Origin of the sequence: Solibacillus sp. FSL K6-4121 (assembly GCF_038002585.1) — a bacterium.
Lineage (GTDB): Bacteria > Bacillota > Bacilli > Bacillales_A > Planococcaceae > Solibacillus > Solibacillus faecavium.
Genome location: NZ_JBBOCS010000001.1, coordinates 1832744 through 1890414, shown reverse-complemented (window position 1 = coordinate 1890414; position 57671 = coordinate 1832744). Strand labels below are relative to the sequence as shown.

General features: G+C 38.8%; 52 protein-coding genes (2 of these 52 running past the window's edge). 4 read left to right on the top strand and 48 right to left on the bottom strand.

The window, feature by feature from the left end; all coding sequences use genetic code 11:
* The 15 genes from ymfI to MHH95_RS09280 form a co-directional block, all read right to left on the bottom strand.
* Positions 1-630, bottom strand: partial view of an elongation factor P 5-aminopentanone reductase gene (ymfI, locus tag MHH95_RS09350; protein WP_340727268.1) — the 5' portion only. It extends 99 nt beyond the left edge of the window; only the first 630 of its 729 coding nucleotides appear in the window; its start codon is at positions 628-630; its stop codon lies off the left edge, out of view.
* The gene (gene yfmH / locus MHH95_RS09345) at positions 627-1931 is read right to left on the bottom strand and encodes an EF-P 5-aminopentanol modification-associated protein YfmH (RefSeq protein ID WP_340727267.1); all 1305 of its coding nucleotides are present in this window, start codon (positions 1929-1931) and stop codon (positions 627-629) included. Before yfmH ends, ymfI begins: the two co-directional genes overlap by 4 nt.
* A gap of 3 nt (positions 1932-1934) precedes the next feature.
* Positions 1935-3197 carry an EF-P 5-aminopentanol modification-associated protein YfmF gene (yfmF, locus tag MHH95_RS09340; protein WP_340727266.1) on the bottom strand — a complete coding sequence of 421 codons (1263 nt, stop codon included), beginning with the start codon at positions 3195-3197 and terminating at the stop codon, positions 1935-1937.
* Between the two features lie 622 nt (positions 3198-3819).
* Entirely contained in the window at positions 3820-4779 is a 960-nt protein-coding gene (locus MHH95_RS09335; RefSeq protein ID WP_340727265.1) for an ABC transporter permease, read from the bottom strand.
* A 1-nt stretch (position 4780) separates the two neighbouring features.
* Positions 4781-5830 carry an ABC transporter permease gene (locus tag MHH95_RS09330; protein WP_340727264.1) on the bottom strand — a complete coding sequence of 350 codons (1050 nt, stop codon included), beginning with the start codon at positions 5828-5830 and terminating at the stop codon, positions 4781-4783.
* The gene (locus MHH95_RS09325) at positions 5830-7371 is read right to left on the bottom strand and encodes an ABC transporter ATP-binding protein (RefSeq protein WP_340727263.1); all 1542 of its coding nucleotides are present in this window, start codon (positions 7369-7371) and stop codon (positions 5830-5832) included. The genes MHH95_RS09330 and MHH95_RS09325 overlap by 1 nt, the downstream gene beginning before the upstream one ends.
* 316 nt (positions 7372-7687) lie before the next feature.
* Positions 7688-8791 carry a BMP family lipoprotein gene (locus tag MHH95_RS09320; protein WP_340727262.1) on the bottom strand — a complete coding sequence of 368 codons (1104 nt, stop codon included), beginning with the start codon at positions 8789-8791 and terminating at the stop codon, positions 7688-7690.
* A 61-nt stretch (positions 8792-8852) separates the two neighbouring features.
* Positions 8853-9581, bottom strand: coding sequence for a GntR family transcriptional regulator (locus tag MHH95_RS09315; RefSeq protein ID WP_336045873.1), 729 nt, complete (start codon positions 9579-9581; stop codon positions 8853-8855).
* Between the two features lie 206 nt (positions 9582-9787).
* Positions 9788-12058, bottom strand: a complete 2271-nt coding sequence (locus MHH95_RS09310; protein ID WP_445683005.1) for a DNA translocase FtsK — start codon at positions 12056-12058, stop codon at positions 9788-9790.
* 370 nt (positions 12059-12428) lie between these two features.
* On the bottom strand, positions 12429-14096 hold the full coding sequence (locus MHH95_RS09305; protein ID WP_191698352.1) for a ribonuclease J: 1668 nt from the start codon (positions 14094-14096) through the stop codon (positions 12429-12431).
* Between the two features lie 900 nt (positions 14097-14996).
* On the bottom strand, positions 14997-15908 hold the full coding sequence (gene dapA, locus MHH95_RS09300; protein ID WP_191698353.1) for a 4-hydroxy-tetrahydrodipicolinate synthase: 912 nt from the start codon (positions 15906-15908) through the stop codon (positions 14997-14999).
* A gap of 15 nt (positions 15909-15923) precedes the next feature.
* Positions 15924-16964 (bottom strand): aspartate-semialdehyde dehydrogenase, encoded by a 1041-nt coding sequence (locus MHH95_RS09295; RefSeq protein WP_340727260.1) that lies wholly within the window; start codon positions 16962-16964, stop codon positions 15924-15926.
* 84 nt (positions 16965-17048) lie between these two features.
* Complete coding sequence (locus tag MHH95_RS09290; protein ID WP_191698355.1) at positions 17049-17639, bottom strand: dipicolinate synthase subunit B; 591 nt, start codon at positions 17637-17639, stop codon at positions 17049-17051.
* Positions 17632-18417 carry a dipicolinate synthase subunit A gene (locus tag MHH95_RS09285; RefSeq protein WP_340727259.1) on the bottom strand — a complete coding sequence of 262 codons (786 nt, stop codon included), beginning with the start codon at positions 18415-18417 and terminating at the stop codon, positions 17632-17634. Before MHH95_RS09285 ends, MHH95_RS09290 begins: the two co-directional genes overlap by 8 nt.
* Entirely contained in the window at positions 18401-18673 is a 273-nt protein-coding gene (locus MHH95_RS09280) for a YlmC/YmxH family sporulation protein (RefSeq protein WP_191698357.1), read from the bottom strand. Before MHH95_RS09280 ends, MHH95_RS09285 begins: the two co-directional genes overlap by 17 nt.
* Before the next feature lie 407 nt (positions 18674-19080).
* Here MHH95_RS09280 and MHH95_RS09275 point away from each other — a divergent pair, with 407 nt between their 5' ends.
* Genes MHH95_RS09275 through MHH95_RS09260 form a run of 4 tightly spaced genes read left to right on the top strand, consistent with a single transcriptional unit; the run spans position 19081 to position 21510 of the window.
* Complete coding sequence (locus tag MHH95_RS09275; protein WP_340727258.1) at positions 19081-19452, top strand: GntR family transcriptional regulator; 372 nt, start codon at positions 19081-19083, stop codon at positions 19450-19452.
* A gap of 2 nt (positions 19453-19454) precedes the next feature.
* Positions 19455-20297, top strand: coding sequence for an ABC transporter ATP-binding protein (locus tag MHH95_RS09270; RefSeq protein ID WP_340727257.1), 843 nt, complete (start codon positions 19455-19457; stop codon positions 20295-20297).
* Positions 20297-20893 (top strand): ATPase, encoded by a 597-nt coding sequence (locus MHH95_RS09265; RefSeq protein ID WP_340727256.1) that lies wholly within the window; start codon positions 20297-20299, stop codon positions 20891-20893. Before MHH95_RS09270 ends, MHH95_RS09265 begins: the two co-directional genes overlap by 1 nt.
* Positions 20890-21510 (top strand): hypothetical protein, encoded by a 621-nt coding sequence (locus MHH95_RS09260; RefSeq protein ID WP_340727255.1) that lies wholly within the window; start codon positions 20890-20892, stop codon positions 21508-21510. The genes MHH95_RS09265 and MHH95_RS09260 overlap by 4 nt, the downstream gene beginning before the upstream one ends.
* A gap of 44 nt (positions 21511-21554) precedes the next feature.
* Here MHH95_RS09260 and MHH95_RS09255 read toward each other — a convergent pair whose 3' ends face one another.
* From MHH95_RS09255 to flhF, 33 genes are all read right to left on the bottom strand, one after another.
* Positions 21555-22781, bottom strand: coding sequence for a M16 family metallopeptidase (locus tag MHH95_RS09255; protein ID WP_340727254.1), 1227 nt, complete (start codon positions 22779-22781; stop codon positions 21555-21557).
* An 87-nt stretch (positions 22782-22868) separates the two neighbouring features.
* The gene (gene pnp / locus MHH95_RS09250; RefSeq protein ID WP_191698363.1) at positions 22869-24980 is read right to left on the bottom strand and encodes a polyribonucleotide nucleotidyltransferase; all 2112 of its coding nucleotides are present in this window, start codon (positions 24978-24980) and stop codon (positions 22869-22871) included.
* A gap of 272 nt (positions 24981-25252) precedes the next feature.
* A complete protein-coding gene (rpsO, locus tag MHH95_RS09245; protein WP_191698364.1) occupies positions 25253-25522 on the bottom strand; it encodes a 30S ribosomal protein S15 in 270 nt (89 codons plus the stop codon).
* Positions 25523-25660: 138 nt separating this feature from the next.
* On the bottom strand, positions 25661-26611 hold the full coding sequence (gene ribF, locus MHH95_RS09240) for a riboflavin biosynthesis protein RibF (RefSeq protein ID WP_340727253.1): 951 nt from the start codon (positions 26609-26611) through the stop codon (positions 25661-25663).
* A 10-nt stretch (positions 26612-26621) separates the two neighbouring features.
* Entirely contained in the window at positions 26622-27533 is a 912-nt protein-coding gene (gene truB / locus MHH95_RS09235) for a tRNA pseudouridine(55) synthase TruB (RefSeq protein WP_340727252.1), read from the bottom strand.
* A 635-nt stretch (positions 27534-28168) separates the two neighbouring features.
* Positions 28169-28513: a 30S ribosome-binding factor RbfA gene (rbfA, locus tag MHH95_RS09230; RefSeq protein WP_191698367.1), complete on the bottom strand. Its 345-nt coding sequence runs from the start codon at positions 28511-28513 to the stop codon at positions 28169-28171.
* 58 nt (positions 28514-28571) lie between these two features.
* Complete coding sequence (locus tag MHH95_RS09225; protein WP_191698368.1) at positions 28572-28850, bottom strand: DUF503 domain-containing protein; 279 nt, start codon at positions 28848-28850, stop codon at positions 28572-28574.
* Positions 28850-31309 carry a translation initiation factor IF-2 gene (gene infB / locus MHH95_RS09220; RefSeq protein ID WP_340727251.1) on the bottom strand — a complete coding sequence of 820 codons (2460 nt, stop codon included), beginning with the start codon at positions 31307-31309 and terminating at the stop codon, positions 28850-28852. Before infB ends, MHH95_RS09225 begins: the two co-directional genes overlap by 1 nt.
* Positions 31310-31323: 14 nt before the next feature.
* On the bottom strand, positions 31324-31632 hold the full coding sequence (locus tag MHH95_RS09215; protein WP_191698370.1) for a YlxQ family RNA-binding protein: 309 nt from the start codon (positions 31630-31632) through the stop codon (positions 31324-31326).
* On the bottom strand, positions 31629-31907 hold the full coding sequence (rnpM, locus tag MHH95_RS09210; RefSeq protein ID WP_191698371.1) for an RNase P modulator RnpM: 279 nt from the start codon (positions 31905-31907) through the stop codon (positions 31629-31631). Before rnpM ends, MHH95_RS09215 begins: the two co-directional genes overlap by 4 nt.
* Positions 31908-31945: 38 nt before the next feature.
* Complete coding sequence (gene nusA / locus MHH95_RS09205; RefSeq protein WP_191698372.1) at positions 31946-33073, bottom strand: transcription termination factor NusA; 1128 nt, start codon at positions 33071-33073, stop codon at positions 31946-31948.
* Between the two features lie 13 nt (positions 33074-33086).
* Positions 33087-33572: a ribosome maturation factor RimP gene (gene rimP, locus MHH95_RS09200; RefSeq protein ID WP_191698373.1), complete on the bottom strand. Its 486-nt coding sequence runs from the start codon at positions 33570-33572 to the stop codon at positions 33087-33089.
* Positions 33573-33874: 302 nt separating this feature from the next.
* Positions 33875-38200, bottom strand: a complete 4326-nt coding sequence (locus MHH95_RS09195) for a PolC-type DNA polymerase III (RefSeq protein ID WP_340727250.1) — start codon at positions 38198-38200, stop codon at positions 33875-33877.
* A 379-nt stretch (positions 38201-38579) separates the two neighbouring features.
* Positions 38580-40286, bottom strand: coding sequence for a proline--tRNA ligase (locus tag MHH95_RS09190; RefSeq protein WP_340727249.1), 1707 nt, complete (start codon positions 40284-40286; stop codon positions 38580-38582).
* Positions 40287-40658: 372 nt separating this feature from the next.
* On the bottom strand, positions 40659-41915 hold the full coding sequence (gene rseP, locus MHH95_RS09185; protein ID WP_340727248.1) for an RIP metalloprotease RseP: 1257 nt from the start codon (positions 41913-41915) through the stop codon (positions 40659-40661).
* A 138-nt stretch (positions 41916-42053) separates the two neighbouring features.
* Positions 42054-43199 carry a 1-deoxy-D-xylulose-5-phosphate reductoisomerase gene (gene dxr, locus MHH95_RS09180; RefSeq protein ID WP_340727247.1) on the bottom strand — a complete coding sequence of 382 codons (1146 nt, stop codon included), beginning with the start codon at positions 43197-43199 and terminating at the stop codon, positions 42054-42056.
* Positions 43200-43284: 85 nt separating this feature from the next.
* Positions 43285-44082, bottom strand: a complete 798-nt coding sequence (locus tag MHH95_RS09175) for a phosphatidate cytidylyltransferase (RefSeq protein ID WP_340727246.1) — start codon at positions 44080-44082, stop codon at positions 43285-43287.
* Positions 44079-44873, bottom strand: coding sequence for an isoprenyl transferase (locus MHH95_RS09170; RefSeq protein ID WP_340727245.1), 795 nt, complete (start codon positions 44871-44873; stop codon positions 44079-44081). Before MHH95_RS09170 ends, MHH95_RS09175 begins: the two co-directional genes overlap by 4 nt.
* Before the next feature lie 408 nt (positions 44874-45281).
* A complete protein-coding gene (gene frr, locus MHH95_RS09165; protein WP_191698380.1) occupies positions 45282-45839 on the bottom strand; it encodes a ribosome recycling factor in 558 nt (185 codons plus the stop codon).
* The gene (gene pyrH, locus MHH95_RS09160; RefSeq protein WP_191698381.1) at positions 45839-46564 is read right to left on the bottom strand and encodes a UMP kinase; all 726 of its coding nucleotides are present in this window, start codon (positions 46562-46564) and stop codon (positions 45839-45841) included. Before pyrH ends, frr begins: the two co-directional genes overlap by 1 nt.
* A gap of 162 nt (positions 46565-46726) precedes the next feature.
* A complete protein-coding gene (gene tsf / locus MHH95_RS09155) occupies positions 46727-47611 on the bottom strand; it encodes a translation elongation factor Ts (protein ID WP_191698382.1) in 885 nt (294 codons plus the stop codon).
* A gap of 158 nt (positions 47612-47769) precedes the next feature.
* Complete coding sequence (rpsB, locus tag MHH95_RS09150; protein WP_008403254.1) at positions 47770-48492, bottom strand: 30S ribosomal protein S2; 723 nt, start codon at positions 48490-48492, stop codon at positions 47770-47772.
* Positions 48493-48651: 159 nt separating this feature from the next.
* On the bottom strand, positions 48652-49245 hold the full coding sequence (locus tag MHH95_RS09145) for a hypothetical protein (protein ID WP_340727244.1): 594 nt from the start codon (positions 49243-49245) through the stop codon (positions 48652-48654).
* A gap of 8 nt (positions 49246-49253) precedes the next feature.
* On the bottom strand, positions 49254-49559 hold the full coding sequence (locus tag MHH95_RS09140; protein ID WP_340727243.1) for an RNA polymerase subunit sigma: 306 nt from the start codon (positions 49557-49559) through the stop codon (positions 49254-49256).
* 12 nt (positions 49560-49571) lie between these two features.
* Positions 49572-50342: a FliA/WhiG family RNA polymerase sigma factor gene (locus MHH95_RS09135; RefSeq protein WP_340727242.1), complete on the bottom strand. Its 771-nt coding sequence runs from the start codon at positions 50340-50342 to the stop codon at positions 49572-49574.
* Between the two features lie 144 nt (positions 50343-50486).
* On the bottom strand, positions 50487-50858 hold the full coding sequence (locus MHH95_RS09130; RefSeq protein ID WP_340727241.1) for a multidrug transporter: 372 nt from the start codon (positions 50856-50858) through the stop codon (positions 50487-50489).
* On the bottom strand, positions 50858-51361 hold the full coding sequence (locus MHH95_RS09125; protein ID WP_191698387.1) for a chemotaxis protein CheD: 504 nt from the start codon (positions 51359-51361) through the stop codon (positions 50858-50860). Before MHH95_RS09125 ends, MHH95_RS09130 begins: the two co-directional genes overlap by 1 nt.
* Positions 51358-51996, bottom strand: a complete 639-nt coding sequence (locus MHH95_RS09120; protein ID WP_340727240.1) for a chemotaxis protein CheC — start codon at positions 51994-51996, stop codon at positions 51358-51360. The genes MHH95_RS09125 and MHH95_RS09120 overlap by 4 nt, the downstream gene beginning before the upstream one ends.
* A 55-nt stretch (positions 51997-52051) precedes the next feature.
* Positions 52052-52501, bottom strand: coding sequence for a chemotaxis protein CheW (locus MHH95_RS09115; RefSeq protein WP_340727239.1), 450 nt, complete (start codon positions 52499-52501; stop codon positions 52052-52054).
* 21 nt (positions 52502-52522) lie between these two features.
* Positions 52523-54616 (bottom strand): chemotaxis protein CheA, encoded by a 2094-nt coding sequence (locus MHH95_RS09110; RefSeq protein ID WP_340727238.1) that lies wholly within the window; start codon positions 54614-54616, stop codon positions 52523-52525.
* Between the two features lie 18 nt (positions 54617-54634).
* Complete coding sequence (locus MHH95_RS09105) at positions 54635-55774, bottom strand: protein-glutamate methylesterase/protein-glutamine glutaminase (protein WP_340727237.1); 1140 nt, start codon at positions 55772-55774, stop codon at positions 54635-54637.
* The gene (locus MHH95_RS09100) at positions 55775-56653 is read right to left on the bottom strand and encodes a MinD/ParA family protein (protein WP_340727236.1); all 879 of its coding nucleotides are present in this window, start codon (positions 56651-56653) and stop codon (positions 55775-55777) included.
* On the bottom strand, positions 56637-57671 hold the 3' portion of the coding sequence (flhF, locus tag MHH95_RS09095) for a flagellar biosynthesis protein FlhF (protein ID WP_340727235.1). Its footprint extends 159 nt past the window's final position; 1035 of the gene's 1194 nt are visible here — the last part of the coding sequence; the start codon falls outside the window, past its right edge; its stop codon occupies positions 56637-56639. The genes MHH95_RS09100 and flhF overlap by 17 nt, the downstream gene beginning before the upstream one ends.

The window sequence follows — 57671 nt, the reverse complement described above, 5'->3', positions numbered from 1 at the left end:
TTCTCCAAATGTTTGCAAAGGAATTTGACTTTCAATTTCAGCTCGCTCTTCGGTGCTGAACTTTGCATTCATATTCGTATCAATAATGCCTGGAGCAATCGCATTAACGCGAATGCCATTATACGCAACTTCCTGAGCATAGGCTTTAACGAAACTATGCTGGGCACCTTTCACAGCAGAATAGGCAACTTCCCCGGCAGCACCGACATCGCCCCATATAGAGCCGATGACGAGCACATAACTTACTTTGTTTGCTCGTAATTTACTTGCCAGTAACGCTGTTGTACGCATTGGATTTTGAACGTGTACATGCCATAGCTTCGTCATTTCCTGTGCAGGTGTATTTTCCAATAAGTCATAAAACGCATGACCATTTGCAAATACTATTGCTTGCAATGAAAAAATTTGTGCCGCAATTTGTTCGGCCCCGGTGTCACTGCTGAAATCTGCTTTTACTGGCATAAACTCCTGATTCGGGTACTTTTCGTTAAAAGTACGGAGCATACCGTCAATGACAGTATGCCCAGTATGGTAATGCAGATAGAGTGACCAGCCATCCTGTGCCAATTGCCGACAAATTGCTTGCCCAATCGCACCGGATGCACCGCACACTAATGCAAATTTCTTCATTTTTTATCGCGCTCACTAATCGGTAAAATCGTAAACACTGTTTGTTGATTCTCACCTTGAATCGTTTCAAATGCTTTTGCAATATCTTCTACTGTAATCGTTTCAAGTACCGGCACAACATCAAATAAGTTCATATCATTAAATTTATAGCGTGTAAACTGGTTGGCAATAAACTCGATTGAATTTAGTGCGCGTAGGAAGAAACCAATTTTTTTGCGTTTAATTCGCTCTACATCTTCCGTCGTGAATAAGTTTTCACCTTCAGCCTGAGCCAGTTTCTCTTTAATCAAGTTAACAAGCTGCTCCGGCTGTTCTGTATCCGATCCAATTAAAGCAAAGCCAAAGCCGCTTTCCAATGTAAAATCATATCCATACGACTCATCGATCAAGCCATCTTCATAGACATCAGTATAAAACGAAGAAGCGCGCCCGAATAAGCATTCTACGGCGATTTGTACAGCAAGTTCATGCTTGAGCATTTCTTCGCCGCTAAGATCGACTTGTTTAGCCTTTAATCCAACATAAACTTTTGGCTTTTGAACATCCATGTGAAGAACGCGTTCTGATGTTGCAACATCTGTAGGCTCTTCATCAAATAGTCGTTTAATATCAGTCGGTTCTGGGAATGTTTTTTTACGTTGATTGTCTTCAATAAATGCCATCATTTCAACAGGATCTACTGCCCCGATAACGAACAGCAGCATATTCGATGGATGATAGAACGTGTTGTAGCATGTGTATAAATGCTCCGCCGTAATTCCATCAATCGATTCAATCGTACCGGCAATATCAATTTTCACAGGGTGATTATGATACATATTTTCAATTGCACCAAAATATAAACGCCAATCTGGCTGATCATCGTACATCGTAATTTCTTGACCGATAATTCCTTTTTCCTTATTAACTGTTTCCTCAGTGAAATAAGGTTCTTGAACGAAATTCAGTAATGTCTCAGTGCTTTTGTATATATGATCTGTTGCCGAGAATAAATAAGCCGTTCTTGTAAACGATGTAAAAGCATTTGCCTGTGCTCCTACTTCACTGAACTTTTGAAATACGTCTCCATCTTCCTTTTCGAACATTTTATGCTCCAAAAAGTGGGCAATACCATCAGGAACGGTAATCGGCTCAGTCTCTCCAAGCGGTACAAAAGTACGGTCAACCGAACCATATTTCGTTGTAAACGTCACGAACGTTTTAGAAAAGCCTTTTTTCGGCAAAATATATACGTCTAATCCATTATTTAGTTGCTTATAGTATAATGTTTCATCTAGTTGCTGGAATTCAATTGTCTCCATGGATTACTCCCCCTTACCGCATAAGAAATACGTTGCTTGCAATTCGATTTGCTGCGCCATTTTCTGCACATCTTCTTTTGTGACAGATTGCCAGCGCAATGTCCACGTATCTAATGTAAACGGCTCGTCTAAAGTTTTGTACTGGTCAAAAATTTCAATTTGCCCACGAGGTGAATCTAATGCTTCTTTTAACTGGTTAATAAGCATTGCCTTCGTTTGTGCCAATTCTAAATCAGAAATTTCACCGTTTTGCATCACTTTTAACTGTTCTTCAATTAATTTGCGCGCCTTTTCTTCATTTGCCGGCTCAATACCTGAAACGACAAATAATAATCCGTAGTGTGAGGCATAAGAGCTTGAGGCATAATAAGCTAAACTTTCTTTTTCACGTACATTCATAAATAATTTCGAATGCGCATAGCCGCCGAAGATGCCGTTGAAAATTTGCATTTTCGGGAAATCTTCATCTCCGAATCGCACTGGTGTCGAGTAGCCGATATGCAATTTCCCTTGCTTCATTTCCTGTGTTTCTTTTGTATAAGGTTCAACTTTTGTTGAAGTCGTATCTTCTTTAGTCGGTTGTGGTACATTCCGGTCAGCAAATGGGAAAGCTGCTTTTAACTGCTCCGTCATTTCTTGAACATTAATATCACCGACAACATAAATATCGATCACATCATTTGCGATCATCTCTTCATATGTTTTTGTAAGTGATTGTGGTGTAATTGCTTTTACCGTTTCAATTGTTCCGTTCGCAGAAATAGACGCTGCGCTATTTGGACGCATAATTTCTGTTAATCGTTTTTGTGCATAGCGCGATTTGTCATCAAAAATCGATTGGATACGTTGGATGACCATTTCTTTTTCACGTTTTACAATCGACTCTTTAAATACACCGTTCTCAAAATTCGGCTTAAAGATGGCTTCCTGAATAAGGCTAATTACCTCATTTAATACATTGCCATGCGATAAGTACTGGTCATTAACCGTTTCGACATTTAATAGTACCGTATGCTCTTGACCGCGCTTTGTCGTATCAAAATACAATACCGTCCCAAAAAGGTCATCTAAATAGCTGCGGTAACTAGCCGCTGTTGGAAATTTCTCGTTACTGTGCTGTAGTACATTTGATAATACTGTACGCTCTGCCGCTGTTTCTTCATTTAATGGCGCTCTCCACTTGATTGAAAAGTTCACCGTCTTAAATTGAGCGGTTTGTCGTATATGAAGCGAAACACCTTTCGCAATTTCTGTCTTTAAAAACAAAAAAACTCCTCCTGACTACCTCTTGAATATGGATAAAATTGCTTCTTCTCTACTATACATGTGTTGCCTTCATTTATGCAAAGTTATTATACGTACTAAGTGTTCCCTAAATCGTGACAAATATGAACAAAAAGTATTAGCTATTTTAAATTTTAAAATTTGATTTTTTTTACTCTTTCTGCTTTTCATAATACGATCCGTTGTGCTGCGTTCCAGGAGGCCAACACGATGTTGGTCACGAATGCGTTGTCACACGATGTGACGCTCTTAGCATTCGGTCCTTTTACCTGGGGGCATGGCTTCAAAGCTTTGAATAAAGCTTTGCGACGAGTAACCGCAGGAGCAACCTGGATTTTCCACGCATGCTTAATCCCCAAGGAGTCGGCCCCTCCACTCCGCACAACTAAGGTTTGATATAAGGTTTGAGCTTCTTAGTTAATTTGAGTCAAGGTTTGTTAATTAGATATATTTACTTACTCATATAATTTGCTAATAAAATCCACGCTTTCTACATTAGTCGTAGAACTTTCTACTTTCTCTTCAATACGTTCCACTTTCTCACGCTTAATCCACAAAAAAACCGCCTGCACAAATGTTACTTTGTACAGACAGTTATTAAAATTTATCGTTTTCCTTTAATATAAGGAACTCCTGATGCTTTTGGAGCGACTGCTTTACCGATGAATCCTGCCAACGCTAAAATTGTCAGTACATACGGTAAAACTTGCAGAATAACAGATGGAATATCCTGAATAATAGGAATGTTACCGCCACCGATACTTAACGTTTGCGCTAATCCGAAGAACAGCGCAGCGCCTAATGTACCTAGTGGATGCCATTTCCCGAAAATCATCGCGGCAATGGCAATGAACCCTTGTCCTGCAACTGTAGAACCAGAGAAATCCCCAGATGCTGTCATCGCTAATGATGCACCACCAACACCTGCTAATGCGCCGGAAATCATAACGCCGATATAACGCATTTTTGCTACGTTAATCCCCATTGTATCCGCAGCCATTGGATGTTCTCCTACTGAACGAATACGTAAACCGAATGGCATTTTGTAAAGAACAAACCATGCGCCTACCGCAACAACCAATGCAATAATGGTTGTGGAGTATACATTTTGGAACAGTAACGGTCCCAAAAACGGTATATCTGATAAAAATGGTATTTCAAAACGTTGTAATGGTGCAGAAACCATATCCGTTTGACCTTTACCATAAATTAATTTTACTAAGAATACTGTTATCGCTGCAGCAAGCATGTTCGCTGCTACACCTGTTACAGTTTGGTCTGCACGGAACGTTACAGCAGCAACCGCAATAATTAACGAGAAAATTGCTCCTGCCAATAATGCAGCTAATAAAGAGAGCCAAATAACGTTTTTCCCAAAGTCAGCATAGTATTCTAAGTTTACATAAATACCTGTAAATGCACCGACAATCATTAACCCTTCAACACCAAGACCAATTACCCCAGCACGCTCCGAGAATAGAGCCCCGATACCTGTTAAAATAAGTGGTGTTGCGTATAAAAGAGCGGAAGGGACGATAAAGTATAACACTTCTAAAAAGCTCATGTTACTTGCCCTCCTTTTTCTTTCCAAATTTCTCTAAACCAACACGTAGAATATAGCCTGATGCTACGAATAAAATAATAACCGCGATAATGATCGATACAATTTCTTCCGGAATTCCAGCTTCGTTTGGCATGTTTAAAGCGCCGTATTTTAGGGAACCGAATAGAGAGGCACCGAAGAATACCCCGATTGGATTATTTGCACCAAGTAATGCAACGGCAATCCCGTCAAATCCAATTCCTGATGCGGCAGCTTTAATCGATGCGTTTTGATATGTACCTAACGCTTCCATTGCCCCACCTAAACCAGCAAATACACCTGAAATTGTCATAGCTAAAATGATATTGCGGTTTACATTCATACCTGCATATTCAGCAGCATTTTTATTGAAACCAACTGATTTCAACTCATAACCACGAGTTGTTTTTTCCAAGATGAACCACATCACTACGACCATTAAAATGGCAACGAAAATTCCTAAGTGCAAACTTGAGTTATCAGTAATTTCACGTAGCCACTGATTACGTAATGTTGCAGATTCTACAACTGTCGGTGTTTTAAAGCCACCGTCCGATAATGATTTAATGGCAGCATTTGTTAAATATAATGCTGTGTAGTTTAACATAATGGAAGCAATTACTTCGTGTACATGAAGTTTTGCTTTTAGGAAACCTACAATAAATGCCCAGAAAGCACCTGCTGCCGCTGCTGCAAGTAACGCCAATGGCAAGTGGATAATTCGTGGTAGCCCTTCGATTGCATAACCTACATAGGCAGCAGCAAGCCATCCCATTAGCAACTGGCCTTCTACCCCGATGTTAAATAAACCAGTACGGAATGCAAACGCTACTGCAAGACCTGATAAAATATATGGTGTGATTTGGCGAATTGTATTACCAATTGAATAAGCATCTCCAAAAATACCATTCCATAGAGCGATATACCCATCAATGGCGTTATATCCACTGACAACCATGATAATACCACCAACTAGTATACCTAAAACTACTGAGATTAATGGAACGAGTATATTCACAACGCGATTTGACATTATTCGTTCCCCTCCTTGATGGCTTTTGCCTTACGCTTTTCACCGGCCATTAATAAGCCAAGTTCCTGTTCAGAAGTTTCTTTCGGATAAACAGTATCTACAATCGTTCCATCGTAAATTACCGCAATACGATCTGAAACGTTCATTACTTCGTCCAATTCAAAGGAAACTAATAATACGGCTTTCCCTTTATCACGCTGTTCAATTAAACGTGAGTGAATAAATTCAATTGCCCCTACGTCCAGTCCACGTGTAGGAAGTGCCGCAATTAGCAGATCCGGATCACGGTCTACTTCGCGTCCAATAATTGCTTTTTGCTGGTTACCACCTGAAAGTGCACGTGCAGGCGTCATTTCACCTTGACCTGTACGAACATCAAACTCTTCAATTACTTGACGGGCTTTTTCGTTGATTTTACGGTAGTCCATAATGAAGCCTTTCGAAATTGGCGACTTATAGTAAGTTTGAAGCGCGATATTATGCCCAATTGGGAAATCTAATACTAGTCCGTGCTTATGACGGTCTTGCGGAATATGTCCAAGACCTGTTTCCGTAATTTCACGAGGTTTCAAACCTGTAATATCTTTGCCGTTTAAAGTAACTTTACCGCTTTTAATTTTGCGCAATCCTGTAATTGCTTCGATTAGTTCAGATTGACCATTTCCGTCAATACCGGCAATCCCGACAATTTCACCGCGTCGTACTGATAAGTTCAACCCTTTTACCTTATCAATATTACGGTAATCGGCTACGACTAGATTTTCTATACTAAGAACCTCTTCTGTAGGATGAGCTTCCCCTTTTTCGGTTTTGAACTCGACTTGACGGCCAACCATTAATTCCGCAAGCTGATCCGGGTTTGTTTCAGCAGTAATAACTGTTCCAATCCCTTCACCTTTACGAATAATCGTTACACGGTCAGATACTTCCATAATTTCTTTTAATTTATGTGTAATAATAATAATCGATTTACCTTCTTTAATCAGAAGCTTTAAGATCGCAATCAATTCAGTTATTTCCTGTGGTGTTAACGAAGCTGTCGGTTCATCAAAAATCAGGATTTCTGCACCGCGGTATAAAGTTTTTAAAATTTCTACACGCTGCTGCATCCCTACAGAAATGTCCTCAATCTTTGCGTATGGATCAACATCTAAATTATACTTTTTTGATAAAGCTGCAATATCTTTTGCCGCCTCTTTAATATTAATAGCTCCTAGTTTTGTAGGCTCACTACCTAGAATAATATTTTCGGTTACCGTAAAGTTCTCAACAAGCATAAAGTGTTGATGAACCATTCCGATTCCTAAATCGTTTGCTTTGTTTGGATCAGTAATTTTTACCGATTCCCCACGTACTTTTATTTCACCTGCTTCAGGTTGATAAAGACCGAAAAGCACATTCATTAAAGTCGACTTACCTGCACCATTTTCACCGAGTAGTGCATGAATTTCGCCTTTTTTTAATTGGAGGGTGATATTATTGTTCGCTACGAAACTCCCGAATTCTTTCCGGATTCCTAGCATTTCAATCACGTATTCCACAAGACTCACTCCCTTAGGCTTATTTATATTTAAAAAATTTTATTAAAATTAACACATGAAAGATTTTTTACAAAATCTTTCATCTATTAACTTTTATTCCAATCTTTTGTTCCAATTATACCATTCGACGTGTTAACAATTATATCCTTTTCAATATTATATTGAAATAGAACGCTTACATTTTCACAATTTCTGCAATTATGAAATTTCTGGTAATAGAGATTACACTTTGCAGAATATTTAAAATTATTGTATACAGTAGAAAATCATCATGGGGGAATAAACCCCCATGATGATTACTCCGTAAAAGTTTATATTATTGTTTTGGTTTTTCTTCAGAAACTGTAATTTCACCTGAAGCAATTTTTTCTTTATATTCTTCTACTTTATCCATTACCTCTTGTGGAATTGCGCCACGAGAATCTGCTAAGCCAACACCATCTTCAGCTAAACCGTAAACAGTTGTTGTACCACCTGGGAACTCACCATTTTTCGCTTTAGTTGCGATATCAATTACAGCAGAGTTAACACCTTTTAACATAGAAGTTAAAGTGATATTTGTTGAATCATCTACTTGTCCTTCTGCGTATTGGTCAGCGTCTACACCGATTACCCATACGTTAGCATCTTTGTCTTTTGCTTTACGTTCTTTTGCTTCTGAGAATACACCGTTACCTGTACCACCAGCAGCGTGGAAAATAATATCTACACCTGAAGAGAACATAGAGTTTGCAGCGATTTTACCTTTAGAAGCATCATCAAATGCACCTGTGTAGTTCACTTGAATTTCGATATCCGGGTTAACTGCTTCTGCACCTTCTACGAAACCAGCGTGGAAGCGGTTAATTACTGGAATATCTACGCCACCAACGAAACCGATTTTACCAGACTCAGACATTGAAGCAGCAACAACACCCGCTAAGAATGCTCCTTCTTGCTCTTTGAAAAGGATATTTGCAATGTTTGATGCAGTAACATCAGCAGAGTCGATTAATGCTAACATTGCATCTGGGTTATCATTTGCGATTTCTCCAATTGCGTCAGCCATCATATAACCAACACCGAATACTAAATCGAAGTCACGGCGTAATAAGTTGTTTAAGTTTGTGTTGTAGTCAGCATCTGATTGTGATTGTAAGTAATCGAAACCACCGTCACCTTTAGTTAAGCCGTTGTCAGCACCGAACTGTTGAACACCTTCCCAAGCTGATTGGTTGAATGATTTATCATCAACGCCACCAACATCAGTTACCATTGCGATAGAAAAATCTTCGTCAGAACCTGTGTTTGTTTCAGAACCAGTGTTGTTGTTTGAAGTGTCTTTTGAATCCGTTTTTTCTTCGTCGGTACCACATGCAGCCAAGATTGCTCCAGTTGCTACTACAGATGAAATTAATAAACCAAATTTACGCTTTTTCATTAATGAGTCCCCCTCAAAGGTAATTGATATTAGCAGGAATTAAATAATAGAAATTATTGTTCTACACCCGTTTTCGTACTACATGGAAACTAAATTTGTCAGCTCTGAAATAATTTTTTGAATAAAGCACTACACGATCACTTTCGTCATAGTGTAGCTGTTTCAATACAAGTAAAGATGTTTCCGGGCCACATTTTAATATCGGCGATACTTCATCATGGAAGCCTACAGGATCAATATAGGTCACCGCATATGCGACACGGATGGCACCAGTTTGCTCTAATGCCGAAAAAATTGAAACATTTTGATCACTTATAAATTCTTTTGGCAGTAAACTTGCCGGTACTTTGTCTACACAGTAGACAACTGGCTCATTGTCTGCCGTCCTTACACGTTCAATCGTGATAACATTGTCATCAATGTCCGTTTGGAAGCGTTCCACATCATCTTCCGTAGCCGTTTCTTCCTTTGCACTAATAAAAATTGTGCCAGGCTTCATCCCAGCGTTTTCTATCATAGATGATACACTCGATAATTGCTCAATGCCTGATGAAAATACCGGCTTTGGATTTACAAATGTTCCTACCCCATGACGACGGACTATGATATTTTCTTCTTCTAACAGTCGAAGTGCTTCACGAAGCGTTGCACGACTTACTCCGAGTGTTTTTGAAAGTTCAAATTCAGAAGGTAATTTTTCGTTTTCACAATAAATCCCTTTATCTATATCTGATTTTAAACGATCAATAACTTGTAAGTATAGATGACGATGATCCGCTTTAATAGTCATTTAGTATCACCACCATAACATAGAGATCAGACATCTGATGTACAACATTCCTACTAATTCGTGAATAATATAACACTTTCAACGTAAAAAGAAAACATATTTCTTTAAATGTGTTATGTTATTGTGAAAATTTAGCGAATTTATTTAAAAACTTATAGAAAATAATATATTCAGAAATATTGAAATAGTCCGTTATAATGGGCTTTCTAATACTTTAAAACTTGTCTTGGTTTGCTTCCTTCTGGTGGTCCTACGACGCCGCGCTGTTCCATTTGATCAACAATTCTTGCTGCCCGTGAGTAACCGATTCTAAATCGGCGCTGCAATAAAGAGACAGAAGCGGTTTGCATTTCCATTACAAGTTGAACTGCATCATCATACAATTCATCGGTTTCATCCATTGCATCTATTATCGGTTCATCCGTAGGAATCATCGCTTCCTCGTATTGTGCTTTTTGCTGCTGGATGACGCTTCCAATTACTTTTTCCACTTCCTGATCACTTACAAAAGCACCTTGAACACGTACGGGCTTCGATGCACCTGCTGGTAGATACAGCATATCCCCGCGTCCAAGTAAACGTTCAGCACCACCCATATCCAAAATCGTTCGTGAATCAACTGCAGAAGATACGGCAAATGCAATTCGTGATGGAATATTGGCTTTTATTATTCCGGTAATAACATCTACAGAAGGTCGTTGTGTAGCAATGATCAGATGGATTCCTGCAGCTCGGGCCATTTGTGCAAGCCTTGTAATTGCGTCTTCTACTTCACTAGAAGCGACCATCATTAAGTCTGCCAACTCATCCACGATAACGACTATATATGGAAGTTTTGGCTGTTTTTCAGACAACCCTTCATTGTTCATCTCAATGAAATCATTATAGCCTTCGATATTTCTTGTACCTGAATGCGAAAATAAATCATAACGGCGTTCCATTTCCGAAACTACTTTTTGCAATGCTTGGGCAGCTTTTCTTGCATCCGTTACAACAGGGGCCAATAAATGTGGAATCCCATTGTACACACTGAGCTCTACCATTTTTGGATCAATCATCATCATTTTCACTTCACTTGGCTTAGCCCGCATTAATACTGAAATAATAATCCCATTAATACATACACTTTTACCACTGCCCGTCGAACCAGCAACAAGTAAATGCGGCATTTTATTCAATTCGGCGGAAATGGATTGACCTGTAACATCTCGACCTAAGCTGACGAACAACTTTGAGCCCACTTTTACTTGTTCGTTCGCTTCAATCACTTCTCGTAAAGTTACCATAGCGACTTCACTGTTCGGAACTTCTATCCCAATTGCAGACTTTCCGGGTATCGGTGCTTCAATTCGAATATCTTTTGCAGCAAGTGCGAGCGCTAAATCATCTTGTAGACCGACTATTTTACTCACTTTCACGCCTATATCCGGCAAAACCTCATATTTCGTTACGGCAGGTCCTAAATGAACTTGCGTCACTTTTGCCTTTACACCGAAACTTAAAAATGTTTGTTCCAGCTTTTTAGCGTTCATTTGAATGACCGAATATTCCCCACTTTGATCGTGTTCAGGCGGTGCATTTAATAATTGAAGGGATGGCAACATATACGTTTGATCTGTATTGGACGCCATACTCATAATCGGCTCACTCAATGGTACTTCTTCCACGTCGATGTCTTTTTGTTTCTCTTGTTTTACTTGCTCAACAAAATTTGAAATAATGGGCTCCTGTCGGACTGGTGCGGCTGTAATAATTAGTTGTTCCAAATCCGCGGCATCTTCTTCTTCCATGGGTGGCTCTACATTAGAACGTCGAACTTTTTTTTTGCTTTCGGCATTTGCCTTACTTAATTTGCTTCGTTTCGTTCTTTTCAATGTGCTCTTAATATCTGGTGCTTTTTCCATTAGTAACGGAACGAGTGCTTTACCAGTAATTAAAATAACACCAATGGACAATAATACGAATGCAGCAATTTTTGTACCTGATGAATCAAACAGTACATGGAACATGCTGAACAAAAGTCCGCCAATCATACCACCGCCAAGAGAGTTACTGCGATTCGTAATACCTTCCATGCTGATTAGTATTCTCCAAGTTTCTTTTAATACCGAATTTGATAGCAACGTATTTGTGGCAAGTAATTGTTCAAATAACAAGCCATGACTAAATACCGTTAAGCTTGCCCCGACAAAAAGCACTCCATAAACAACACGGCTATTAAAAGCGACGCCACGTCGTTTTACCATTAACATTCCTGCGACTAAAAAGCATAGTAACGGAATAATGAAATGCAAATTCCCAAAGAAAAACATCGCCAATGAATGGAGCCATCTACCGACCAGACCAAATTCCAAAAACTCGATGATAGCTATGGCGATCAGCAGCACTCCGATAATTTCATATGCAAGTGGATGCAGTTCCTCTTTACTTTTTGCTTTTAAGGATGGCTTTGCTTTTGGTTTTGGTTTTGATTTAATATTTCTCTTTCTTTCCAATTGATGTTCACCTACTTCAAGTTGTTCCTAATTATAAACGCCGAACTTTTACATTTGGCTTCAATTTTCCCTATAGTAATTTCAACATTTCCTTCGTCTTTTGCAAGGATCGTACTGAAATTAAGTTAGAAAAAGGGCTTTCTCACGCAAATAGTAAGAAAACCCTTTTTTGTTTATTCCTATGGTTCATCCTTATCATATAGGGATGATTTCCATTACGGGTCGGACGCTTTCCGCGGGCACGGCCTGAGCCTGTAGTCTCAGGCATCGTGCTTTTCCCGCTGGAGTCGCCTCCCCTTCATTCCAATCATCTACTTTAATAGTTGAAGTGGATTTATAATTATTTTAAAAATTAATATTCCATAATAATTGGAATGATCATCGGACGACGCTTTGTTTTTTGGAATAAGTATTGATTTAATGTATCTCGTATTTCCTGTTTAATATTCGTCCATTCAAACGTTTCTTTACCAACGTATTTTTCAATTACTTCACGTGCCATGTCAGCAGCTTCTTCCATTAACTGCTCTGACTCACGCACATAAACAAAACCACGTGATAAAATTTCCGGACCTGATGCAATCTTCTTCTGTGCACGATTCAGTGTCACAACGACGATAAAAATGCCATCTTGAGAAAGTAACTTACGATCACGTAATACGATATTACCTACATCGCCTACTCCAATTCCGTCGATTAGAACATTTCCGGCTTGTACACGGCCTGTCATGCGCATTTTACCGTTTTTGTATTCGATGATATCGCCTTTATCCGCGATGAAAATTTGTGACTTTTGTAAACCTACTTGTTGCGCCAGCTTAGAGTGCGCAATTAGCATACGGTACTCCCCTTGAATTGGCACAAAGTATTTAGGCTTCATAAAGTTAAGCATTAATTTTAAATCTTCTGCACTGCCGTGACCCGAAACATGTACTTTCTTATTCGATGTCATGACATTTGCACCTGCTTTTGCAAGTTGATTCATCGTGTTGTACATTTGCACTTCCATGCTTGGTGAAGGTGTAAATGTAATTAATACTGTATCTGTATTTTTGATTTTAATATCACGGTGATGTTTACGGACAATTTTATCTAGTGCATCAAGTGGCTCGCCTTTATTGCCTGTTGCCATCACAATAATTTCATCGTCCTGATATTTATGGATTTCATTTACTGGCACAATGATGTCTTCGTCTACTTCCAAATAACCTAAGTTAACGCCGATATCGACAATTTTCTCCAAAGATTTTCCGACTACTGCAACTTTTCGGTACGATGAAGCAGCTTGTCTAAACACCTGCTGGATACGAATGAAGTTCGAAGCATAAAGTGCTACGATAATTCTGCCTGGTGCCGAGTGGAAAGTTTTTTGCAATTCTTCTGCAACAACCGCTTCACTTGTTGTATAGCCTGGACGTTCTGCTTCAATAGACTCCGATAAAAGCATAAAGACGCCTTCTTCTCCAAGCATCGCCATTTTTGCTAAATCTGGCTTAAACTTGCCTGTTGCTGATTGGTCAAATTTAAATTCACCAGTATGAACGATTGCCCCTTCAGAAGTATGGAACACAATACCTAAAGAATCCGGAATACTATGCGTTGTATGGAAGAATGTCACATACGTTGAATTAAAATTCATACGGCTATTGCTTGTTACTTCAAAGAATTTCACCTGATATGGTGCCGGCAATTCTTTTAAATGTTCTTTTGCTAGTGCAATCGTTAATTTAGACCCGTATACAGGAGCCTTTACTTTTTTTAGTACATACGCAATCGACCCAATTGCATCTTCATGTCCGTGCGTAAGGAAAATTCCTTTTACGCGATCTTTGTTTTCCTCTAAATAAGTAATATCTGGAATAACTATATCAATACCCAGCATTTCGTCCTCTGGGAACATGAGCCCGCTGTCTACTACGAATAGCTCTTCATCGATTTCTATTACATACATTGATTTTCCGATTTCGCCAACTCCACCTAATGGAATGACACGGATTAGTTCATTTTTTGTTTTTGTCACTTTATTTCCTCCTAAATTGTTCCGAACAGCAACCACTTAAACTTCATTATACGGTGAGAATGTCGTTAGTACAAATAAAAAAGTGATTTTATCTTTTTTATGAAAAATATGTAAAAGCTAAACCATTACAGCGCCTAAAGAGTTTGTTATTTCCAATATAACATATCGCGCGATCAAATCGATTTATATGACTTATAAAAAAACAACCACTACCTCTTTGAAAATAGTGGTTGCAGGTTGTCTAGCCTGGGACAAAAACGAAAACTATCTATTTTTCCAAAGAAAAAATAGATAGTTTTCTGCTTCTGCCAGAATTGATTTCCGTTACGGGGACGCTTTCCGGGGGCACGGCCTGAGCGTGTAGTCTCAGGCGTCGGTGCTCCTGCGGTTACTCGTCGCAAAAAAAATTTTGCTGTTCCCCCAGGAGTCGCCCCTTCACTCCAATCAATTCATATAATATTAATTTCTTAATAAGAGTATTTCCCTTATACAAAGAAGAAATTTCTACTTATATCTTAGTCTGTTTTTATTATAAATTTTTATTAGATGCTTAGCAGGAATAAGTTGTTCATGTTCATTGATTTGATTTGATTACTAGTTATCGTAGATATCGTATCTCACTTTATTTAAAGCGATGAATAAGTTGATTGGAATGGAGGGACCGTGACTCCACCGGGAACCGCACGTGCGGAAGATCCACTAAATGGTGCCTGCCGCTCTTGGCACCATTTAGTTAGCTGGAGCCGTGCCCGGGGAAAGCATCGGTCCCGGAATGGAAATCAACGGTTTTTTTAGTTAATTTTATTTTAATAAAAAAGACTGTAGGCAAACCCAAATTTCTTCGAGTTTGTCTACAGTCTGCAACCACTACCTCATTTGAAAGTAGTGGTTGTTTACTTATTAGTTTGTTTGTAGAGCGCGGAACTGTTCTGCTTTTGCCTGATACGTATTCCAAATGTCATCAAATGCTGCTTTTTCTTCAGGCAGCATTTCCATCATTGGCATACGAACATCTAATGTATCAAAGCCTAATTTTGTCATCGCATATTTAATTGGTGATGGATTAGGCTGTGCAAATAATGCACGAACTAATGGTAGTAAGGCACGATGAATTTGGGCTGCTTCCTGATGGCGTCCTTCTTCAAAAGCACGGACCATTTGCTGCATATCTTTTCCGACTACATGTGAAGCAACCGAAATGATACCTCGACCGCCGATTGCAAGTAATGGTAACGTCAACCCGTCATCTCCTGAGTATACGAGGAAGTCTGAATTAACATTTTCAATAATATCACCCATTTGATCCAAATTGCCGCTCGCTTCTTTAATGCAAGTAATGTTCGGTACATCCTTGCTTAAAGCGATCGTCGTTTCCGCTAATATATTTGCACCCGTTCGACCAGGTACATTATATAGCATTACCGGCAGTGAAGTTTCTTTGGCAATCGTTTCAAAGTGGGCATACATACCGCGCTGGTTTGGCTTATTATAATATGGTGTAACAAGCATAATCCCATTTGCGCCATTTTCTTCAGCTTTATGTGTCATCATAATTGAATAGGCAGTTTCGTTATCCCCTGTACCTGCAATAACCGGCACACGTCCCGCTACTTTTTCGACAGTAAAACGAACGACCTCAATTTTTTCCTCCGTTGACATCGTTGGGTTTTCTGAAGTTGTTCCACAAGCGATAATCGAATCTGTTCCATTATCAATCAAATGGTCAATAATTCGTTCTAGTTCAGGATAATTAATCGTGCCGTCCTTTTTAAACGGCGTAATCATCGCTGTACCAATTCGTCCAAAATCCATTACTAAATCCTCCCCTTATAGTAAGTTATCCTCTAGCATAGCCTCTGCGATTTGAATAGAGTTGAGTGCAGCACCTTTTAGTAAATTATCTGACACAATCCATAAGTGGAATCCTTTTTTATTGTCCAAATCTTGGCGAATACGTCCAACGAATGTCGGCTCCTCGTTTTCTGCAAATATTGGCATCGGATAAACTTGCTGTGTTACATCATCCTGTAAAACGATTCCTGGTGCATCTTTTAATACGTCGAAAATTTGCTGTACTGTCGCTTCTTCGGCAAGCTCGATATATACCGATTCCGAGTGACCTGATACGACCGGTACACGGACACAAGTAGCAGCAACTTTTAATTCAGGTGCTTCCATAATCTTTTTCGTTTCGTTAATCATTTTCATTTCTTCATATGTAAAGCCATTGTCCGTAAACTTATCAATTTGCGGAATGACATTACGTGCGATTGGATAATGTTTTTTATCCGATTTTACAGGAAGAACTTTTGCTTCCACGTTTTTGCCTGCATCCCATTGTGCGCTTTGATCACGCAATTCATCAATCGCTGCAATACCTGAACCTGATACAGCCTGATATGTCGATACAACGATTTTTGTTAAGCCAAACTTTTCACGAATTGGCTGCAATGCTGCGACCATTTGAATTGTTGAACAGTTTGGGTTTGCTATAATCCCTTTAGGAATCGTTTTTAGTGCATGACGGTTTACTTCTGGTACTACAAGCGGCACTTCCGGATCCATACGGAAGTGGCTCGTATTATCAATTACAATTGCGCCACGTTTTGCTGCTTCGGGTGCCAAAGCCTCCGAAACAGCGCCACCTGCTGAAAATAATGCAATATCAATACCTTCAAAGCTTTCAGGTTTTGCTTCTTCTATTGTATAAGTCTCACCGTTGAATTCTATTTGATTACCTGCAGAACGAGCAGAAGCTAAAAATTTAATAGATGCAATCGGAAATTTACGCTCTACTAATTTCTCCATCATTTTTGTACCAACTGCTCCAGTTGCTCCTACTACCGCAACATTTAACTTTTTCAACATGTCTCATCTCTCCTAAAAATATCGGTATGTATATAATGTTGGATATTGTAACATATATTATTTGAATTGTGTTAGGAATTTTGATTATTTAAAATATTGTATAAATATTGGTTGAATCTGTTTTTTATGAGCGAGCGTATATGCTACAGTATCGAGCATTTTTGTGAAATCTGCTATAAGCGACGTAGGTTTATTAATTGGATCATCTTGACCGAATGGAATGAAGAAGATGTTTTTTGCATTCATAAGTTTCATTAAATTCATACCATTTAAACCAAGTGCATCATTCGTTGAAATACCGAGAACAACAGGTGAGCCATTGCGCAATGTCGCCTTTGCAGCCATTAATACTGCACTGTCTGTAGCAGCATTGGCAAATTTACTAATTGAATTGCCTGTCATTGGTGCAATCACCATACAATCCAATGGGTTTTTAGGTCCAAAGGGCTCTGCCTCTGCTATCGAACTGACAACCTTTTCTCCCGCCTGCTCTTCTATTTTTGCAATCCACTCTTCACCTGTTCCGAAACGTGTTGCAGCATGTAATACAGAAGGGGTAATAATCGGTACTACTGTTGCACCCGCTTCTCGAAACTGGGAAATCTTCGGTACAACATCTTCATAAGTACAATGTGATGCTGTTATCCCTAAACCAATGCGTTTTCCTTCAAGCACTTTTATCCTCCTTTCGCAATTCTAGTATTGTTTCTGTTAACAACCTTGCCGCAGCCTGCGGAAAATATTTGCCGGGTAATCCTGGTAATAATTCATATTGAGATAATTTCACATCATTTAGACACCCTGGACTTGAAGCAAGATCATAAATTGGACGTGTAGTCCATGATGCGTAGTTTTTTGTTAGCCAATCTGTTGGAATCGTATTAATAAGGAAATCAGCATCCACACTGTTTCCTTCCTTAAGTTCTATACCTTTGTAGCCATATGCAAGCGCCTCAGCTTTTTGATGGTCGGATCTTACTGCGATAATAACTTTCGCATTTAAACGAGTTAAAAACAATGCAAGCATTTTTGCTACACGCCCAAATCCTGTGATAATGAATGTTTTATACTGCACATTCACTTTCCCCTGATATAAATGAGCTAAAAAGCTTTCTGCAGTAAGCGCTGCATTTTTCCAAATAAATGTTTCATCTGTTAAATAATAATGAATCCGCTTCTCCTGAAGAAGCTGCTTCCACTCGTCATTAAGTTTTCCTGCAAAGAACTGCGCTTGACGTATACCTAATAGTTCATCCACCTGAATTGTTAAAGGATGAATAGGCAGCACAACTTCTGTCGGGTGTAACTCTAACGCTACTTTGTTTAATGCTTCATCCCATACAGCCGTATTTTTGTAGTAAACGGTACGATCATTCGTAGATAATTGCTTTGCTAAAAACCGCATTCGTTCATCTGTTCCAATTATTAGCCAACGTTCATTCATCATTTGCATGCTTTAAAGATGATGTTGTTTTTTGAAATAATACTCGATCTTCGCCAATCAAAATAATTTCTTCCCAAGGAATATACTTCACCATACCTGGCTTTTTCTTTTGAAATGGCATTTTCACCATTTGTGGCGGCATTTCAAAGCCTGTAATTTTCCCTGTCTTTGCATCGAAAATACATTCGGTCTCTGCTAAAAAGCCGTATCGAACCCCGTTTTCCATTTCGATTAATTCTTTCTCAGCGAGCTCTGATAAAAGCATTGTATCCCTCCTCTTGTAAGAGCCTACCATTACTATATGCATCAAGTCAGTTAGAAGTGAAATGGTTCAACATATTAAGTTGAAATGCAGTAACTAAAGATTTTCTAGGTATTTGCTTAGTAAAAATAAAGGTAAGAATTTCCCTTATTCCATAAATCCCATTAAAAACAGCTGAAATAGCGGTAGAAATTTCCGTTATTGAGTGAATATCTTTGAAAAAATCTAATTTTTTGAAGGATAACGGAAATTTGTTCCCTTATTTCCCCTAAAACACCCGTCATTTTGAAAATAAGCGAAAAATCTTCCCTTATTTCATCACATCCAAAATTTTCTAAACTTTAAGTAGACATCCATTAAACAACTGTATATACTGTACATATACAGTTGTACATTAGGGGGTGATCACAGTGATAATCAAATTAAGCAATAATAACGAAAAGCCGATTTATGAACAAATTACCGATCAGCTAAAGCAGGCTATTTTAACAGGTGCGCTTGTTACAGGAGATGCCCTACCTTCAATAAGGGCTCTTGCGAAGGAACTGAAAATTAGTGTCATGACGACAAAGCGGGCGTATGCGGATTTGGAACGGGACGGCTTTATTGAAACAATTGCCGGCAAAGGAAGCTATGTATCAGAGCGCAATCAGGACTTTCTGCGTGAAGAGCTGATCCGTCACATTGAAGTTCATTTTACAAAAGCAGTATCCATTGCAAGAACGGCAAATGTGCAAAAACAGGAGCTGCATGACTTACTCGATTTACTATTGGAGGAATGACGATGAATGCAATTGAAGTAAAAAATGTATCGAAACAATTCAAGAATTTCCGATTAAATAATATTTCATTTACTGTTGAAAGCGGGACAATTGCAGGCTTTATTGGGCAAAATGGCGCGGGGAAATCAACGACAATAAAAATCATATTAAATTTACTGAAAAAAATCGAAGGCGATATTCTCTTGTTCGGAAAGGATCATGTTGCGCATGAAGTGGAGTTAAAGTCTCAAATCGGTGTTGTGTTTGATGAACTGCATGTGCCCGAAAACTTTACCACAAAAGATCTCGATGTGCTTTACGGCCATGTATACCCTACTTGGGACCGTTCTTATTTTTATGATTTACTTGAGCAGCTTAATGTACCAAAGTACGACAAAACTAAAACGATGTCTAAAGGAACGAAAATGAAGCTCGCCCTTGCGTTGGCATTGGCACATCGCCCAAAACTTTTGCTGTTGGATGAACCTACGAGCGGACTTGATCCGATTGTACGTGATGAAGTGCTGGGTATGCTGCAAAGTTTTATGGAACAGGAAGATCATGCGATATTGTTCTCTTCGCATATTACAACCGATTTAGAGAAAATTGCGGATACGATTACGTTTATTCATGAAGGCGAAATTCTGTTTAGTGAAAACAAAGATGATTTGCTATACGGCTACGGGATTTGGAAAGGATCACTTGAAGAAGCGAAAGTAATACCGAATCATTCGATTGTTGGTAAACGGGATTATGTATTTGGAGTGGAGTATTTAGTCATGCGTGAATTTGTGAACCCTGTTATTGAACTGCAAAAACCGACGATTGATGATCTGATGCTGTTTTTCGTAAAGGGGCGAAAATAATGAAACAGATGCTTTTTCGTTATTATCAACAGGAACTGGCAACATGGATTTTGTTTACACCACTTGTGGCATCAGTTTTTGCTCTTCCATTATTATTTGAAGGTGCCGAATCGGCTGCGTACTTTATACTATCCATCAGTATAACAGCGCTTTGTGCCGTTTATTTGGATCAACGTGAGAGCCAGCTTGTCATGACAAGTTTGTTTCCGATTTCCAAAAAGACATTTTTCATTGTAGACCTCTCTTTTTTAGGACGTTACACACTGTACTATATCCTTTATACAATTGTAGCAACGAGCGCGATCCAAACATTACTCGAACAGCAACTTGTTTTGCCTTCCGTCAAACAGCTATTAGTAAGCTTGGGTATCAGCTTTTTTATTGTCGCTTTGTTCCTGCTGTTTCGCCGTGTCAAATTCGGATATTTTATAAACCTTTCCATTATCTTTATTCCATTGGCGTTTACACAATTTTTGTCATTCTTTGAAAACCTGACAACTTTAAAGAGCACAGTATTATTCTTTGTTTTATTATTTGTTCTCATCATTGCTGCAAGCATCACTTACTTTCGTGAAAACAGGAGGGATGTCACATGATTACACTGCTTAAAATGCATTTTTATCTATCGCGAAAACTATTTATCACTGTTTTTTTATTTATTGTAGGGATGATTGGGATTCAGTGGATCATTTTGAAAGAAATTAATTTTGGTTTTATGGTTTTCTATTTTCTGATGCTCTCGCCATCATTAGGTATGAGCTACTTGATCGAAAACCACTTTATGAAACAATTCCGGATAATGCCGATTGACCCAAGGGGCTTTGTTAAAAGTTTATTTGTTTTCAGTTTGCTGCTTTTGCTTATCATTACAGTTCCTATCGGGGTTTATCAAACATATTTATATTTGGAAAATCAAATCGGGGGCATTGAATTGTCACTACTTTCAATCGCTTTTGCTGCAGGAATTGCTTCGGTCGGCTCGATGCTGAAAAACTATTTAAGTAATCCGACAAAAGGTACGAAAAGCATATCAATTGGAACAATGCTGGGCTACTTTTTTATGTTTACGTTTGTTCATTTCCTCATCATGCTTATATTTAGTATTATGGACATTGAACTAATGGGGGCACCGATTGTTTCGATTATTGGTTTTATAATCTATTATCAATATTATAAATCAGCTGCAATAAAGTTTCAGGCAGCAGAATTTTAAAAGAACAGCGTATGCTAACTGCTAGCACGCGCTGTCCTTTTGCGTTATTCGTTTTCCGGTCCGATAATGGCAATCGCCGGCTCGGTTAATAAAATTTGTGTAATGAGCTCATCAATTGTTTCCATTGAAATCGCATCAATTTTTGCCAACACTTCATCAACAGTACGATGGTTTTGATGAATAAGCTCATTAACCCCATTACGGTTCATAAAGTCTTCTGTTCCTTCAAGACCTAATACGAAACCGCCTTTTAGTTGTTCCTTTGCATTATCCAGTTCAACTTCCGTTATCCCGCCTGTTACGAGATCAAATAAAGTTTGATCGATTTGCTGCTTGAGCGCATCCAAGTTTTGTTTGGAAGCTGAAGCGTAAATTGTAAATGTTCCAACATCCTCATAACTCGACTGATAGCTGAATACGGAATATGCTAGTCCGCGTTCTTCCCGTACTTCCTGGAACAGGCGTGAACTCATATTGCCACCGATAATATTGTTCAGTGCAATAAAGCTGTACATTTTCGGGTCTTTTACAGAAATTGCCGGGAACGAAATAGCGATATGTGCTTGTTCTGTATCTCGTAACTTTTCAATTTCACCTGGTGTAAATGTTGGATAAGAAGGCTTGGAAACAATCGATTCCGCGCTAGCTTCATAGTTTCCAAACAATGCTTCCACCTTTTCCAATAAATCTTTTTCGATATTACCAGCTATTGAAATGACAACATTTTGAGGACCGTAATGTTTCGCCATATAGTCGCGAATCATCTTTTCATTAAAAGTCGCCAATGTTTCAGGCGTCCCTAAAATTGGTCTCCCTAAAGCATCCTCTGGGAACATGACACCCCATAATTTCTCATGTACATCATCAGCCGGATCATCTTCGCTCATATATATTTCTTCAAGCACTACTTGTCGTTCCCGCTCGATATCTTCCTGCGTAAATAACGAATTAAAAAACATATCCGCTAAAATATCAACCGCCAGCTCACCATGATGGTCCAGCACTTTTGCATAATAGCACGTATGCTCCTTTGACGTGAAGGCATTAATCTCCCCGCCAATCCGGTCAAATTCTTCTGCGATTTGACGAGCTGTTCGGTTTTTTGTTCCTTTAAATAGCATATGCTCAATGAAATGGGTAATCCCGTTTTCTACTTTCGTTTCATAGCGTGAGCCTGCGTTGACCCAGATTCCAACAGATAATGAACGGACATGCGGCATTTGCTCTGTTACAATGCGCACACCGTTTTTTGCTTTAATTACTTGTACCATAAATTTCTCCTTTAATTCGGCTCTTATTTCTTATTTAAAAAAGAGGCTGTACATAGTGTACAACCTCCCTTTTTATATTGTTGAAAATTACGCTTTTTCTGCGCGCTCTTTTTCTTCTTTGATAACGACTTTGCGTGATAAGTTTACGCGACCTTGCTTGTCGATTTCGATACACTTCACAAGTAATTCATCGCCAAGTTTTAATACGTCTTCTACATCTTTCGTACGTTCTTCTTGAATTTCCGAAATGTGAAGTAAGCCGTCTTTACCTGGGAAGATTTCACAGAATGCACCGAATTTTTCAATACGTTTTACTGTTGATAAGTAGTACTCGCCTACTTTAGCTTCACGTACGATTGATTCGATCATTTCTTTTGCACGGTTAATCATTGCTTCATCTGCTGAAGCGATGTAAATTGTACCGTCTTGTTCTGTATCAATTTTAACGCCTGTTTCATCAATAATTTTATTGATTACTTTACCACCCGGTCCGATTACATCGCGGATTTTGTCAGGGTTAATTTTGATTGAAACAATTTTTGGTGCGTATTGTGATAATGAAGTACGAGAATCGGAAATCGTTGACATCATATGATCTAAAATGTGTAAACGACCAATTTTCGCTTGAGTTAATGCTTCTTCTAAAATATCACGAGACAGACCATCGATTTTAATGTCCATTTGAAGTGCTGTTACACCTTTAGCTGTACCTGCCACTTTAAAGTCCATATCGCCAAGGTGGTCTTCCATACCTTGGATATCTGATAATACTGTATAGTGCTCGCCTTTTTTAACAAGACCCATTGCAATACCTGCAACTGGTGCTTTAATTGGAACACCTGCAGCCATAAGTGCCATTGTAGAAGCACAAATTGATGCTTGAGAAGTAGAACCATTTGATTCTAATACTTCCGATACACAACGGATTGCATATGGGAATTCCTCTTCTGATGGCATTACTGCTAAAATCGCACGCTCACCTAATGCACCGTGACCGATTTCACGACGACCTGGGCTACCGTAACGACCAGTTTCCCCAACTGAGAATTGTGGGAAGTTGTAATGGTGCATCCAGCGTTTTGACTCTTCAATACCTAAACCATCAATAATTTGCACATCGCCTAAAGCACCTAATGTACAAATTGATAATGCCTGAGTTTGTCCACGAGTGAATAATGCAGAACCGTGTGCACGTGGCAATAAATCTACTTCAGAAGATAGTGGACGGATCTCATCTTGTTTACGACCATCCGGACGAACTTTGTCTTCTGTAATTAAACGACGCACTTCATCTTTTACCATTTTATCTAAAATAGCTTTCACTTGCTTCATCGTCTCATCATCAGCTTCTTGAGCTTCATATGATTCAATAATACGTGTTTTTACAGCTGTAATATTTTCTTCACGTAATTGCTTGTCTACTGTTTGGATTGCTGTATTCATATCAGCTTCACATTCAGCTTTGATCGCTGCTGTTAAGTCTGCATCTAATTCATATAATGTAACTTCTAATTTTTCTTTACCAACTTCAGCAATAATTTGCTCTTGGAAAGCGATTAATTTTTTGATTTCATCGTGACCGAACATAATTGCTTCAAGCATGATGTCTTCAGATACTTCTAAAGCACCTGCTTCTACCATGTTAATCGCATCTTTGTTACCTGCTACTGTTAAGTGAACAGTCGATTTTGCTGCTTGTTCTACTGTTGGATTCACAACGAATTCACCGTCGATATAGCCTACATGAACACCAGCGATCGGTCCATCGAAAGGAATATCTGAAATAGCTAATGATAATGAAGAACCAAACATTGCCGCTACATCTGCCGGGCAATCTGAATCATTTGACATAACCATTAAAATTGATTGTACTTCATTACGGAAACCATCCGGGAACATTGGACGGATTGGACGGTCGATTAAGCGAGAAGTTAATACTGCCGCTTCTGATGGACGTCCTTCACGTTTAATGAAACCACCTGGAATTTTTCCTGCTGCGTATAGACGTTCTTCAAAGTTAACTGTTAACGGGAAGAAATCTAATGGCTTTGGGTGTTTAGACATTGTTGCTGTAGCTAACACTGCTGTTTCGCCGTAGCGTACCATTGCCGCCCCATTTGCTTGTTTTGCTAACTGACCTACTTCTACTACGAGTGGACGACCTGCCCATTCATACGAAAAGACTTTTTTTTCGTTCATTAATTGAACCCCTTTCTTATTGAAACACTCTACGTATCATTTTATGTACCATAGTAAGTGTATCAAAAAAGCGTTTTCTATGCTAAATTTTTTGATTAAATTTATATAAATTTAATCATTATTTTAAACCTTCCAGCAATGGTTTAACTTCTTTCAACAGGCGTTTTTACACCTGCTCAAAGAAGTTAAACATCGCACCATTATTCTGGAAAGCTGACTGATTTCAAAACATAATAAAAAGCGGGAAAAATCCCGCTTTTTATATTGTCAGATTAGCGACGTAATCCAAGTTTAGTAATTAATTCACGGTAACGAGCTACATCGTTTTCACGTAAATATTTTAATAAATGACGACGTTTACCTACCATTTTAAGAAGACCACGTTGAGAGTGGAAATCTTTCTTGTGAGTAGCTAAGTGAGCGTTTAAAGCGTTGATTTCTGCAGTTAATACAGCTACTTGTACTTCTGGAGAACCAGTATCTGTTTCGTGCACGCGGTACTCAGCGATAATTTCGTTTTTACGTTGTTGTGTAATTGCCATTTTAAAATGACCTCCTAATAAATAAAATATCCCCAATAGCACAGCAATCGCTGGAGTTGCGTGAAAGCCGAGCTAAGGTTCATACGAGAGTTTCGTACTTATGAATAGTACCATAGTTCTTTATATGTGTGCAACTATTTAGCGCAGTTCTTCAAAATAGGCAATCGCTTGTTGTTTATCCATTTCGATTTGCTCAATTAAAGCTTCAATTCCGTTGAATTTACGCTCACTGCGAATTCGTTTATACCAGCCGACGATTACCTCTTCACCGTAAATATTTTTATCAAAATCTAAAATATGCACTTCGATGGACAGTCGCTTTTCGTCTGGATTGTGGAAAGTCGGTTTATAGCCAACATTGCATACACCATTATACCACTCGTTTTGCACTAAAATTTTTACTGCGTAAACACCTGTAGCTGGTATGTAACATCCTTCCATTGCTTGTACATTTGCTGTCGGGAATCCCATCGTACGTCCACGTTTATCCCCATGTACTACAATACCTGGCACTTCAAATGCACGACCTAATAGATTACGAACTTGCTCCATCTCACCATCCTGTAAAGCTTTTCGGATACGAGTAGAACTGATTTTTTCTTCAATATCTGAAAGCTTATCAATCACTGTTACACCGTAATGGCCGTTAGACAATTGTGCCATCAGCTCCATATTCCCTTTGCCAAACGCACCAAATGAAAAATCAAAGCCTGCTGTCACATGCTGGACGTTCAAATCAATAATAAAATACTCGATAAATTGTTCAGGAGTTAACTTCGCAAAGTCTGATGTGAAATTCACAACAAATACAGTATCGACATTCAGTTTTTCCAGCGTATCTAATTTTTGTGAAAGTGGTGTAATATAAAACACTTTTTCATTGCGTCCACCTAACACAATCGATGGATGCGGATCAAATGTCATAACAGCACTTTTAATTTTTAATTCTTCTGCTTTTTGTATTGCAGATTCAATCACCGCTTTATGACCTTTATGTACCCCGTCAAAAAAACCAATTGCCAATGAATATGGCTGATCTTTAACTTTTTGTGCTAATTGATGGGGGTATTTTAAATGAATAACGTTCATCATATGCCTCCTAATTAATTTCGGGGAACATTTTATCCGGTTTCATTTGCCCTTGTTTAGTCGGGTGGGCGATATAAACCGCAAATGCTCTTCCCTCTACACCATACACAATTTTATCATGTTCTTTTAATAATGCATGCATTGGAAGAACTTGTCCATTGAAAATTTGCTTCTCAATATCAGCCGTAACTTCAATATAAGGATAATCTGACAAGGCATATTCTACAGGCAGTAAAAATTTCTCCTGTTCCCCTGCTTCCATCATTTCTGCAATTTGTGCTAAAGTGAAGCAATTGTCTTTCGTAAATGTGCCGGAAGCTGTTCGAACAAGCTCATGCATATGTGCAGGATAGCCTAGCGCTTCCCCAATTTGTACCGCTAATGTACGGATATACGTGCCTTTTGAACACTTAATACGGATTGAAAATGTTACTTCTTCTCCCTCGAACTTTTGTGCATCATCTAATAATTCCAACTCATATATCGTAATTTTACGTGTTGGGCGCTCTACCGTTTGACCTGCCCGAGCATATTCATAAAGTTTTTTCCCATTCACTTTTACAGCTGAGAACATTGGAGGTGTTTGTTCGATTACGCCTGTTAAAGATGTGAGTGCCTGTAAAATATCAGCACGTGAGAAGGATTTAACATCGCTGTTTTGTTCGACAGTTTCCCCTTCTGCATCTTCTGTTGTAGTCGTACGTCCGATTGAAACGACCGCTTCATATGTTTTGCCTGCATCAGTTAAATATTCTGCAATTCTTGTTGCCTGGCCTATGCAGATTGGTAAAACACCTTCAACACCTGGATCCAGTGTCCCGGTGTGACCTACTTTTTTTGTCTTCAATATTTTTCTTAGCTTGAACACGCAGTCATGACTTGTCATACCGCGCTCTTTCCATAATGGCAAAATACCGTTCATTGTTTTGCTCCTTTGTTGGCAATCCACCTTGTACGTGCTTCATGCGGGTAATATTAATTGGTTCATTATTATAAATAAGTTTTGACGTATTTAATCAGTTTTAAAATAAGCGGAGAGTTTCCGTTTATTTTACTGACTACCCTTCATTTCAGGAAAAATAAAGGTATGTTTTCCGCTTATTCATTGAAAAATCATGTTTTTAGTTATTATTTTAATTAATAACCGGAATTTCTACCGCTATTTCGACCTTTTTTCACTCGATTTTACAAATAAGCGGAATTTCTCCGTCTATTTCATCCAATCTACATATCCTAAATTATGTAGTACTCTTCATATAGTCCGTTCTGCTCCGCTACGGGGGGACGCTTTCCGCGGGCACGGCTCGAGCCTGTAGTCTCTCCCGCGGGCACGGCTCGAGCCTGTAGTCTCTCCCTCGTGCTTTTCCCGCAGGAAGCCTGCTTGTAGCGAAAGGCGTTAGCCGTCAGCTACACTCGCCCCCTTCGCTTCGCGTCACTCTACCTTAGTATAAAATTTGTTCCCTAAACGAAACTTCTGTATACAAAAATTTAGTTAAAGACAGTATTCAAACGAAAAAAAGTCTGCCTGCATAGTTATGCAGTGCAGACTTCTTTGTTTTATTTATCTTCGTGTAAGCCACGTAGTAATGCATCAATTTTATTTCCGTATTCGATTGCTGTATCGAATTCGAATGCTAGTTCAGGCGTACGGCGTAAACGAATACGAGAACCAACTTCCGAACGGATAAAACCAGATGCTTTTTCTAAAGCTTGCAATGTTTCCGCACGTTCGCGGTCATTACCTAACGATGTAATATAAACAGTTGCTTGCTGTAAGTCACCTGTTACGGCTACATCTGTAACTGTAACGAAACCTACGCGTGGGTCTTTGATTTTGCGTGCAATGATTTCAGTAATTTCCTTTTTCATTTGCTCGCCAACTCGATTAGAACGTAGAGACATAAATGTCACCTCATTTAACTTGCGTAATTGATATTTTAGTTTCCACTAGATGTGGATTTTATAAATATTCACGATAAAAATCCAGCTGTTCCCATTGTGGATTTGACTGTAAAAAGTGTACTGCACGCATTAGCTCGCGTTCAGCCGCTTCTTTTGAAGAAGCCACTGAAACAAGTGCTAACCTCGTACGCTGCCATACATCCTGATGGTCAATTTCAGCAACGGAAACATTGAACTTTTGTTTCGTCCGCATTACCATTCGTTGTAGAACAGCACGCTTTTCTTTTAATGAGTGGGCAGTCTGAATGATGAATTCAATCTCTGCATACACAATCATTATTTACGAACAATCTCTTCCATTACGAAGGCTTCAATAATGTCGCCTTCTTTAATGTCGTTGTAGTTTTTAATTGTGATACCACATTCATAGCCTTTTGCTACTTCTTTTGCATCATCTTTAAAGCGTTTTAGTGAATCTAATTCGCCTTCAAAAACAACAACGTTTTCACGGATTACACGTACACCCGCATCACGTACCATTTTACCTTCAATAACGTATGAACCGGCAATTGTACCGACTTTAGATACTTTGATAGTTTGACGAACTTCCGCTTGACCAACGATTTTTTCTTCGAATTCAGGATCAAGCATCCCTTTCATCGCTTGTTCGATTTCTTCGATCACTTTATAGATGATACGGTGTTGACGAATATCTACACCTTCTTCATCCGCAGCACGCTTAGCATTCGTATCTGGACGTACGTTGAATCCGATAACGATAGCGTTTGATGCAGCAGCAAGTGAAATATCTGATTCTGTAATAGCACCCGCACCTGTGTGGATGATTTTTACGTTAACACCTTCAACATCAATTTTCATTAATGAAGAAGCCATTGCTTCCACTGTACCTTGTACGTCTGCTTTTACGATTAAGTTTAACTCTTTCATTTCGCCTTGGCTCATTTGTTCAAATAAGTTATCAAGTGTTACACGTTGCTTTTCAGAACGTTGTGCTTGAATCGCTGTCATTGAACGTGATTCCCCAACTTGGCGAGCAGTTTTTTCGTCTTGGAATACTACGAAACGGTCACCGGCTTGTGGTACTTCATTTAGACCTGTAATTTCCACTGGTGTAGATGGACCAGCTGTTTTAATGCGACGGCCTAAATCGTTTACCATTGCACGTACACGACCATATGCATGACCAACTACGATTGGGTCACCAACACGTAATGTACCATCTTGAACTAATAAAGTTGCAACAGCACCGCGCCCTTTATCTAATTGTGCTTCGATTACTGAACCGATCGCAGCACGAGTTGGGTTTGCTTTTAATTCGCCAACCTCTGCAGTTAAAAGAATCATTTCTAATAATTCATCGATTCCTTCACCTTTAAGTGCTGAAAGTGGAACGAACACTGTGTCTCCACCCCATGCTTCAGGAACTAAACCGTGCTCAGTTAATTCTTGCTGAACGCGATCAGGATTTGCCGATGGTTTATCCATTTTGTTTACAGCTACGATAATTGGTACTTCAGCTGCTTTCGCATGGTTAATTGCTTCAACTGTTTGAGGCATTACACCGTCATCAGCTGCTACAACAATTATAGCGATATCAGTGATAGATGCTCCGCGCGCACGCATAGTTGTGAATGCTGCGTGTCCTGGTGTATCTAAAAACGTGATTTTTTTGCCATTTTCAGTAACTTGGTAAGCACCGATATGTTGTGTGATACCGCCTGCTTCGCCAGCAGTTACTTTTGTGTTACGAATTGAGTCAAGTAACGTTGTTTTACCGTGGTCAACGTGACCCATGATTGTTACAACTGGTGGACGCTCTTCTAGAGCATTTTCGTCCACTTCTACGATTGTATCATCGAAGTACGTATCTAAATCTGTTTTGTCGATACGGATTTCTTCTTCTACTTCTACACCGTAGTCAGTACAAATAAGCTCAATCGCATCTTTGTCTAACTCTTGGTTAATTGTCGCCATTACACCAAGCATGAATAATTTTTTGATAATTTCCGATGGCTCACGGTGTAATTTTTTTGCAAGTTCTGCAACTGACAAGCTTTCGTAGAACGTAATTTTTTCCGGTAATTCTTTTTGTACCATTGGCTGCGGTGCCGGGCGATGCGTACGACGTTTACCACCATTAATTCCTGGCTTTCTACGTTGTTGGTAGCCACCCTTATTCTGCGTGTTACCGCCTTTATTATTACTATTATTTTGGTTTGTGCCGCCTTTGCGGTTGTTATTAGTATTTTGAGTCATATTTCGATTTTGGTTACCTTTTTCATTTCTTTGTTTTTCGCCTTGTTGCGATGTTGTTTGCCCTTGAGCATTTGTAGGTCTGTTTGTTTGTTGCGGTCTTGATTGCCCTTGGGTATTTGTAGATCTGTTCGGTTGTTGCGATCTCGTTTGTCCTTGGGCATTTGCTGATTTGTTCGGTTGTTGCGATCTTGTTTGCCCTTGGGCGTTTCTTTGCTTGTTCGGTTGTTGGTTAGTTGAAGCAGATTGTGGACGATCCTGCTTTAGATTCTGTTGTGATTTTCTCTGTCCTTGCTCGCCAGGTTTTGGCGATGCATTTACAGCTTTGACAGGTCTTGCAGGAGAATCTTTCGTTGGTTCTGCTGCTTGCTTAAAGACAGAATTTAGTTTTGATACCGCCTGGTCATCAATTACCGCCATGTGATTTTTCACTGGCAGATTGAAACTTGCAAGCTTCTCAATAACTTCCTTACTTGTTTTATTTACCTTTTTCGCATATTCATGAACTCTTACTTTGCTCATCTGCTCACCCCCGATTAATTTTCGTTGAGTAGACTAGACATTTTTTTAGCAAATCCGCTATCTGTAATAGCAATCGCTACACGGGCTTCCTTCCCGGTAGCATGTCCAAGATCATATCGATCTCCGAAAACATAATACTCAACGTTATAAAACGTACATTTATCTTGAATTTTTTTACTTGTATTCGCTGAAGCATCTGATGCTAAAAATACTAGTTTAGCTTTGCCATTACGAATTTCCCTTATGACAAGCTCTTCTCCAGAGATTGTTTTTCGAGCACGTGCCGCTAAGCCTAATAGCTGCAGCAATGCAGGGTTTGTCATAAAATCGACTCCCTGCGGATTAGTGTTAGCAATTCCTCATACACTTCATCCGGCACTTTTGCATCAAGCTGGCGATCTAAAATATTCTTTTTACGTGCGATTTCCACCGCTTGCTCCGTTTTAGAAACATATGCTCCACGACCGGATTTTTTTCCTGTAATGTCAACTGTTACTTCGCCTTCTTTGGAACGAACGACACGAATCATTGACTTTTTTGGAAGCATCTCACCTGTTGCGACACATTTACGTAAAGGAATTTTTTTATTAACGACCATTTTGCTCACCCTCCTTGCAAAATCATTCCAACAGATGGTTACTCTTCATCGTCACCATATAAATCAAATTGTACATCTTCTTTATCTTCATGTGGTATAAATGTGCTCGTTTCAGAAGGATAGATTCCTAATTCACGGGCATCAGTTTCACTCTTAATGTCGATTTTCCAACCAGTTAATTTTGCAGCTAAACGTGCATTTTGACCGCGTTTACCGATTGCTAAAGATAGTTGATAGTCTGGTACAACAACTGTTGTTGACTTTTCTTCTTCATTTACTTGAACGTCTAAAACTTTTGAAGGACTTAATGCATTTGCAACGAATACGACTGGATCTTCAGACCATTCAACGATATCGATTTTCTCACCGTTTAGTTCGTTTACAATTGTTTGCACACGTGCACCTTTTGCTCCAACACATGAGCCTACAGGATCTACTTCTTCATTATGTGCATATACAGAGATTTTTGAACGGTCTCCCGCTTCACGTGCAATTGATTTAATTTCAACTGTGCCATCATAAATTTCAGGAACTTCCATTTCAAATAGACGACGTAGTAATCCAGGATGAGTACGAGATACAATTACTTGTGGACCACGTGTAGTGCGCTCAACTTTAGTAATGTAAACACGGATGCGTGAAGTTGGCTTATACACTTCACCTTGAATTTGTTCGTTTACTGGTAATGCCGCTTCTACTTTACCGATGGATACGTAAATATTACGTGCATCTTGACGCTCAATTACGCCAGTTACGATATCATCTTCACGGTCTACATACTCTTCATAAATTAAACCGCGTTCCGCTTCACGAACACGTTGTGTTACAACTTGTTTTGCAGTCTGTGCTGCGATGCGCCCGAAGTTACGTGGTGTTACTTCTTCTTCTACGATGTCACCAATTTCATAAGCTGCATTAATAAACTTCGCATCTTCTAATGCGATTTCTAAGCGATCGTCTTCTACTTCTTCCACTACGTCTTTACGCGAATAAACGACCATTGAACCTGTTGCAAGGTTAAGGTCGACACGTACGTTTTGTGCTTGGTTGAAATTACGTTTATACGCAGTTACTAAAGCTGCCTCAATCGCTTCAATCAATACATCTCTTGAAATACCTTTCTGCTCTTCAAGGGCAGTTAGGGCATCTAGTAATTCACTACTCATTTTGTTTTCACTCCTAAATTTGCTTATCTGAAAAATCGATGGCAAGACGTGCCTGCGCAATTTTTTCTTTTTCAATTTGTACTGTAACTTTACGTGTTTTAATACGGAATTCAAGTTCTAAATATTCATCTGTATATGCGCGTAAATAACCATAGAATTCTTTTAAATCCTTAACTGGCTCATAAGTTTTTACATAAATGTATTTGCCGATTGCTTTTTCAAAGTCCTGTTGTTTTTTTAATGGACGTTCGGCTCCTGGTGAAGAAACTTCTAAATAATAGTTTTGCTCGATTGGATCGTTTTCATCCAGTTTCTCGCTTAAACGTTCACTCACTTGTGCGCATTGTAAAATATCAATGCCGCCTTCAGGTGTATCAACGTAAATACGAAGGAACCAGTCGCGTCCTTCTTTTAGGAACTCGATATCAACTAATTCTAATTCAAGCTCTTCCACGATCGGTGTCACTAGCTCTTCAATGATCGACGTAACTTTGCTCATCGTATCCTCCCTAGCGTCTTTGTCTCTTAAAAATCATGATGTTATTTGTTAAACAAAAGACGAGTATTCATTGAATTTTATCAATTGAAACCTGTGATATTCGCCAGTGGTTTATCTTCATTCAGCAAGTGTTTTAAACACTTGCTGAATGAAGATAAAATAGTTGTGTAAACAACAGAAAAGAGCGGGAAAACCCACTCTTTTGCTGGCGAACTATCAACAAATTATTAATTTTAGCATAGCATAAAGGCTTATTGAATGCAAATATTGCCTATTGGTGTACGCTTCAATAAAATTTCGTCTTAAAATAGTGAAAGTTGATTGGCATCTGGCATACCTTCAAGGCAGCCTAATTCATCCATGTACTCAATTAAAGTTTTCGATACACGGCCACGTTGCTGTAAATCCTCTTTTGATAGGAATTCACCATTTTTACGTGCCTCTACGATTTGTTTTGCTACGTTTGTACCAAGTCCTGGTATAGCATCAAATGGTGGAATTAGTGAATTTCCTTCAATTATAAACTCACTCGCCTGTGAACGGTATAAATCTACTTTCTTGAAGCTCATCCCGCGTTCACACATTTCAAGCGCAATTTCCATAACTGTTAACAAACTTTTTTCTTTCGGAGCTGCATCGAGCCCCTTCATATTTATTTCATCAATTTTTTTGCGAATCATAACAGAACCCTGTGTCATCGCAATTAGATCGAAATCAGATGCACGCACTGTAAAGTAGGCTGCATAGTAAAGGATTGGATGGTGAACTTTAAACCATGCGATACGTACCGCCATTAAAACATAGGCTGCGGCATGGGCTTTCGGGAACATGTACTTTATCTTTTTACATGAATCGATATACCATTCCGGTACTTTTTTCGCGCGCATCTCAGCTTCCATTTCTTCTGTTAAGCCTTTTCCTTTACGTACAGATTCCATAATTTTAAAGGCAAATGATGGCTCTAAATCCTGATAGATTAAATACACCATAATATCGTCACGACAACCAATTACTTCTTTTAATACACAAGTCCCATCTTTTATAAGCTCCGCTGCATTCCCTAACCAAACGTCCGTCCCATGAGAAAGTCCGGAAATTTGGACAAGTTCACTAAAAGTCGTTGGCTTTGTTTCTTCAAGCATTTGACGAACAAATTTTGTACCAAACTCAGGAATGCCTAGTGTACCTGTTTTGGCACCTATTTGTTTATCTGTCACACCAAGCGTCTCTGTTGAACTGAAAATTTTCATAACAATTGGATCGTCGGTTGGAATTGTTTTTGGATCAATTCCTGATAAATCCTGCAGCATACGAATAACAGTCGGATCATCGTGACCGAGTATATCGAGTTTTAAAATATTATCATGAATCGAATGGAAGTCAAAGTGCGTCGTTTTCCATTCAGAATCCTGCGCATCCGCAGGGAACTGTACTGGAGAGAAATCATATATATCCATATAATCCGGTACTACGATGATTCCGCCTGGATGTTGTCCTGTTGTCCGTTTTACACCCGTACATCCTTGAACTAATCGGTCTACCTCGGCGTTGCGGTACGTGATACCATTATCGCTTCCATAGCCTTTTACATAGCCATAAGCTGTCTTTTCCGCAACTGTTCCTATTGTTCCAGCACGGAATACATAATCTTCACCGAAAAGCACTTTCGTGTAGTTATGGGCTTGCGGTTGATATTCTCCGGAGAAGTTCAAATCGATATCGGGTACTTTGTCTCCCTTAAATCCTAAGAACGTTTCGAACGGGATATCTTGACCGTCTTTTTTATACTGCGCTCCACATTCCGGACATTCTTTATTCGGTAAGTCATAACCGGATGCAACTGAACCATCTGCGATAAACTCCGAATGTTTACAGTTAGGGCAAACATAATGCGGCGGCAACGGATTTACTTCGGTAATTTCCATAAATGTAGCGACGAGCGACGACCCGACCGAACCACGTGAACCTACTAAGTATCCATCTGCCAATGATTTTTTAACAAGCTTTGCCGATATTAAATAAATAACGCCGAATCCATGTCCTAAAATGGATTTTAACTCCTTATCAATTCGAGCTTGTACAATTTCCGGTAAATTTTGACCGTAAATTAAATGGGCCATTTCGTATGTCAAATTCGTTACTTCATCATCTGAGCCTTCAATTTTCGGTGTATACAAATCATCTTTAATCGGCTTTACATCACCAATCATATTAGCAACAAGCTGTGTATTCGTTACAACAACCTCTTTTGCTAAATCCGGTCCTAAAAAGTCGAATTCCTTCAACATTTCATCTGTCGTACGGAAGTGGACTTTTGGCAAAGGATTACGATTCAGTGGATTTGCTCCTCCCATTGAACCGACTAGAATTTGGCGGAACTTTGCATCTGTTTCATGCAAGTAATGGACGTTTCCTGTTGCAACGACAGGCAGGTTCAGCTTTTTGCCAAGTTTTACGAGACGGCGAATAATATCTTCTAGCGCCCATTCATCATGTACAGTACCCCCATCAACCAATGGAGAGTATACAGGTTTAGGCATGACTTCCAAGTAATCATAAAATTTCGCAATGCGTTCGGCTTCTTCCTGCGTTTTATTCATCATTGTTTCAAACAGCTCACCATTCGAACAGCCAGAACCGACGATTAAACCTTGGCGTAACCGCTGCAAATCCGAACGGCGAATGCGTGGTACTCGGTAAAATGTTTGCGTGTGCGATATCGAAATTAATTTAAATAGATTTTTCAAGCCAGCATCATCTACTGCAAGTATAGTACAGTGACTTGGGCGAGCCTGCTTATATCCATCTTCTCCACCGACATGGTCATTCATTTCAATCAGGTTTTTAATACCTAAATCGGCAGACTGTTTGAGTAAATGAAGGAATAGTTCACCGGTTGCTTCAGTATCATAAATTGCCCGGTGATGCTGTGTTAATTCAATATTATATTTTTTCGTTAATGTTTTTAAGCTATGCGATTTTTGCCCCGGATTTACAAGTCGGGAAAGCTCCACCGTATCGATACCTGGGTGTCTTACTTCAATACCCGCATTTTTATAGGCAACATATAAGAAACCTAAGTCAAACGCTGCATTGTGGGCAACAACTACCCCGTCACCAATAAAGTCATGGAATTCGCGTATAACGTCATTGAGCTCTGGTGCATTCACGAGCATATCATCGGTAATATGGGTAAGTTCAATGATTTTTGCTGTCAGTTTGCGGTGAGGATTTGAAAACCGTTCAAATGTATCTATCACTTGGCCATTTTTAATTTTTACAGCAGCCAGCTCGATAATCGTATCGTATACGTTTGAAAAACCAGTAGTCTCTACGTCAAATACTACGTACGTTGCTTCTTCCAAATCAATATCAATCGGATCATATACAATTGGTTTCCCGTCATCCACTAAGTTTGCTTCCACACCGTAAATCACTTTTATGCCATTTTTCTTGCCTGCAGCATATGCGTCCGGGAATGCCTGCACGACTGCATGGTCGGTTACCGCAACAGCGGGATGCCCCCATTTTGCTGCTTGGGCTACTAATTTATCAACGGATGTCATGGCATCCATCTGGCTCATTGGTGTATGCAAATGAAGCTCTACTCGTTTTTCACCTTCTGGAGCATGATCTTTACGAGGTTCGTGCTTGATTTCATTAATATCCTTCACCATCATAACTAAGTCACGGGCAAATGTATCAAGTTGAATAGAGCCGCGTACACGAACCCACATTCCCTTACTAATTTGCTTCATTTTCACTACATCTTCGTCCCCGTTTGAGAACATTTTTACGAGTAGTGAATCAGTGTAATCGGAAATCTTCAATTCCAATAATGAACGGCCACTTCGCAGTTCCTTCACTTCACAGGCAAATATAAAGCCTTCCAATACAATGGAGCGTTCCTCTTCCAATACGGTACGGATTTCAACTGGATCTGGATTTTTTATAAGTGCACCAATTTGGAATGGCGTATCTCCTTGCATCGCAGCACCTGGATTATTTGCCTTCTCTTTTTCACGTGCCGCAAAATCAGCCATTGCCTGTTTGGACAGACGCTCTTCCTCTTCTTTACGCTGCTCGTAAAACGCTTCCTGCTGTGCGATGAACTCATCCGATTCCTCGATAAGTTGGAATTCTAACGGAATATGTGGAAAACCAAATGTTTTATAGGATTCTGCAATTTTATCCGTATACTTTGATTTTAATGATAAGTACTCCACTTCCAGCATCGACGTCACAACAAGCTTATGACCTGTCCATCGTGGTGTTTGTTTCATAAGGTTTTCGCGCAATAAAGGCGACATTTCACCCATTTGTTCAATCGCCACTTGCCAGTAATCGAGAATATGCTGTTCATTCACTACTGGGTTATGCGATTCTACTGTTAACAGGACATTGGCTATATGTGAAAACTTCTCTGCTAAACGCATGCGAAGTAACTGATACACTTGGAACGGTAAAATATTTTCTATTTTAATTTTAAAATGCCAAATTCGTTTCTTTTTATGGACGGTTACTCGTTCGAGTGTGCCATTTTCAAAAAAGGACATATAGACATCATCAGTCAACTCAAGTTGTTGGATTAATAGTAGGAATTTTTGTCTTCCTTCCTGTTTTGACAATTGTTTCAACCCTTTCTTTTTAATGCTTTTTTAATATGAGGTGGAGGAATTCGGGGAGGGCACAAAAAGCAATCCCCTTCGTTTAAAATAAGCGGAGTTATTACCGTTATTTTTAAAATAAGCATCATTTAGAGGTAAATAAGGGTAGTTATTCCGGTTATCCATTGAAAAATCACTGTCTTTCAAGTTCTTCAGCATAAATAAGAGGAATTTTTACCTCTATTTTGGCTGAATTTCAATTAATTTATCAAATAAGCGGAAATTTCACCCTTATTCAGTGATAACTTCATTCCCTCATCAACTACAGACCCTTCACATGAAAAAGAAAAGAAAGTACATGTAATTTGTACTTTCCCATTCTCTCTATCTTAACAAATTATTAGTTTTGACGGAAAAATTCGTTTAAACGGTCTACTACTTCTTCTTTAGCCCATTCTGCCGATTCGCCAGTCGCACGGAACTTCACTTCTACTAAACCTTCAGAAGCTTTTTTACCTACTGTAATACGGACAGGCAAGCCAATTAAGTCTGCATCGGCAAATTTAACGCCTGCACGCTCTGCACGGTCATCATATAGCACGTCATAACGATATGATTTTAAAACTCCGTATAGTTCGTCTGCTAATTGTACTTGTGCTTCGTCTTTTGTATTAATCGGTACTAATTGTATATCATATGGCGCTAATTGTGCCGGCCATACAAATCCATTTTCATCTTGGAAATGTTCTGCAACAGCAGCTAATAAGCGTGAAACCCCAATACCGTAGCATCCCATAATGAACGGTTGTGCTTTCCCCTGCTCATCAAGGAACGTAGCATTTAATTTTGCTGAATAAGTTGTACCTAATTTGAAGATATGACCAACTTCAATTCCTTCAGCAAATTTAATAACTCCCTCTCCATCTGGAGAAGGGTCTCCTACTTGGATAAAGCGAATATCTTCATAAGAACCAATCGCAAAGTCACGTTCTGGATTTACGTTTAATAAGTGGAAGCCATCTTCATTCGCACCCGCTACACCGTTACGAATTGATTTAATTGCATTATCGGCAATAACTTTTACATTGACCGGTAATTTAACTGGACCAATTGAACCTGGCGCGCAGCCAAGCAATTCTTTTATAGAAGCATCATCGGCTAACTCTACAGACGTAGCTCCCAATGCATTTTTTAGTTTAATATCGTTAATTTCGTGATCGCCACGTGCTAAAACAACAACCAATTCCCCATCAACATTAAATACTAATGATTTAATAACATTCGATGCTTCTACATTTAAGAATGCCGAAACTTCTTCAATTGTCTTTTGATCAGGTGTTGCGAACTTTTCAACTTCTTTCATTGGCGTTGTAGGTGCTGTATATTCTACAACAACTTCCGCCATTTCGATATTGGCAGCATAATCAGAAGAATCCGAGTAAGCAATTGTATCTTCACCAATTTCAGAAAGAACCATAAATTCATGAGTACCTTTACCGCCAATTGTTCCAGCGTCGGCAATTACCGCACGGAAGTTTAAGCCAAGGCGCGAGAAAATATTCGAATATGCACGATACATATCATCGTAAGTCGCATCTAACGACTCACGTGAAGCATGGAAAGAATACGCATCTTTCATAATAAATTCACGACCGCGCAATAGACCAAAGCGTGGACGTTTTTCATCGCGGAATTTACTTTGGATTTGATAAAGTGTTAACGGTAACTTTTTATAAGATTTTATTTCATCGCGCACTAAAGTTGTAACTACTTCTTCATGTGTTGCACCTAATGCAAAATCACGATCATGACGGTCTTTTAAGCGCATAAGTTCTGGACCATATGCCTCCCAACGACCTGATTCCTGCCATAATTCAGCTGGTTGAAGTGCTGGCATTAATAACTCAATGGAATTGACTGCTTCCATTTCTTCACGAATGATTTGCTCGATTTTCGCTAATACTTTGCGAGCTAATGGTAAGTATGAGTATACTCCTGATGCGTTTTGGCGGATAAAGCCTGCACGCATTAGCATGCGGTGTGATTTCACATCGGCATCAGCTGGATTCTCCCTTAAAGTAGGGATAAACGTTTTTGTTTGTTTCATAAGTAGTGCCACCTTTTTTTAATTTAAGAATGATCTATATTTCATTATTATCTGCTTTAGCCAATGATTGCTATATATCCATTAACTAATATTAAATGCTACTTCTATAATACTAATCAAATTTAGCTTTGAACGCTAGTATTATTCATACAAACGCTCAAAGCCGTCATTTTTAAATCTATTTTGTTGAATTAAGATTACTCAGCTGACATGGAGGTGATTTCCATTACGGAGGCCAACACGATGTTGGTCACAAAAGCGTTGCCACAGGACGTGGCGTTTTTAGCTTTTGTACCTTATTCCCACTGGAGTCGCCTCCCCTTCATTCCAATCACCTTGCTTGCCAGTAAGTTAAATCATCTCAAGTTAATTTTAGAAGAAGAATCTCTGGATATCGTTCCAGGTTACTACGACCATTAAGATCATCAAGAGCAGAATGCCGACGAAGTGAACCATACCTTCTTTTTGACGGTCGATCGGTTTACCTCTTACAGCTTCTACTGCGAAGAATAATAAACGGCCACCGTCAAGTGCTGGTAATGGAAGCAAGTTCATGATTCCCAAGTTTACGCTTAGCATTGCGGCGAAGTATAAAATATTATAGAAACCGAATGTTACTACATCTTCCGTTGTTTTGTAAATCCCTACCGGACCTGATAACGCTTCAATCGAAAGCTGGCCGGTAACAAGCTGGCCGACAAGTTTCCCGATTGTAATAACCATGTTATAGGTTTCAGTTACACCATAAACAACGGCTTGAAGCGGATTTTTTTCGATGGAACGCATGACACCGATTTGTCCGTACGCTGGACCACCTTCTTGTTCCACAGCTTTTGGTGTAAGTTCAATTATTTCACTACCTGTTGCACGTTCCACTTCGAACGTTACGGCTTTGTTCGGGTTGTCGACAATCTGTTTCGATAATTCTCCCCAAGTTGAAATCGGTTGTCCATTCACCTTGACCACTTTATCGCCATCGACAAGTCCTGCATTACTTGCAACAGAATTGTCCATAACTTCGGCGATAACCGGATCATCGGATGGAATGCCTTGAATAAGCCCGATCACTAAGAAAATGAAAAACGCTAAAATAAAGTTAAATAATGGGCCAGCGAAAATTGCCATTGCACGTGCACCGACAGGTTTCGAATTAAATTGACGATCGAGCGGCGCAATCATCTGCTCCATTCCATTCTCAACAACCATTGCTGTACGCGATACATTGTAGCGAACGAATTGGTCATCCTCATCATAGCCTTCTATCCAAAGTTCACGTTCTAAATCTGCCCGTTCTACTTCCAAAAATATAACATTTTGATAATGTGTTTTTTGATTTAGAATAATTTTTTCTACAATATTATCTTCGTTGGTTATTAAAGCTACCCGATAACCCGGTTGTAATTCTACGGTATCAGTATCCTCACCAGCCATTCTCACGTAGCCGCCAATTGGCAAAAGACGCAGCGTATAAATGGTTTCACCTTTCGTCATACCGAAAATTTTCGGTCCCATACCTATCGCAAATTCACGTACCATAATGCCCGCGCGCTTTGCAAGTAAGAAGTGACCTAGCTCATGGAAAAAAACGAGTGAGCCGAAAATTAAAATAAAGGCTATAACTGTTTGCATAATCTCCCACCTTCATTGGAACTGAGTCATAAAGTTAGTTCTCTTTTTTTCTAGTGTTAACTAATAAAAAAATATGCTTTTAAATGCATATGAATGTCCAACATATAGTTGACTGACACTCTTTTTTCTCGCACTTCACTATTTTACCATGCTTGCTACTGTTTTTCTTGTTTCACTATCTACATGTAAAATTGTTTCTAAATCTGGTAATGCGATATTGTTATGACTATTCATAATACGCTCAATACATTCTTCAATTTCTAAAAAAGTTATTTTTTCTTGTAAAAATAATTCGACAGCCGCTTCATTTGCCGCATTCATTGCCGTTAAAATAGTACCGCCCATTCGACCGGCGTCATAGGCAAGTTTTAGGGCACGGAATCGATCAAAATCAACTTCCTTAAAGTGAAGTTGTCCAATTTGAGCTAAGTTTAAACGTTGACCATTTGAAAGGGGCAAGCGATCCGGATAGCTAAGCGCATACTGAATCGGCACACGCATGTCCGGTGTTCCAAGCTGCGCAATAACACTAGTATCTTCATACTCCACCATAGAGTGAATAATACTTTCACGGTGCAGTAATACATCGATATTGTCATACGGCATATTGAATAATACATGGGCCTCAATAACTTCAAGTCCTTTATTCATCATCGTTGCGGAGTCGATTGTAATTTTAGCCCCCATTGACCAGTTCGGATGATTCAAAGCGTCTTTTACCGTTACACCGACTAATTCATCACGTGTTTTATCGCGGAATGAACCACCTGAAGCTGTTAAAATGATTCGTTCAATACGTTTTTTATTTTCACCGTTCATCGATTGGAAAACAGCAGAATGCTCACTATCCACAGGCAATATTGGTGCATTGTACTTGTGCGCTTCTGACATCACAAGGTGGCCTGCTGTTACAAGTGTTTCTTTATTCGCAATGGCAATCGTTTTCCCCATACGTATTGCTGCAAGTGTCGATTCCAACCCAACACTGCCTAAAACTGCATTAACTAGAACCGTTGAATCAGGATGAGTTGCAACTTCCACTAACCCTTTTTCACCATATGTAAAGGAAACATGCGGAAATTCCTTCTGTAAAGTTTTAGCCGCTTCCTCTGTTTGCATTGAGACTAACTCTGGTTGTAACTTTTGGATGATTTCACGAGATTTTTCAATATTTTTTCCGGCAGAAAAAGCAACAAGCTGAAAAGCATTTGGATGTGCAAGTAAAACATCAAACGTCTGCCATCCAATGGAGCCCGTTGCACCTAATAAACTGATTTTTTTCACAATGATACTTCCTCCTAACAAATCAATTGCGTTACACCGCAATTATGTCTAATACAAACTATGTTTATCTATTCACTGAAAGAAATTAATTAAAAAAGTGCAAGAAATGAAGTAAAGGCACTACAAATAAGAGACTGTCAAAACGATCTAAAATGCCTCCATGCCCAGGTAAAATATTACCCGAATCCTTTACACCGTAATGGCGCTTAATTGCCGATTCGACAAGGTCACCCATTTGTCCGACAATCGATGCTACAATCGTTACAATAATTAATTGCATCCAACTTGAAGCGATCGGATAAATAAGTTGCATCGCGATCGCAAAACATACAGCAATGACAATGCCACCGACAAAACCTTCTACTGTCTTTTTCGGGGATATTTCCGGCCATAATTTATTTTTCCCTAGCTTCCGCCCAACAAAATATGCGCCAGAATCCGTTGTCCAAACAATTAACAATACAAATACGACATATTCTAATCCGATAAACCGGGTTTCGATAAAATAATGGAAACCAAGTCCGACATAAAATGCGCCAATTAATATAAAACCAATTTCATCAAATGTCATTTTATTTTTTACAAGCACTATATAAATTAACAATAATATAACTAAACCGTATACAATCATTAATGTTGATTCATATTGCAGAAATTCTACTACGTTTTTGGACCAGTCACTTGGTACCACTAATAGTAATAGTGCAAGAGTTCCTAATACTCCTGGAACGGATGCAATTGAAATTCCTTTCATTTTTAATAATTCATAAAAGCCGACGACTGCGATAATACTCATTAGCACCGCAAACGGTCCGCCTCCATAAATTACAAATGGGATAAATAGTGCTGCAGCAATTACTCCAGTAATGATGCGCTGTTTCAATTTGTTTCTTCTCCTTTCAGCCCTCCATAACGGCGGTTACGGTTTTGATATACAGAAATCGCCTCTTTTAAACATGCTTCGTCAAAATCAGGCCAATGCGTATCAGTAAACCAAAACTCCGTATAAGCAAGCTGCCATAGCATAAAGTTACTTATGCGTACTTCTCCACTTGTCCGTATAAGTAAATCCGGTTCAGGTAAATGAGCTGTCATTACATATTGTGAAATATGTTGTTCATTTAATTCGTCAATTGTCAGTCTTCCTGCTTCAACATCATTCATCAGTTGCTGCATCGCCATAACAATTTCCGCGCGTCCACCGTAATTCATCGCAAAGTTTAATACCAAACCGGTATTATCTTTCGTTTCATCCATCGCTTTTCTTAGAGCTGATTGAGTATATTCCGGCAAGGAATCCATCACACCAATCATTTCAACTTTAATGTTACGCTCCATAAGCTCCGGTAAAAAGGAAGTTAAAAATTGCTCTGGTAAACGCATTAAAAATTCAACTTCTGATTTAGGACGCTTCCAATTTTCTGTCGAAAATGCATACAGCGTTAAAACTTTTACTCCTAAATCACAAGCGCAACGTGTTATTTTCCGGACATTTTTCATTCCTTCATGATGTCCTGCAACTCTTGGCATTGAACGCTTTTTCGCCCAACGTCCATTTCCGTCCATAATAATTGCAATATGGGTAGGGATATCTTCTCCCTTAACTAAGTCCATACTTCCATCACTGAATGGTTGCTCTTTATTTGTATTTTTCCCAAAAAGTTTTTTAAACATAGTTAATTCCCCCAACTGCATAAATCGGACTACTTACTTCTCCATCATATCAAAAAAGGTATAGTCTGTCCTTCTTATATTCGCTAACTCTTTTTTAAAATACAGAAAAAATGTCCTTTATTTTCTATCCTATGTATCATTCTTTCAACTCATCCTTCAAATAACAGGAAAAAATGGGGGTTGATCCGGTATTTCTATACCGGCAGCAAAAATTCCCTCCAATGATAACTTTTCAAAATGAAATTTTATCTCCATTATTAAAAAAACGTCCTTACTAACAGGACGTCTTAATCCATTTAAAGTTCACAAAACTTCAGTAAGAGATTTCGCGCTAAAGTTGTCCAATAGCGCGAAATAAAGTAGTGTCTTCACCACGGAAAGTAAATTCCTTTTAGTGAAGGTTCAGAATTAAACTGTTAAAATTTCTTTTTCTTTTTCTTTCACTAATTCCTCAATTTTTACGATTGAGTTGTCAGTTAATTTTTGGATATCTTCACCGAAGCCGCGTAATTCGTCTTCTGTAATTTCTCCATTTTTCTCTAATTTTTTCAGGTCATCATTAGCATCACGACGTACGTTACGTACAGCAATTTTAGCTTCTTCAGCTTCTTTTTTGACTTGTTTAACTAGTTCTTTACGACGCTCTTCTGTTAAAGCAGGAACTGCCAAACGAATAACATTACCATCGTTTGTCGGTGTAATACCGATATCAGAACGCATAATTGCTTTTTCAATTTCACCTAAGATAGATTTATCATAAGGTTGGATCACTAAAAGGCGTGCTTCCGGTACTGCAATACCCGCCATTTGATTGATCGGTGTTGGGGAACCATAGTAGTCCACCATAATACGATCTAATAATGAAGCATTTGCTACACCTGCACGAATTGATGCCAATTCACGTGAGAAGGCACCGATTGATTTTGTCATTTTTTCCTGTGCTTGATCTAATACTTGTTTAGTCATTACGCATCTCTCCTAACAACTGTTCCAATTTTTTCGCCCATTGCGGCACGTTTAATATTACCACGTTCTGACAAGTTGAAAACGACAAGCTTAATATCATTATCCATACATAATGTTGAAGCTGTTGAATCCATTACTTGTAAACCTTGCTGAATAACGTCTAAATACGTAAGTGTGTCATACTTAACTGCTTCAGAATCTAATTTTGGATCTGCAGAATATACACCATCCACATTGTTTTTCGCCATTAAAATTGCATCTGCATTAATCTCTGCGGCACGCAAAGCTGCTGTCGTGTCTGTTGAGAAATAAGGGTTACCTGTTCCCGCAGCGAAAATTACGACACGTGACTTCTCCAAATGACGAACTGCTTTACGTCGAATATATGGCTCTGCCACTTGCGTCATAACGATTGATGATTGAACACGTGTTGGAACGCCTAGATTTTCTAATGAGTCTTGTAGAGCAAGTGCATTCATCACTGTTCCCAACATACCCATATAATCTGCATTGGCACGCTCCATACCCATTTCAGCGCCAATTTTCCCGCGCCAAATGTTTCCGCCACCGACAACTAATGCAACCTCTACACCCAAGTCGATAACATCTTTAATTTCTGCAGCGATTGATTTAATTACATCTGGTGAGAAACCGAAGCCCAATTCCCCAGCTAATGCTTCCCCGCTTAGTTTAATTACTACTCGTTTGTATTGTGACACACTCATAGTAGACCTCCGTTACTCATTTATTTTAAAGGAAATACGACCCGATTTGCTATGTATCGCACTTCACTAAAATCAAAAATAGATTTCTTTAAAAATAGGGAACACGCAAATGGTGCTCCCTACTGTTTGCTTAAATTAAGGTTAATTTAAGTTGTAATTTAATTAGTTACCTTTAACTTGGCTCATTACTTCTTCAGCAAAGTTATCTTCACGTTTCTCGATACCTTCACCAACAGCATAACGAGTGAAGCTTGTTACAGTAGCATCTAAAGATTTTACGAAGTCACGAACTTTTTGATCTGAGTTTTTAACGAAAGCTTGGTCTAATAAACATACGTCTTCGAAATATTTACCAAGACGACCTTCTACCATTTTCGCTACGATGTTTTCTGGTTTACCTTCGTTTAACGCTTGCTCAGTTAATACTTTGCGCTCACGTTCAACTTCGTCAGCAGAAACTTCATCACGAGAAATGTAAGTTGGGTTGATAGCAGCGATATGCATTGCGATATCTTTTGCAGCAGCAGCATCAGTAGAACCTTCAAGAACTACTAATACACCAATACGGCCGCCCATGTGTAAGTATGCACCGAAAGCATCTGCATCAGTTTTTGTTTTGATTTCAAAACGACGTAATGAAATTTTCTCACCGATAGTAGCTGTAGCTGTAGAAATTTGATCAACGATTTTCACGCCGTCTTTTTCTAACTCCATAGCAGCTTCTACTGATTCTGGTTTAGCAGCTAATAATTGCTCTGCTAATGAAGAAACTAAGAATTGGAATTTATCGTTTTTCGCAACGAAATCTGTTTCAGCGTTTACTTCTAAAAGAATCGCTTCATTACCGTTTTCTAAAATATAAGTTGTACCTTCAGCAGCGATACGGTCAGCTTTCTTACCAGCAGCAGCTAAACCTTTTTCACGTAGGAAGTCGATTGCAGCATCGATGTCGCCTTCAGTTTGTACTAAAGCTTTTTTACAGTCCATCATACCTGCGCCTGTTTTTTCGCGTAATTCTTTTACTAATTGTGCAGTAACGTTTGCCATGTTGAGTTTCCTCCTAAATATAATAAAAAATTTATTTACACTATTTCATACTTTAAGCGATAAATCGCGAAGTTTCAACGATTCACACATTTTTACATTCATTTCTCAAAAAAAGGTGATAAGGGGTTCATCCACTTATCACCTTTTCTAAAAGTGAATTACTCAGCTGTAGCTTCTTCTACTGCTGGAGCTTCTTCTTCACCTTGTTTAGCTTCTAATAAAGCGTCAGCCATTTTAGCCGTTAATAATTTAACCGCGCGGATAGCATCGTCGTTTGCAGGGATAACGTAATCAATTTCATCTGGATCACAGTTAGTGTCTACGATACCAACTAGAGGGATGTTTAATTTGATTGCTTCTGCAACTGCGATACGCTCTTTACGAGGGTCTACTACGAACATTACGTCTGGAATAGCTTTCATATCACGGATACCGCCTAAGAATTTAACTAAGCGTTCGTGCTCTTTTTTAAGTTGGATTACTTCTTTTTTAGGAAGTACAGCAAAAGTACCGTCTTCTTCCATTTTCTCGATATCTTTCATACGTTTAACACGTTTTTGAATAGTACCGAAGTTTGTTAAAGTACCACCTAACCAACGTTGGTTGATGTAGTAGTTACCTGAACGTTCAGCTTCTTCTTTGATCGCTTCTTGTGCTTGTTTTTTCGTACCTACGAATAAAACTTTACCACCGTCTTGACCAACTTGACGCATGAAATCGTATGCTTCTTCTAATTTTTTAACCGTTTTTTGTAAATCGATAATGTAAATACCGTTACGTTCTACGAAGATATATTTCTTCATTTTTGGGTTCCAACGGCGAGTTTGGTGACCGAAATGTACACCAGCTTCTAGTAATTGTTTCATTGAAATTACTGACATGAGTGTTTCCTCCTAATATGTTTGGTTTTTTTCCTCCGCATTTTTCATCTGCAACAAGCTACCCGTAGACTTACGAGCACCACTTACTACATCAAAATACGTGTGTATTGTTAACACCGCTTGTAACTATATCACACTCGCCTTTCAAGTGCAACTCCTTTACGCGTGAAACTTTAAGAGAAGCTCGATTTCAGTTTTGCCTCGTTGCATGATTTTAGCGATTTCTTCTATTGTCTTTCCGTTTCGGTAAAGCTCGACTGCTTGCTGTTCAGTAGTTAACTGTTTTGGCGGTACATCTTCGGCTGCTGTGAACAACTCGGATTCTACTAATTGTTCCACTGTATCGAATTGTTTGTTCTTTTGTTTCTTGTATGCATTTGCTGCTTGCTTGACGGGAATGAATTTTCGCGGTTCTTGTTCTGTAACCGGACTTTTTTTAGTTGTTACAGTGGCTGCTTGTTCTTCATTCATCTTTATGTTTTTATTTCCGGAATGCTGTGTAAGCTGCTTATCTGTGTTTTCATGCACAGCCTTTTGAGGAACAGGCTGCTTTTTCAATTCATTAATTAGTCGGTCATTTTCTTCTCTCATTTCCATTAAATACACACTGATGGCGTTGTCCATCTCATTTACCAGTTCATTTTGACGCTTTTCTAAATCATTGAATTTAGAAAGCTTACTGTTCAAAATGACAATGGCGAAAATCGTAACTAATTGGATGAGAAAGAGCGTAACTATTAGTGCTGTCGTCATAACTTCTCCTAACCACTAAAATCAAAAAGATTCCCTTTAAAAGGGTGTTGTACTTTTTGTTCCAATTGGTCTTTATTTTTCTGATCGTGCTGCATTTGTGACTGATTGTTTTCAGAGTGTTCATCATCATCTTTTAGGGCATCCATTTTATCCGATTCATTTACCGAAAGTTGCTTGCGTTCTATTTCCCTTTTAAGCGCTTCATTTGCATGCATTTGCTGGAGAATATTGTTTTGCTGATGCTGATCTGCCATTTTCCCTGCATCAAAGGTTTTCGGAATCGCAATTTGGAGCTCCAGCCCTTTTAAACTCATACAGACGCCTCCTTACGTATTAATCATTTCTGAAGACAATAATTTACGTAATTTAAACAATGCTTTAGAGTGGATTTGAGAAATGCGTGATGTAGATAACTCCAAGACTTCCCCAATTTCAGTCAATGTCATTTCTTCTGAGTAGAATAAGCTAATGACAAGCTGTTCTTTTTCATTCAGCTTTTTTATATTGGCTGCCAAATCACCTAAAAGCTCTAAATGTATTGTATGCTGTTCGGGTGTCTTTGTATGGTCATCACGAATAACAAAAGATTTGCCTTCACTATCTTCTTGATCAAGTTGCTCATTTATTGAAAGTACATTTGAAAAAAAATGTTCCTGATAGGTTTGATAAACTTCTTCAACAGGTAAATTCATTTGTGCAGCAACTTCCTCAGGGGTTGCATGGCGCATCAGCTTTTGCTCAAGTGACTCAATTTGGGCATCTAACTTTTTGGCCTTTTCACGTGCTGAACGCGGAAGCCAGTCTTCCTTCCGAAGTCCATCGATAATTGCGCCTCGTACACGAAAGGATGCGTACGTATCAAACTTTAAATCTCGATTTATATCAAATTTATTTAAAGCATCAAAAAGTCCCATCATTCCAAGACTCATTAAATCGTTTCTCGAAACATTTTTAGGAAGTCCAACAGCTATGCGCTGCACATGATACGTTACAAGTGGCTTATATTTTTTGATTAACATGTCTCCTGCTTCAGGATCTCGGTTCTTTGTCCAACGAACCCATAATGCTTGTTCGTCTCCATGTCCTTGTTCAGTCAAACGTACCTCCCCCTTTTGTAGTTAAAGTGAGTATAATTACTATTCATTATACCAAAAAGCCCAAGAATAAACATGTAAGGAACCGTGAGACACAACATCTACACATTTCCAAAAAACAAAAAAAGAGCCGAAAGTACGACTCTTTTATCGGGAAAGTGCCTCATCGCCATGCAACATCGTTCGAACGACTTGAGCAATATCCTCCGTATTTTCTTCATCAAATTCCATTGTGGACTGATTACTGCGAGATGAAAATTGCTGATCACTCTCGTCTATCATTGTTTGACCGATAATCTCATCTTCGGTTTCTGCAAAGACAGGCGTTTCCGGTGTATAGAAAACATAGCCTAGAAAATAACGCAGGAAATACATCCCAACGAATGCTATGAACGCGACTAAAAAAGATGTACTTATTATTTGGAGTGGCAAAGCATACGGATTTTGAATTGCCAAAATAAAATAACTAGCGAACGATAGTAATGCTGCCCAACAGTTATAAAATATTGAACCAAACATCAAATTTCACTCACTCCTTTATTTACTGTTCGGACATTGAGTATATTTGTTTCCGGACTAAACTCGATTGTGCGACCGCTATTCCCACCAGTATCCTCTGAAATAATCGGTATGTTCAGCTTTTTTAATTGCGCTTTTACCGCTTCAACATTTCTTGGACCGATACGCATCGAATCTTTATCTGATGTAAATTGGAACATTTGTGCACCACCGGCAATTTTAGCTTTCAACTTATAGCTCTGTGCCCCATCTCGCTTTAATCTGTCTACTAAAGCAAGAATACCTGTATCTGCGAATTTCGCTTCATTTAAAGTGTTAGTACGATTCAGGCTTGAATCAGGCAGCATTACATGAACCATGCCGCCTATTTTTTTTGATTCGTCATAAATAACAACGCCAACACACGAACCAAGACCTGAAGTACGGATTGTATGAGGGGCTTTAACAATATCCATTTGTGCAATCCCTACTTTAATCACTTCGTATAAATTGGTAACCATCATGTAGTAGGCACTCCTAATGCTTTAAAAATTGTTTCGAATGAATCTGGCTCCGGCATTAAAAGGAAATGCCCCTTCACTGCCTCATCATCGGAAATTGCTTCCTCATAAATGGATGTATTTATAACAATAACAGTGTCGCTTATTTGCGATAGTTCAATAAGTCCGATACTAATAATGGCACCGAACATATCAATACTTAAACCTGGTACAGTCGGGTAAATTTTAAGTCCAGTAAAATCCGATAAAGCAGATAAATAAGAGCCCGATAAAATGTTACCCATCTCCTGCATAGCAGATAAACCTAATTCAGAATATGGAGGCGTATTGAAGTCAAACGAATCATCGCGTATTAAGCTACGAATAAATCGATTGGCCTGTTCAAGCGGCAGGATAAAAAACATACTCCCCTCGGCATCACCTTCAATACGGAGGTAAATACCTACAACAACATTTTCCGGTCCACCCGCCAGTTCCATCATTTCATTAAATGAAACCATTTTCACATCCGGTACACGCATATCGATTTTCTTTTGGAGTAAATTCGATAATGCCGTAGCAGCATGGGCAGCGCCGATATTTCCAATTTCCTTTAATACATCTAAATGGAGTGAAGTAATTTTTTCACTGAAGTTCATTTATAATCCCTACTTTAATAGATTCCAGGTAAGATGAACTTACCCGGAAAATTAATCATTTCTCATTTGGATTTAATACTTTATCCAAATGAAGTAAAATCAATAAGCGGTTTTCCAATTTAGCCACTCCTGCGATGAATTCTTCTTCCAGGGAGCCAACTACTTCCGGTTGCTGTTCAATAGAAGCTGCATCAATGTCCAATACGTCGTTTGCAGAATCCACTATAAAGCCAACTTCCATCGTCTCAAGTGTTATGATAATAATTCGTGTTGTTTCTTCGTTTCCCGATATAGGCAAATCAAAACGTTCTCGTAAATCGATAACTGGTGTTACGACGCCCCGAAGATTAATAACACCTTTAACGAACCGCTCTGTTTTCGGTACACGGGTGATGTGCATTAATTTTTCGATTCCCTTAACGTGAGAAACAGGAATTGCATATTCTTTATCAGCTAATTGAAATACAATTACTTTTAAGTTTTTTTGCTCTATTGCATTCGTCATCTTTCACACCTCTTATCCTTTTTACTTCATTAACGCATTACAATCCACAATTAATGCTACTTGACCATTTCCTAAAATCGTTGCACCAGATATCGCAAAAATATTAGTCAAATAATTCCCTAATGACTTCAAGACAATTTCCTGCTGTCCGATGAATGAATCCACAACTAATCCCGCTAACTTATCACCTTTACGGACAATGACCACAGAATGGAAACCATCATCATTTTTTTCGTCACGCGGCACACCGAAAATTTCTTCAAGGAAGACAAGTGGTACAACTTTTCCGCGGAAATCAATTACTTTTTGATTATGGGCATTTAAGATGTCTGAAGTACGGATAATGGATGTTTCAATAATTGAAGATAACGGAATTGCATAGATTTCCTTCTCAATTTCCACTAACATAACAGAAATAATCGATAGAGTTAACGGTAATTGAATAGAGAACACCGAACCTACATTCCGTGTTGATTCGATGGAAATATTCCCACCTAAAGATTCAATTGTCGTTTTAACAACATCCAGGCCTACACCTCTTCCGGAAACATCAGAAATGACATCGGCCGTAGAGAATCCTGACGCTAAAATCAGCTCATTAATTTGCTTGTCTGTCATCGTCAATGACTGTTCATGTGTTACGATTCCTTTGGAAAGCGCTTTTGCTAGCACTTTATCACGATTAATTCCAGCTCCATCATCTTCTATTTCAATAAAGACATAATTGCCGCTATGGTAGGCGCGCAGTTCAACTGTTCCTTCTTCCGGCTTACCTTTTGAACGTCGTACTTCCGGACTTTCAATGCCGTGGTCTACAGAGTTTCGTATTAAGTGTACAAGTGGATCTCCTATTTCATCGATTACTGTACGGTCAAGCTCTGTTTCGGCCCCAACTATATTAAGTTCGATTTTCTTATTTAAATCACGGGATAACTGACGCACCATTTTAGGGAAACGGTTAAATACTGTTTCCACCGGAACCATCCGCATAGTTAGGACGATATTCTGTAAATCCCCCATTGTACGGCTCATACGTTCTACCGTTTCATTTAATTCTCCATGATTGACTTCAGAAGCAATTGATAATAAACGACCACGATCAATTGCAAGTTCTTCAAATAAATTCATTAAAATATCTAAACGTTCAATATTTACACGAATTGTTTTGCTCGTTGCATGGGCAGAAGATTTACTGTTTGTATTTGATACCGTTTTTTGTTTTTCGGCAGGAACCGAAGCATCATTGGCTGACGGCGCAACTTCTTCCGAAACAGGCATTGGTATGTCGATTGCAGTTGTTTTTGTAACAAATACTTCCTGATGAATTTCATTGACAACAACACTTTCAACTTCGGAAACTTTCATCAACATTTTATGTAAATCTTCAGATGATTCCCTTGAAATAAACGCAACATGGAATTCACTATCGAACTGTTCTTCCTCGAGTTTATCTACTGTTGGCGATGATTTAATTACATCACCGTTCTTCTCCAAAATTTCAAACACCATAAAGACACGGGCTGCTTTTAATAAGCAATCTTCCCGTAAAGCTATCGTAATTTCGTATGCATTAAAATCTTGTTCAGACGATTGTAGAATAACGGTCTTTTCAAAATCATCGTAGGATAGTTTTAAATCCGCCGCTGTAATAGGAGCCTTCTCATTAAGGATGGCTGTGCTTTTTGCTACTGCCTCCTGTTGTGATATATTCTCTTCTGCTACAGCTACTGAAGATTCTCCGGCTTCAATACGCTTTAATTTTTCAACTGTTGCCTGGACGTTGCGTTTGCCGTCTCCACCATCAGCAATATGAAACACCATTTCTTCTAGATGATCAACAGATTCAAATACTACATCTAAAATTTCAGCAGTAACTTTAATTTTCCCGTTACGGATGGCATCTAGTATATTTTCCATTTTATGCGTTAAATCTGCTAAATCCTCATAACCCATTGTTGCTGCCATTCCTTTTAATGTATGGGCAGACCGGAAAATTTCTCCGACAATTGTTAAATCGTCCGGATTTTTTTCCAATTCCAATAAGTGTTCGCTGCATGCTTGCAAATGTTCTTTGCTTTCTTCAATAAACATTTCTAAATATTGATTTAATTCCATTTATAAGACACCCCTTTTTTAAGGCAAATATTTCATAATTGTCTGTGCAATATTATCAACATCCGCCACTTCATCTACAAGCTGCGTTTCCACAGCAGCTTTTGGCATTCCATAAACGATACACGTTTCGGCTGACTCTGCAATAGCAATTACATTTCCTGTATTTTTAAGTGAAACTAATCCTTTTGAACCGTCATAGCCCATTCCAGTCATGATAACAGCGATTTTATCAAAATCGGAATATTGACTTACATTTTCAAACATGACATCTACAGACGGACGATGGCCTGATCGTGGAGGCTCATCTTGATCCAGTACGACTGCGAAACTTGATCCGACTTTTCTTAATTTAAGATGATATCCACCTGGCGCAAGGTAAGCAGTTCCTTTTTTTAATATATCTCCCTGCTCTGCTTCTTTCACATGAATTTCACTTAATTGATCAAGTCTTGTAGCCAATGACTTTGTAAATCCTGCAGGCATATGCTGCACAATCAAAATCGGAGCATCTACAGTTCCAGGGATTTTTGTAATCACTTCCTGTAAAGCTCTTGGACCACCTGTAGAAGTACCTATTAAAATAATTTTTCTGGACGTCTTTCCCCATGCTCTTTTGAGAATTGCAGGTTTTAATGTTTCCAACGGTTTTGTCTTTACGTTGTCAATAAATCCCTCATTTGCATATGTCACACGTATTGGTTGATTATTTGGTAAAGATGTACGTAACGGCTTTTTTAACTTCAAAATGGAAATTTTCGAAGCTTCTTCTACTTTCCGAACTAACTCATCTTGAATTTTATGTAAATCTAACGAAATTGTCCCACTAGGTTTCGCTACAAAGTCAACGGCACCATATTCCATTGCCATTAAGGTATTATCCGCGCCGCGTTGTGTCGTACTTGAGAGCATGATAACAGGCACTGGATAATTTTGCATAATTTCTCTTAAAGCATCCAATCCATTCATTTCCGGCATTTCCACATCCATCGTTACGACATCCGGCTTTAGCTGTTCAATTTTTTTAATTGCATCTTTGCCGTTGCGTGCAGCTCCTATTACTTCAATGTACGGATGGTCCAAAAAAAAATCACTTATTAACTTCCGCATAAAGGCGGAGTCGTCAACAACCAATAATTTACTTTTCTTTAGGATGCTCATTTAACCACGACCTCTCGAAAAGATGCTTTTTAATTTGGATAAAAACTTACTTGACTGACTTGAAGCGTGCACTTCTTTCATTTCGGTTTCTACTGTTAAAAATTGCTGAACGAGCTTGCCCATAGTTTGTGACACAGGAGCATCCGGATAGATCGTCGTGAACAAGGATTGTTGACGAACGGCTTGGCGGACAACTGGATCTTCCGGAAGCGAACCAAGAATGTGGACATCCTTTTCCAAAAATTTCATCATCACTGTTTTTAAGCGCTGAGTCGTTTCTATGCCTTCCTCTAATGTAAATGCACGATTACATAATAAATAAAATTTCTTCTGAGGATCTTTCAGGTGAATAAACTTCATCATTGAATAGGCATCCATAATTGAAGTTGGTTCAGCTGTTGAAATGACGATGATTTCTTCAATTGATGTTAATAAATCGAGCGACCAATCAACGACACCTGCACCCATATCAAAGAATACAAAATCATATTCCTTCTGTAGTGCTTCAAAGGCTGTTATTAGACGATTAAAAATAGCCGGCGACCAATCCATTAATGAGGACATGCCAGATCCTCCAGATATATAACTGACACCTTCTTCTGTTTTAAACATGACATCTTCCAGTGTCATTTGGCCATCCAAGTAATCTTTCAAACTATATTTTACAGAGTTGCCCACGAGAATATGGACATTTCCCATCCCTATATCCATATCAAGGATGATTACCTTTTTCCCTGTTTTAGCCAATAGTGTTGCGAAGTTGGTTGTAAAATTGCTCTTTCCTACTCCGCCTTTACCGCTTACAACTGCAATTGATCTTCCTATCGTCTCTTCGCTTTCAAGCATTTTTTGACGTAGTTTATCAGCTTGATCCTTCATCTAAATTCTCCTTGAAAAAAAGCTCTAGTAGCTTATCACTACTTGGCTGTTCTATATCTTCTGGTACTTCTTGACCATTCGTATAGTAAGCGAGTCCTTTATTATATTTAATCATTAAATTAAACATAGTGCCAATAGAATTTGTTTCATCAAGCTTTGTAAAGATATATTTTTCTATATTTATGTCCTTAAATTGTTCAATAATTGATTCAAGGTCTTTTTGCTTTGCCGTTAAAGATAATACTAGGTAAGACTCCAGTTGATCATCAAATTGTATTAAAGATTTTAAATCATCTACGTATTTAGCTTCTTTATAGTTTCTTCCGGCAGTATCGATAAAGATCAAGTCTAAATGAGCTAATTTTTTTATCGCCTCTGCATAATCTGTAGCATTATAAACGACCTCTACAGGTGCCTGTAATAGTGCAGCATAGGTTTTCAATTGCTCTATCGCCGCAATTCGGTATGTATCGGTCGTAATAAATCCAATCTTCTTTTTCTTTTCCAAAACTGAGCGTGCTGCTATTTTAGCAATCGTTGTTGTTTTTCCGACACCAGTTGGACCTAAAACATTAATATATTTTTTATCATATGACATCCCACTAATGGGAAGGTCATATAATTCTTTTCTTAAATAGTCTTTCGCTATTTCCTGCATTTCGTTCCAGGTAAGTTGATTATTTTGACTGTAATGTTCAAAAAGCTCATCACTAATTGCTGTGATAAGCTCCTCTCCAAGTTCCTGCTGTTTTAAAAAATCGACAAAAGGTAAGAGCTCATTCGGATATTGAGATTGTGTCGACATACGTTGCATTGACTGCATCATAGACTTTAATTCCGCAATTTCCTTCACTAAATTTCCTGAAACTGCAGAACTATCCTCCTGTAATGCCTTTTTAGGTTTTTCCATAGGTGAAGATGACTGGTTCATAGGCATTGTTTTATCATCCCTGAAAGAAGGACCAGTTGGAATGTCTTGTGAAGAGAAGTAAGCTGGTATTTTCTCCACCTGGTCATA

Excerpts from the sequence above, each read along its gene's own strand:
- yfmH (WP_340727267.1), bottom strand. The coding sequence starts at position 1,931 with ATGGAGACAATTGAATTCCAGCAACTAGATGAAACATTATACTATAAG.
- MHH95_RS09110 (WP_340727238.1), bottom strand. The coding sequence starts at position 54,616 with ATGGAATTAAATCAATATTTAGAAATGTTTATTGAAGAAAGCAAAGAA.
- MHH95_RS09225 (WP_191698368.1), bottom strand. The coding sequence starts at position 28,850 with ATGATTGTGTATGCAGAGATTGAATTCATCATTCAGACTGCCCACTCA.
- MHH95_RS09295 (WP_340727260.1), bottom strand. The coding sequence starts at position 16,964 with ATGTTGAAAAAGTTAAATGTTGCGGTAGTAGGAGCAACTGGAGCAGTT.
- MHH95_RS09260 (WP_340727255.1), top strand. The coding sequence starts at position 20,890 with ATGATTACACTGCTTAAAATGCATTTTTATCTATCGCGAAAACTATTT.
- MHH95_RS09145 (WP_340727244.1), bottom strand. The coding sequence starts at position 49,245 with ATGACGACAGCACTAATAGTTACGCTCTTTCTCATCCAATTAGTTACG.
- truB (WP_340727252.1), bottom strand. The coding sequence starts at position 27,533 with ATGAACGGTATTTTGCCATTATGGAAAGAGCGCGGTATGACAAGTCAT.
- rpsB (WP_008403254.1), bottom strand. The coding sequence starts at position 48,492 with ATGTCAGTAATTTCAATGAAACAATTACTAGAAGCTGGTGTACATTTC.
- infB (WP_340727251.1), bottom strand. The coding sequence starts at position 31,309 with ATGAGCAAAGTAAGAGTTCATGAATATGCGAAAAAGGTAAATAAAACA.
- tsf (WP_191698382.1), bottom strand. The coding sequence starts at position 47,611 with ATGGCAAACGTTACTGCACAATTAGTAAAAGAATTACGCGAAAAAACA.
- MHH95_RS09335 (WP_340727265.1), bottom strand. The coding sequence starts at position 4,779 with ATGAGCTTTTTAGAAGTGTTATACTTTATCGTCCCTTCCGCTCTTTTA.
- MHH95_RS09285 (WP_340727259.1), bottom strand. The coding sequence starts at position 18,417 with ATGCAAATGATGAATGAACGTTGGCTAATAATTGGAACAGATGAACGA.
- rseP (WP_340727248.1), bottom strand. The coding sequence starts at position 41,915 with ATGCAAACAGTTATAGCCTTTATTTTAATTTTCGGCTCACTCGTTTTT.
- pyrH (WP_191698381.1), bottom strand. The coding sequence starts at position 46,564 with ATGAGTGTGTCACAATACAAACGAGTAGTAATTAAACTAAGCGGGGAA.
- MHH95_RS09130 (WP_340727241.1), bottom strand. The coding sequence starts at position 50,858 with ATGTTTGGTTCAATATTTTATAACTGTTGGGCAGCATTACTATCGTTC.
- MHH95_RS09105 (WP_340727237.1), bottom strand. The coding sequence starts at position 55,774 with ATGAGCATCCTAAAGAAAAGTAAATTATTGGTTGTTGACGACTCCGCC.
- ribF (WP_340727253.1), bottom strand. The coding sequence starts at position 26,611 with ATGAACGTTATTCATTTAAAATACCCCCATCAATTAGCACAAAAAGTT.
- MHH95_RS09315 (WP_336045873.1), bottom strand. The coding sequence starts at position 9,581 with ATGACTATTAAAGCGGATCATCGTCATCTATACTTACAAGTTATTGAT.
- MHH95_RS09190 (WP_340727249.1), bottom strand. The coding sequence starts at position 40,286 with ATGAAACAAACAAAAACGTTTATCCCTACTTTAAGGGAGAATCCAGCT.
- rimP (WP_191698373.1), bottom strand. The coding sequence starts at position 33,572 with ATGAGCAAAGTTACGTCGATCATTGAAGAGCTAGTGACACCGATCGTG.
- MHH95_RS09255 (WP_340727254.1), bottom strand. The coding sequence starts at position 22,781 with ATGGTACAAGTAATTAAAGCAAAAAACGGTGTGCGCATTGTAACAGAG.
- MHH95_RS09170 (WP_340727245.1), bottom strand. The coding sequence starts at position 44,873 with ATGTTTAAAAAACTTTTTGGGAAAAATACAAATAAAGAGCAACCATTC.
- MHH95_RS09115 (WP_340727239.1), bottom strand. The coding sequence starts at position 52,501 with ATGACGAATGCAATAGAGCAAAAAAACTTAAAAGTAATTGTATTTCAA.
- MHH95_RS09330 (WP_340727264.1), bottom strand. The coding sequence starts at position 5,830 with ATGTCAAATCGCGTTGTGAATATACTCGTTCCATTAATCTCAGTAGTT.
- dapA (WP_191698353.1), bottom strand. The coding sequence starts at position 15,908 with ATGGATTTTGGACGAATTGGTACAGCGATGATTACGCCGTTTAAAAAG.
- MHH95_RS09270 (WP_340727257.1), top strand. The coding sequence starts at position 19,455 with ATGAATGCAATTGAAGTAAAAAATGTATCGAAACAATTCAAGAATTTC.
- frr (WP_191698380.1), bottom strand. The coding sequence starts at position 45,839 with ATGACTAAACAAGTATTAGATCAAGCACAGGAAAAAATGACAAAATCA.
- MHH95_RS09215 (WP_191698370.1), bottom strand. The coding sequence starts at position 31,632 with ATGACAAACCCTGCATTGCTGCAGCTATTAGGCTTAGCGGCACGTGCT.
- MHH95_RS09120 (WP_340727240.1), bottom strand. The coding sequence starts at position 51,996 with ATGAACTTCAGTGAAAAAATTACTTCACTCCATTTAGATGTATTAAAG.
- MHH95_RS09280 (WP_191698357.1), bottom strand. The coding sequence starts at position 18,673 with ATGCTTTTATCAGAGCTCGCTGAGAAAGAATTAATCGAAATGGAAAAC.
- rbfA (WP_191698367.1), bottom strand. The coding sequence starts at position 28,513 with ATGTCTCTACGTTCTAATCGAGTTGGCGAGCAAATGAAAAAGGAAATT.
- rnpM (WP_191698371.1), bottom strand. The coding sequence starts at position 31,907 with ATGGTCGTTAATAAAAAAATTCCTTTACGTAAATGTGTCGCAACAGGT.
- MHH95_RS09100 (WP_340727236.1), bottom strand. The coding sequence starts at position 56,653 with ATGAAGGATCAAGCTGATAAACTACGTCAAAAAATGCTTGAAAGCGAA.
- pnp (WP_191698363.1), bottom strand. The coding sequence starts at position 24,980 with ATGAACGAAAAAAAAGTCTTTTCGTATGAATGGGCAGGTCGTCCACTC.
- MHH95_RS09140 (WP_340727243.1), bottom strand. The coding sequence starts at position 49,559 with ATGAGTTTAAAAGGGCTGGAGCTCCAAATTGCGATTCCGAAAACCTTT.
- MHH95_RS09320 (WP_340727262.1), bottom strand. The coding sequence starts at position 8,791 with ATGAAAAAGCGTAAATTTGGTTTATTAATTTCATCTGTAGTAGCAACT.
- MHH95_RS09265 (WP_340727256.1), top strand. The coding sequence starts at position 20,297 with ATGAAACAGATGCTTTTTCGTTATTATCAACAGGAACTGGCAACATGG.
- rpsO (WP_191698364.1), bottom strand. The coding sequence starts at position 25,522 with ATGGCAATTACACAACAACGTAAAAACGAAATTATCGCTGAGTACCGC.
- nusA (WP_191698372.1), bottom strand. The coding sequence starts at position 33,073 with ATGAGTAGTGAATTACTAGATGCCCTAACTGCCCTTGAAGAGCAGAAA.
- MHH95_RS09125 (WP_191698387.1), bottom strand. The coding sequence starts at position 51,361 with ATGATGGTTACCAATTTATACGAAGTGATTAAAGTAGGGATTGCACAA.